At 40.8% G+C, this 57,671-nt stretch carries 53 protein-coding genes and 1 riboswitch; of the genes, 37 read left to right on the plus strand and 16 right to left on the minus strand.

Features of this window, described 5'->3' with window-relative positions:
* From BUB11_RS23050 to BUB11_RS23060, 3 genes are all read left to right on the plus strand, one after another.
* A partial coding sequence (locus BUB11_RS23050) for a zinc ribbon domain-containing protein (protein WP_143187701.1) occupies positions 1-244 on the plus strand: 244 nt, incomplete at its 5' end.
* 243 nt (positions 245-487) lie between these two features.
* Positions 488-2,842: a hydratase gene (locus BUB11_RS23055; protein WP_073032603.1), complete on the plus strand. Its 2,355-nt coding sequence runs from the start codon at positions 488-490 to the stop codon at positions 2,840-2,842.
* 373 nt (positions 2,843-3,215) lie between these two features.
* Positions 3,216-4,235 (plus strand): 2-hydroxyacid dehydrogenase family protein, encoded by a 1,020-nt coding sequence (locus tag BUB11_RS23060; protein ID WP_073032605.1) that lies wholly within the window; start codon positions 3,216-3,218, stop codon positions 4,233-4,235.
* Positions 4,236-4,651: 416 nt separating this feature from the next.
* On the opposite strand, the gene BUB11_RS23065 is transcribed toward BUB11_RS23060, so the two are convergent.
* Positions 4,652-5,146, minus strand: a complete 495-nt coding sequence (locus tag BUB11_RS23065) for a CarD family transcriptional regulator (protein WP_073032606.1) — start codon at positions 5,144-5,146, stop codon at positions 4,652-4,654.
* Positions 5,147-5,459: 313 nt separating this feature from the next.
* Here BUB11_RS23065 and BUB11_RS23070 point away from each other — a divergent pair, with 313 nt between their 5' ends.
* The 3 genes from BUB11_RS23070 to BUB11_RS23080 all read left to right on the plus strand — a co-directional run bounded on the left by BUB11_RS23070 (position 5,460) and on the right by BUB11_RS23080 (position 8,958).
* Entirely contained in the window at positions 5,460-6,506 is a 1,047-nt protein-coding gene (locus BUB11_RS23070) for a phosphodiester glycosidase family protein (protein WP_084110487.1), read from the plus strand.
* A 208-nt stretch (positions 6,507-6,714) separates the two neighbouring features.
* A complete protein-coding gene (locus BUB11_RS23075) occupies positions 6,715-7,992 on the plus strand; it encodes a [Fe-Fe] hydrogenase large subunit C-terminal domain-containing protein (protein WP_073032608.1) in 1,278 nt (425 codons plus the stop codon).
* A 348-nt stretch (positions 7,993-8,340) separates the two neighbouring features.
* On the plus strand, positions 8,341-8,958 hold the full coding sequence (locus BUB11_RS23080) for a DUF6789 family protein (protein ID WP_073032610.1): 618 nt from the start codon (positions 8,341-8,343) through the stop codon (positions 8,956-8,958).
* A gap of 142 nt (positions 8,959-9,100) precedes the next feature.
* Here the strand turns inward: BUB11_RS23080 and BUB11_RS23085 are convergent, their stop codons facing one another.
* Complete coding sequence (locus tag BUB11_RS23085; RefSeq protein ID WP_073032677.1) at positions 9,101-10,060, minus strand: cation diffusion facilitator family transporter; 960 nt, start codon at positions 10,058-10,060, stop codon at positions 9,101-9,103.
* A gap of 134 nt (positions 10,061-10,194) precedes the next feature.
* Between BUB11_RS23085 and BUB11_RS23090 the strand changes: the two genes are divergently transcribed.
* Positions 10,195-10,812: an SGNH/GDSL hydrolase family protein gene (locus BUB11_RS23090; protein ID WP_073032612.1), complete on the plus strand. Its 618-nt coding sequence runs from the start codon at positions 10,195-10,197 to the stop codon at positions 10,810-10,812.
* A 2-nt stretch (positions 10,813-10,814) separates the two neighbouring features.
* On the opposite strand, the gene BUB11_RS23095 is transcribed toward BUB11_RS23090, so the two are convergent.
* From BUB11_RS23095 to BUB11_RS23125, 7 genes are all read right to left on the minus strand, one after another.
* Positions 10,815-11,465 carry a TVP38/TMEM64 family protein gene (locus BUB11_RS23095; RefSeq protein ID WP_200797979.1) on the minus strand — a complete coding sequence of 217 codons (651 nt, stop codon included), beginning with the start codon at positions 11,463-11,465 and terminating at the stop codon, positions 10,815-10,817.
* A 288-nt stretch (positions 11,466-11,753) separates the two neighbouring features.
* A complete protein-coding gene (locus tag BUB11_RS23100) occupies positions 11,754-12,305 on the minus strand; it encodes an HD domain-containing protein (RefSeq protein WP_073032614.1) in 552 nt (183 codons plus the stop codon).
* 13 nt (positions 12,306-12,318) lie between these two features.
* Positions 12,319-13,059: a putative ABC transporter permease gene (locus BUB11_RS23105; RefSeq protein ID WP_084110489.1), complete on the minus strand. Its 741-nt coding sequence runs from the start codon at positions 13,057-13,059 to the stop codon at positions 12,319-12,321.
* A gap of 224 nt (positions 13,060-13,283) precedes the next feature.
* Entirely contained in the window at positions 13,284-13,502 is a 219-nt protein-coding gene (locus tag BUB11_RS23110) for a hypothetical protein (RefSeq protein ID WP_073032617.1), read from the minus strand.
* Between the two features lie 5 nt (positions 13,503-13,507).
* Positions 13,508-14,608, minus strand: coding sequence for a GerAB/ArcD/ProY family transporter (locus BUB11_RS23115; RefSeq protein WP_073032619.1), 1,101 nt, complete (start codon positions 14,606-14,608; stop codon positions 13,508-13,510).
* Between the two features lie 9 nt (positions 14,609-14,617).
* The gene (locus BUB11_RS23120) at positions 14,618-15,811 is read right to left on the minus strand and encodes a Ger(x)C family spore germination protein (RefSeq protein WP_073032621.1); all 1,194 of its coding nucleotides are present in this window, start codon (positions 15,809-15,811) and stop codon (positions 14,618-14,620) included.
* A gap of 22 nt (positions 15,812-15,833) precedes the next feature.
* The gene (locus BUB11_RS23125) at positions 15,834-17,453 is read right to left on the minus strand and encodes a spore germination protein (RefSeq protein ID WP_073032681.1); all 1,620 of its coding nucleotides are present in this window, start codon (positions 17,451-17,453) and stop codon (positions 15,834-15,836) included.
* Positions 17,454-18,334: 881 nt separating this feature from the next.
* On the opposite strand from BUB11_RS23125, the gene buk reads away from it, so the two are divergent.
* The 4 genes from buk to BUB11_RS23145 all read left to right on the plus strand — a co-directional run bounded on the left by buk (position 18,335) and on the right by BUB11_RS23145 (position 22,332).
* On the plus strand, positions 18,335-19,408 hold the full coding sequence (gene buk, locus BUB11_RS23130) for a butyrate kinase (protein WP_073032623.1): 1,074 nt from the start codon (positions 18,335-18,337) through the stop codon (positions 19,406-19,408).
* An 11-nt stretch (positions 19,409-19,419) separates the two neighbouring features.
* Positions 19,420-20,343 carry a bifunctional enoyl-CoA hydratase/phosphate acetyltransferase gene (locus BUB11_RS23135; protein WP_073032624.1) on the plus strand — a complete coding sequence of 308 codons (924 nt, stop codon included), beginning with the start codon at positions 19,420-19,422 and terminating at the stop codon, positions 20,341-20,343.
* A 374-nt stretch (positions 20,344-20,717) separates the two neighbouring features.
* A complete protein-coding gene (locus tag BUB11_RS23140) occupies positions 20,718-22,166 on the plus strand; it encodes a non-oxidative hydroxyarylic acid decarboxylases subunit C (RefSeq protein ID WP_242947713.1) in 1,449 nt (482 codons plus the stop codon).
* A complete protein-coding gene (locus BUB11_RS23145; protein WP_073032628.1) occupies positions 22,144-22,332 on the plus strand; it encodes a non-oxidative hydroxyarylic acid decarboxylases subunit D in 189 nt (62 codons plus the stop codon). Before BUB11_RS23140 ends, BUB11_RS23145 begins: the two co-directional genes overlap by 23 nt.
* 120 nt (positions 22,333-22,452) lie before the next feature.
* Here the strand turns inward: BUB11_RS23145 and cobS are convergent, their stop codons facing one another.
* From cobS to cobT, 3 genes are all read right to left on the minus strand, one after another.
* On the minus strand, positions 22,453-23,190 hold the full coding sequence (gene cobS, locus BUB11_RS23150) for an adenosylcobinamide-GDP ribazoletransferase (protein ID WP_073032630.1): 738 nt from the start codon (positions 23,188-23,190) through the stop codon (positions 22,453-22,455).
* 5 nt (positions 23,191-23,195) lie between these two features.
* On the minus strand, positions 23,196-23,837 hold the full coding sequence (gene cobU, locus BUB11_RS23155; protein ID WP_073032632.1) for a bifunctional adenosylcobinamide kinase/adenosylcobinamide-phosphate guanylyltransferase: 642 nt from the start codon (positions 23,835-23,837) through the stop codon (positions 23,196-23,198).
* Between the two features lie 81 nt (positions 23,838-23,918).
* Entirely contained in the window at positions 23,919-24,998 is a 1,080-nt protein-coding gene (gene cobT / locus BUB11_RS23160; protein WP_084110495.1) for a nicotinate-nucleotide--dimethylbenzimidazole phosphoribosyltransferase, read from the minus strand.
* A 110-nt stretch (positions 24,999-25,108) separates the two neighbouring features.
* Positions 25,109-25,283, minus strand: a riboswitch (cobalamin riboswitch).
* 171 nt (positions 25,284-25,454) lie between these two features.
* Between cobT and BUB11_RS23165 the strand changes: the two genes are divergently transcribed.
* The 4 genes from BUB11_RS23165 (at position 25,455) to BUB11_RS23180 (ending at position 29,947) form a co-directional block, all read left to right on the plus strand.
* Positions 25,455-26,564 carry a ParM/StbA family protein gene (locus BUB11_RS23165; protein WP_073032634.1) on the plus strand — a complete coding sequence of 370 codons (1,110 nt, stop codon included), beginning with the start codon at positions 25,455-25,457 and terminating at the stop codon, positions 26,562-26,564.
* Positions 26,561-27,019, plus strand: a complete 459-nt coding sequence (locus BUB11_RS23170; RefSeq protein WP_073032636.1) for a hypothetical protein — start codon at positions 26,561-26,563, stop codon at positions 27,017-27,019. Before BUB11_RS23165 ends, BUB11_RS23170 begins: the two co-directional genes overlap by 4 nt.
* Before the next feature lie 172 nt (positions 27,020-27,191).
* On the plus strand, positions 27,192-28,496 hold the full coding sequence (locus BUB11_RS23175; RefSeq protein ID WP_073032637.1) for a hemolysin family protein: 1,305 nt from the start codon (positions 27,192-27,194) through the stop codon (positions 28,494-28,496).
* A gap of 149 nt (positions 28,497-28,645) precedes the next feature.
* Positions 28,646-29,947, plus strand: a complete 1,302-nt coding sequence (locus BUB11_RS23180; protein ID WP_073032639.1) for a hemolysin family protein — start codon at positions 28,646-28,648, stop codon at positions 29,945-29,947.
* 105 nt (positions 29,948-30,052) lie between these two features.
* Here the strand turns inward: BUB11_RS23180 and asnB are convergent, their stop codons facing one another.
* The gene (asnB, locus tag BUB11_RS23185; protein WP_073032640.1) at positions 30,053-31,939 is read right to left on the minus strand and encodes an asparagine synthase (glutamine-hydrolyzing); all 1,887 of its coding nucleotides are present in this window, start codon (positions 31,937-31,939) and stop codon (positions 30,053-30,055) included.
* Positions 31,940-32,306: 367 nt separating this feature from the next.
* Between asnB and BUB11_RS23190 the strand changes: the two genes are divergently transcribed.
* The 14 genes from BUB11_RS23190 to BUB11_RS23255 all read left to right on the plus strand — a co-directional run bounded on the left by BUB11_RS23190 (position 32,307) and on the right by BUB11_RS23255 (position 47,724).
* The gene (locus BUB11_RS23190; protein WP_073032643.1) at positions 32,307-32,510 is read left to right on the plus strand and encodes a DUF3006 domain-containing protein; all 204 of its coding nucleotides are present in this window, start codon (positions 32,307-32,309) and stop codon (positions 32,508-32,510) included.
* 18 nt (positions 32,511-32,528) lie between these two features.
* Positions 32,529-33,722: an MBL fold metallo-hydrolase gene (locus tag BUB11_RS23195; protein ID WP_073032644.1), complete on the plus strand. Its 1,194-nt coding sequence runs from the start codon at positions 32,529-32,531 to the stop codon at positions 33,720-33,722.
* Positions 33,723-33,849: 127 nt separating this feature from the next.
* Positions 33,850-34,299: a CBS domain-containing protein gene (locus tag BUB11_RS23200; RefSeq protein WP_073032646.1), complete on the plus strand. Its 450-nt coding sequence runs from the start codon at positions 33,850-33,852 to the stop codon at positions 34,297-34,299.
* 253 nt (positions 34,300-34,552) lie between these two features.
* Complete coding sequence (locus BUB11_RS23205) at positions 34,553-35,776, plus strand: PucR family transcriptional regulator (protein ID WP_073032648.1); 1,224 nt, start codon at positions 34,553-34,555, stop codon at positions 35,774-35,776.
* A gap of 43 nt (positions 35,777-35,819) precedes the next feature.
* Positions 35,820-37,874 carry a molybdopterin-dependent oxidoreductase gene (locus tag BUB11_RS23210; RefSeq protein WP_073032650.1) on the plus strand — a complete coding sequence of 685 codons (2,055 nt, stop codon included), beginning with the start codon at positions 35,820-35,822 and terminating at the stop codon, positions 37,872-37,874.
* Complete coding sequence (locus BUB11_RS23215; protein ID WP_073032652.1) at positions 37,871-38,407, plus strand: 4Fe-4S dicluster domain-containing protein; 537 nt, start codon at positions 37,871-37,873, stop codon at positions 38,405-38,407. The genes BUB11_RS23210 and BUB11_RS23215 overlap by 4 nt, the downstream gene beginning before the upstream one ends.
* 192 nt (positions 38,408-38,599) lie before the next feature.
* Complete coding sequence (locus BUB11_RS23220; RefSeq protein ID WP_084110496.1) at positions 38,600-39,310, plus strand: TorD/DmsD family molecular chaperone; 711 nt, start codon at positions 38,600-38,602, stop codon at positions 39,308-39,310.
* Between the two features lie 37 nt (positions 39,311-39,347).
* On the plus strand, positions 39,348-41,891 hold the full coding sequence (locus tag BUB11_RS23225) for a molybdopterin-dependent oxidoreductase (protein ID WP_073032654.1): 2,544 nt from the start codon (positions 39,348-39,350) through the stop codon (positions 41,889-41,891).
* Positions 41,892-41,906: 15 nt separating this feature from the next.
* Positions 41,907-42,458 (plus strand): DMSO/selenate family reductase complex B subunit, encoded by a 552-nt coding sequence (locus tag BUB11_RS23230; protein ID WP_073032656.1) that lies wholly within the window; start codon positions 41,907-41,909, stop codon positions 42,456-42,458.
* 33 nt (positions 42,459-42,491) lie between these two features.
* On the plus strand, positions 42,492-43,367 hold the full coding sequence (locus BUB11_RS23235; protein ID WP_073032657.1) for a dimethyl sulfoxide reductase anchor subunit family protein: 876 nt from the start codon (positions 42,492-42,494) through the stop codon (positions 43,365-43,367).
* Between the two features lie 343 nt (positions 43,368-43,710).
* Positions 43,711-43,977, plus strand: coding sequence for an AbrB/MazE/SpoVT family DNA-binding domain-containing protein (locus tag BUB11_RS23240; RefSeq protein ID WP_242947708.1), 267 nt, complete (start codon positions 43,711-43,713; stop codon positions 43,975-43,977).
* Between the two features lie 62 nt (positions 43,978-44,039).
* Entirely contained in the window at positions 44,040-45,743 is a 1,704-nt protein-coding gene (locus tag BUB11_RS23245) for an ABC1 kinase family protein (RefSeq protein WP_073032659.1), read from the plus strand.
* 97 nt (positions 45,744-45,840) lie between these two features.
* The gene (locus tag BUB11_RS23250) at positions 45,841-46,179 is read left to right on the plus strand and encodes a hypothetical protein (RefSeq protein WP_073032660.1); all 339 of its coding nucleotides are present in this window, start codon (positions 45,841-45,843) and stop codon (positions 46,177-46,179) included.
* Between the two features lie 129 nt (positions 46,180-46,308).
* Positions 46,309-47,724: an FMN-binding glutamate synthase family protein gene (locus BUB11_RS23255; protein WP_073032661.1), complete on the plus strand. Its 1,416-nt coding sequence runs from the start codon at positions 46,309-46,311 to the stop codon at positions 47,722-47,724.
* Between the two features lie 128 nt (positions 47,725-47,852).
* Here the strand turns inward: BUB11_RS23255 and BUB11_RS23260 are convergent, their stop codons facing one another.
* Both BUB11_RS23260 and BUB11_RS23265 read right to left on the minus strand, forming a co-directional pair.
* Positions 47,853-49,175, minus strand: coding sequence for a radical SAM protein (locus tag BUB11_RS23260; protein WP_073032662.1), 1,323 nt, complete (start codon positions 49,173-49,175; stop codon positions 47,853-47,855).
* Between the two features lie 166 nt (positions 49,176-49,341).
* The gene (locus tag BUB11_RS23265) at positions 49,342-49,950 is read right to left on the minus strand and encodes a DUF421 domain-containing protein (RefSeq protein ID WP_073032663.1); all 609 of its coding nucleotides are present in this window, start codon (positions 49,948-49,950) and stop codon (positions 49,342-49,344) included.
* Positions 49,951-50,178: 228 nt separating this feature from the next.
* Here BUB11_RS23265 and BUB11_RS23270 point away from each other — a divergent pair, with 228 nt between their 5' ends.
* The 8 genes from BUB11_RS23270 to BUB11_RS23305 all read left to right on the plus strand — a co-directional run bounded on the left by BUB11_RS23270 (position 50,179) and on the right by BUB11_RS23305 (position 56,936).
* Positions 50,179-51,063, plus strand: coding sequence for an ABC transporter ATP-binding protein (locus BUB11_RS23270; RefSeq protein ID WP_073032664.1), 885 nt, complete (start codon positions 50,179-50,181; stop codon positions 51,061-51,063).
* A 5-nt stretch (positions 51,064-51,068) separates the two neighbouring features.
* Positions 51,069-51,866, plus strand: coding sequence for an ABC transporter permease subunit (locus BUB11_RS23275; protein WP_073032665.1), 798 nt, complete (start codon positions 51,069-51,071; stop codon positions 51,864-51,866).
* A gap of 76 nt (positions 51,867-51,942) precedes the next feature.
* Complete coding sequence (locus BUB11_RS23280) at positions 51,943-52,740, plus strand: ABC transporter permease subunit (RefSeq protein WP_073032666.1); 798 nt, start codon at positions 51,943-51,945, stop codon at positions 52,738-52,740.
* 326 nt (positions 52,741-53,066) lie between these two features.
* Positions 53,067-53,243, plus strand: a complete 177-nt coding sequence (locus BUB11_RS23285; protein WP_084110498.1) for a TAXI family TRAP transporter solute-binding subunit — start codon at positions 53,067-53,069, stop codon at positions 53,241-53,243.
* A gap of 71 nt (positions 53,244-53,314) precedes the next feature.
* Entirely contained in the window at positions 53,315-54,481 is a 1,167-nt protein-coding gene (locus BUB11_RS23290; RefSeq protein WP_073032667.1) for a DUF362 domain-containing protein, read from the plus strand.
* Positions 54,482-54,629: 148 nt separating this feature from the next.
* Positions 54,630-55,286 carry a pentapeptide repeat-containing protein gene (locus BUB11_RS23295; RefSeq protein ID WP_073032668.1) on the plus strand — a complete coding sequence of 219 codons (657 nt, stop codon included), beginning with the start codon at positions 54,630-54,632 and terminating at the stop codon, positions 55,284-55,286.
* Positions 55,287-55,346: 60 nt separating this feature from the next.
* Positions 55,347-55,595, plus strand: coding sequence for a TIGR03905 family TSCPD domain-containing protein (locus BUB11_RS23300; RefSeq protein WP_073032669.1), 249 nt, complete (start codon positions 55,347-55,349; stop codon positions 55,593-55,595).
* Positions 55,596-55,709: 114 nt separating this feature from the next.
* Positions 55,710-56,936 (plus strand): hypothetical protein, encoded by a 1,227-nt coding sequence (locus BUB11_RS23305; RefSeq protein ID WP_073032670.1) that lies wholly within the window; start codon positions 55,710-55,712, stop codon positions 56,934-56,936.
* Between the two features lie 99 nt (positions 56,937-57,035).
* Here BUB11_RS23305 and BUB11_RS23310 read toward each other — a convergent pair whose 3' ends face one another.
* On the minus strand, positions 57,036-57,482 hold the full coding sequence (locus BUB11_RS23310; protein ID WP_073032671.1) for a metal-dependent transcriptional regulator: 447 nt from the start codon (positions 57,480-57,482) through the stop codon (positions 57,036-57,038).
* Positions 57,483-57,671: the final 189 nt, after the last annotated feature.

The raw sequence follows: 57,671 nt of genomic DNA on the forward strand, positions 1-57,671 counted from the left end.
CGTTTCTTGGTCTGAATTCCGGTCAATGCTGGATTATAAAGCGAGATGGTATGGACGGAAATTATCGATCATCGGCAAAACATTCCCATCCAGTCAGCTTTGTTTTGCATGTGGTTATCGCAATAAGGATGTAAAAAACTTAAACCTGCGAGAATGGATATGCCCAATTTGCGGCATGTATCATGATCGAGATGAAAACGCGGCCAAAAATATCCTTAGAGAAGGATTAAGGCTGGCAGGATAAATTTCTTTGCCGCGGGACACGCGGTTTAAGCTTGGGGAGTACACGGCATAAGCCGGTATGATGAACCTGGAATCCCCTGGATTCATCCAAGGGGAGTGTCAAGGGGAATGATATTTAATAGGGCTTGGGTTGACACTGTACAAGATAAACAGGAAAGTATACTGTATAAATCTTTTTGTAAGAAGAGGTTTATCCCAAGTAGTGATATAATAAAGGACGAAAAAATTATTCTTGGGAGGCAATATGATTCGTATAATTGATAATGGAACGTATCTTGTCAATGGAAAAGACCTCTTAGAGATACGGGAACAAGAAGTTCTATATGATGCTGGCGGTCGGCAGGTGAATATTGAGGATTTTCCGTATGCTAATCAAAACTTTGATCGCCAAAGTGCTCGGAAAAATACCATGTCCTTTAACATTCTCACTAACAAAAATACGTCTGGTGATGTTGATAAGTTAAAGATTCGCTTTGATGTCTTGGCTTCTCACGATATTACCTATGTGGGGATTATTCAAACCGCGCGTGCCAGCGGACACCTTGCAGAGTTTCCGATACCCTATGTACTGACAAATTGCCATAACAGTCTTTGTGCTGTCGGCGGGACGATCAATGAGGACGATCACGTTTTTGGCCTTTCGGCTGCCCAAAAATACGGCGGAATCTATGTTCCCGCCCATCAAGCCGTTATCCATCAGTATGTGAGAGAGATGATGACCAGTTGCGGAAGTATGATTCTCGGTTCAGATAGCCACACAAGGTATGGGGCTCTTGGTACGATGGGGATAGGCGAGGGCGGGCCGGAATTAGTAAAACAGCTTTTAGAGAAAACGTATGACATTACCTTTCCGGAAATCATTGCAGTATACCTTAAAGGTAAACCGCGACGTGGAGTGGGGCCCCAGGATGTTGCTCTTTCGATCATTGGTGCGGTATTCAAGAATGGTTTTGCGAAGAACAAGGTACTGGAGTTTGTAGGACCTGGAATCGCTAATTTATCTGTGGATTATAGGAACGGCATTGATGTCATGACGACAGAAACCACTTGCTTAAGTTCTATTTGGCAAACAGATCAAAAAGTAAAAGAATACTTTGAAATTCATGGACGACCTGAAAGTTATTCTAAGCTGGAACCGGGAACAATCGCTTATTACGATGGAGCGGTCATCGTAGACTTAGACAAAATTGAGCCCATGATTGCTTTACCCTTTCATCCCAGTAATGTTTATACCATTGCCGAACTGAATAGGAATACCGACGATATTCTGAGGATGATTGAAGTAGAAGGCAGAAAACAGATTGAAAATCCAGCGATTAAGTTTAATCTTACGGAGCATATTGTTGACGGGAGATTGAAGGTTGATCAGGCCATCGTGGCAGGGTGTGCAGGGGGAACTTATGAGAACTTGGTTGATGTTTCATCCATCGTAGACAACCATTTTATTGGCGATGGAAGCTTGTCATTAGGGGTTTATCCGTCTAGTCAACCGATTTATCTTGAATTGGTTAGGAATGGTGCAGCGGCCAAAATGATGACCGCGGGTGCTGTTATCAAAACTGCCTTTTGTGGACCGTGTTTTGGAGCTGGGGATGTACCAGCTAATGGAAGTTTTAGTATAAGACATACTACCCGAAACTTCCTCAACAGAGAAGGCTCTAAACCTGGAGATGGACAGATCTCCTCGGTGGCTCTGATGGATGCTCGATCAATTGCTGCAACTGCAATTAATGGAGGAAATTTGACCCCTGCAACAGACCTCGATTTTCCAGCTGCGGATTTACCGTACAAATTTGATAATAAGATTTACGCTAATAGGATCTATAACGGTTTCAGTAAACCCCAGACGCAAAAGGATTTGAAATATGGGCCCAATATTGCCGATTGGCCTAGGATGATTGCTCTGCCGGAGAACCTTGTTTTAAAAGTAGCTTCTGTTATTATGGATCCGGTCACCACTACCGATGAATTAATTCCATCCGGGGAAACATCGTCCTACCGCTCCAATCCCCTTAAACTTGCTGAGTTCACATTATCGAGGAAAGATCCCGAATATGTGAGTAAAGCCAAAGAAGTCCAAGCCTTAGAAATCGAACGACAGAGCCTCGTTTCTGGTAAGGGTGATTCAATTTCAACGCAACTAAGAGAAATCTGCCAGGAATTAATAAATAATTCTAATCAACACTTTACAGATATTGAAGATGTATTGAAGAGAATTGGGATCGGAACTACCATCTATGCAGTAAAACCGGGGGACGGATCAGCTAGGGAGCAGGCTGCATCAAGTCAGAAGGTTTTAGGCGGGTGGGCTAATATAGCTAAGGAATATGCAACGAAACGTTATAGAAGTAATTTAGTTAACTGGGGCATGTTACCTTTTACCATCGAAATTAATCCTGAAATGATCTTTCATGTAGATGATCTCCTTTTTATTCCTAATATTAAACAAAGAATACTGAATGGGGATGAAAATATTCCTGCCCAGGTGATAAGTTCCAAGGGGATTCAAGAAATTGAATTATCCTTAAGAAATTTATCCAAAGATGAAAGGGAGATAATTCTAAAAGGATGCTTGATTAACTACTATACAGGGGAATAATTATCCCTAAAAATTAGGAGTCTGAAGAACCGTCAATTTCAATCAGAAATTGGCGGTTCTATTTTATTTTATTTAAACCAAGTTATTATCAAATCTCTAAAAAAGTAAATATTCGGTCTTCATACATTCATTAAATAATTATAATTTTTTAAAATAGGCCTGTAATCTAAAAGTTCAAGAAAGAGTATGAATTTGGAATAATTTTAAGAAATGGACTTTTGTTTCGTATATTGAAACCTTGTTTCAAAGGTTGTATAATATGAAATATCAAGAAACCAAGCAGGCATAATTTGTTGTAGTTCTCATTGGTAGAGTTGCTTGTTAAGTTTAGCACAAACGCTAAAAGAATAGATAATTACTAGGAGGAAATTTTATGAACAGAAATAATAAAAACTTTAAGCAAAAAGTATTAGTATCAGGAATGATTCCACGTGTGGCATACGATATATTAGTTCGGAAATATGAAGTCGAGATGCATGAGCAATCAAATCTGCTTACAAAAGAAGAAATAAAAGAAAAATTAGTCGACAAGGACGCTTTGCTTTGCTTGTTATCAGACCAAATTGACGAGGAGCTGATTAAGTCTAACCCTAATCTTAAAGTAATTGCCAATTATGGTGCTGGTTTTAATAACATTGATATCGCTGCCGCAGGAAGCCTGAATATACCTGTAACTAACACTCCGGATATATCTACAGATGCTACCGCTGATTTAGCCCTGGGCTTGATCATAGCGATTGGACGCAGAATAGTTGAAGGGGATAAAGAAACACGTGCAGGCAGATTCAAAGGTTGGGCTCCTTTATACCACCTTGGCGTTGATGTTACGGGTAAAACTCTGGGGATTATAGGAATGGGTAATATCGGTCAAGCCATTGTTCGACGTGCTAAAGGCTTTGAGATGAAAGTTGTATATTATACTAGAACTCGTCTTTCCCTTGAGCAAGAACAAGCTCTAGGTCTCCAATATCTGCCCTTTGAAGAAGTTATTAAAAATGCAGACTATTTGACCTTAAGTTTAAGCTACTCTGCCGCAACCCACCATATAATTGGTCAAAAAGAACTGAGTCTCATGAAGAGTAATTCTTATCTTATCAATGTCGCTCGTGGCCCTCTAGTTGATGAAAAAGCTTTGCTTGAAGTGTTGGAAAGTAAAAAAATTGCCGGTGCAGCACTTGATGTTTATGAATTAGAACCTGCAATTACCCCAGGACTCGAAAAATTAGATAATGTCATCCTAACCCCTCATATTGGAAATGCCACTGTAGAAACCCGTGATGCAATGGCTGAAATCGCTGCTAATAATATCGTTGCTGTTCTTGAAGGTCGTGGGCCATTAACCTGTGTCAATGAACACTATCTACGTAGAGAATTTGGGAACACTGCTAAGTAAGATCATGCCTGTCAAATGACATTTATTTTAGTTGATTATCCAATTATTTAGAACAGTGGCAGGATATGGTTGGAATATGCTTCTCCGGCTGATAATAATGAGGTAGAGTTGTGTAAGGGACCCATAGACCGCTTAAGAAGCGGTCTATGGTCTTTTTTAGCGTATAGGGCTGATGGCGGTAATATCAGTAACAGAGTATACTTAAGTTAATGAGTGATTGGAGGTAGTTACTTTGGGAGATAAAAGTCCTAAGAACAAGGAGAAAAAGAAGAAGAAGGCCGAAAAGAAAATCGTTCCCATATCTTCTTCAATTGCGCCGGCTAACAAGCCCCAATAATAATTATATTTATGCAGATAAAAATCCAGCTTTTTGCTGGATTTTTTTTTTGCAGTTGCACTTCTATAGAACTATAACCTTACGTTAATGGGATCAAAAGAACTTCATCTAGTAAATGGTCAGCTTGTTCTTGAGCAATTCCTTTGACTTGCATTACCTCACTGATAAACATCCGACGGGCATTGTTTAACATATTTGTGTCTTCTGATCCAAGCTTGTTCTTTTGACTTTTCCGCATTAAATCACGTATAATTTCAGTTCCTTTATAAATATCGCCAGTTTTTATTTTACTTTTGTTAAGATCCCTGCAATAGCGTTTGTCTTCATAGATAATTGGATCTGTATTTCCAAGGTGGAAATCTGTAAGAACACTTTCTAAGATGTCAGGCTCCACTATCTGACGAATACCAAGAGCTGAGGCTTTTTCTGTAGGAATCATAACTTGCATATTGATTTGAGGCATATTCAATGTATAGTAAAGCTTCTTTTTTCCTAATACCTCTTTCTCTTCAATGGTTTCAATAATACCTACACCTTGCATTGGATAAAGAACTTTGTCTCCAATTTGAAACATAAATACACCTCCTGAGTTACTTATTTAAGTATAACACAGGATTAAGTAATTAACAAAAGTATATATTACCATATAAAATTAGTTATTGTCAATAAATAATTCGTAGAATTTGCTATGATCTATTTGGACATTTCGGTTGAATATAACAAGTATGGAGATATTATGTCATAACTTCAAAGCTCTTTGTTGGGCAAGCATTGTGGTTTCCCTATCCAGTTACTTTTCTATAATTTGGTTTAACCTTTATCAGAGAATATGGTGTAAAATATACTTATTTGGTGAATCAAGATTATCCCTAGGAGATGGAGGTAAAATGAGTAATACTGGAATTCCTAAATCTTCAGACCCGATATGGCAGGAGAGACTTGATAGGAAACCTGCAGGGATCTACTATTACAGCAGGAAGAAAAAACGGTTAAGGCAGTTATTAACGGGGATACTCAGTCTCTTTATAATCTTTGGCTTGTGCTTTTTAGGATTTTTGTATGCACCTATCCAACCTTTTAGGATGCTTCGTGAATTATGGGTGACCAGCGCTATGACGACATTGAATCATCAATACCTGGCCACGTACTTGTTCAGCGAGGCAGAGATTCAAAAGATAATGGATAACAACAAGGTTGCTGATCTTGGCAACTCAGATCCTTCAAATATTGAAACTCCTGGAACTGACAACAATACCGGAATAGAGCTCATTGATATCAGCCAAAAGGGGTTTAAAGGTTATCTGCTTAAAATTACGGATCCTGGACGTGTCAAGGTGGCGGCAACGAGTCATCTCGGCAAGATGGGAGCAAAAGCTGAAGACATTGCCAAAGAGAATGGAGCAATTGCAGTCATTAATGGGGGTGCATTTGAAGATCCAGAGGGTAAAGGCAACGGCGGTCAGCCTTTGGGCATTCTCATCTCGGACGGTCATATTCTCCATAAAGACCCAGTCTCATCATTCAATATCATTGGGTTAAATCGTGACGATGTTTTGGTCCTTGGCCATTATACTCTGAATCAAATCAAACAGATGGATATAAGGGATGCCGTAACGTTCAGCCCCTTCCTTGTCGTCGATGGTAAACCGTCTATTACCCATGGAGACGGGGGATGGGGTATTGCCCCCAGGACAGCGATAGGGCAGACGAAGGAGGGCAATATTTTAATGCTGGTGATTGATGGTCGTCAGATTGGGTCCCTCGGTGCTACACTTAAAGATGTCCAGGATATTATGCTTGAAAACGGTGCCTATAATGTTGCTAATCTTGACGGCGGATCTTCAACGGTGCTTTACTACAATGGCAAGATAGTTAATCACCCCTCGAGCCAGTATGGTGAACGCCATGCGCCGTCCTTTTTTATTGTGAAATAATGTAGATTCAATACCCTAATACCCTTGAACTATTGAGAGCCCGTATAAAAGACCTGCCTTCTAAATTGGCAGGTCTTTTTATAATAGCCAGGAGGTATAACTTTTCGTTACATACTTTCCGGAAGGTCCGAGTTAATAGCAGTATAGCCCCACGGGATCAGGGACATAATACATTACTTGAATCAGATTTTTGAAAGCATGGAGGATAATGGTGAGCGCCTATGATGAAGTTTTTACCCGATTAGTTAAAGCATCTTACAATGATAATCTTGAGCAAGAGATCAAGGAAATTGAAGCAAGCGGTAATGAAACTACGAAGAAATATATCTATTATGCCATGGGGAATGGTGACCAGGACAAAGTGGTTTTTCAAATTAACGATTGTGAAGGGGCTTGCTCAGGCGAAAAACATAACTGTGAAACGGCATGTATTTTTAATGCCATCGTTCGGGATATGGAAGGGAAAGTAGTGATCCAAGATCGGAACTGTGTTCACTGTGGGCATTGTATCGATTCGTGTTCACTCAATAACCTAATCGATAAGAAAGAATTTATTCCTTTAATTGATCTTCTGAGGAAAAGAGAGACCGCGGTTTATGCAATTGTAGCTCCTGCGATTATTGGGCAGTTCGGGGATCGTGTTACCATGGGTCAACTTCGAGCCGCCTTTAAGCATCTTGGTTTTTACGGGATGGTGGAAGTTGCGTTATTTGCTGATATCCTAAGCCTAAAAGAAGCTCTTGAATTTGATCGTACAGTTCATACAGATGAAGATTTTGTCTTAACCAGTTGTTGCTGTCCAATCTGGGTAGGGATGGTAAAACGAGTTTATCATACCTTAATTCCTCACATCTTACCCTCAGTATCTCCTATGGTTGCTTGTGGTCGGGGAATTAAACGACTTCATCCCGAAGCGAAGGTCGTCTTTATTGGGCCTTGTATTGCCAAAAAGGCAGAGGCTAAAGAACAAGATATCAAGGACGCCGTCGATGCCGTTCTGACTTTTGAAGAAGTTAATCAAATCTTCGAGGCGACGGGAATTAACCCAGCAGATATGGAGGATATTCCTAGCGGCCATTCTTCCACTGGCGGACGGATTTATGCCCGTACTGCCGGTGTAACAAAAGCTATTTCGGATACTCTGGATCAACTTAGACCGGACAAGTCTATTCGGATCAAGGCGGTTCAAGCTAATGGGATCCAGGAGTGTAAAGAGCTCCTGCGTTCGATTAACCGCGGAGATATTCAGGCCAATTTTTATGAGGGAATGGGATGTGTTGGGGGATGTGTTGGCGGACCCAAAGCGCTCCTGAAATCTGAATTAGGAACTATCCATGTTAATACCTATGGTCTTTTAGCGAAAGCCCATACCCCCTTGAATAACCCCTATATTCTAGAACTGCTTAACCGTCTTAATATTGAGGATATCAATAGCTTGCTTGAAGGAGAATCTGCTGCAATTTTTCAGCGGGATTTTAACAAATAATGGAGGCATGAAGTCAAAGTTGTGATACACATCATTTTGTTATGAATGATTCATTTTTTAATGGTCATAGTGGATTATATGAATTCCATTAAGAACCTAGAAAACAGCCGTATTCGGCTGTTTTCTAGGTTCTAGAATTATTTCCTCTGCTATATTAAAACTCAATGTATTTGATTATAAGTTATATTTTTCCACTAGAGGTGACAGATAAGTAAGTTGCTTGATATACATGTCAAATTATTATTACCTCCACTTGGCAATTTTGGTATATATTTTCCTGTTTCATTTCAAATAGTTTTTCTTTATTGAGAAAAACTAAGCCATATCTATTGAAAGGAGATATGAAATATGAAGTTATTACATAGCCTTGATCAGGTTTCTAAGTTAATAAATTCTGGGAAGAAAATGAGAGACTCAATACCTATTGGGTTTATCAGCGGGCTAATGGGGACGATTGTCATGGATTTAAGCAATTTGATGTTCAAGAAAACAGGAATAAGCGAAAAAACTTATGCACAGTTTGCCGGATCAGTTTTAATGAGACCTTCCAGGTTGCTTTTAAAGGAAAATCGAATTTTAGGGCAAATATTACACCTTATAACGGGTTCGATTATTGGTATACCCTTATTTGCTGTTTTAAAGAAAACAGGTAAAGATAATTACCTGTTTAAAGGAGCGATATATGGTACCTTTACTTGGGAACTTCTTTACTCTTTTGGGTTAAGATACAATGTATTTAGATCAAAGGCCCACTCGACAAGCACGCATATTACTACTTTAATTGATAATCTAGTCTATGGCTTTGTTTCGTCGGCAACTATTATATTCCTTACGGATCACGCAGTTTTACCCAAAGGCAGTGACAAGCAATTAGAGACTCAGATGGAAGGTGAAATGCCGAAGGTGAATGATAATGGAATAGGGGATTCCTTTTACAACTACGAGGATGAAGTGAGACTCCATTAGTGTTCGCAACAATGTAGCTCTTCTTAGATGAAGAGCTACATAAATAATTATAAATGGGCTTAAACATTATGAGAGGTACCTCTTTTACGGAGGTATCTCTCATAATTTGTTGTTTTTGGCGAATAGTTTCAAGTCAAAATAGCTAACCGATTTTAGGCCAATCTTGTACGCCTGTATCCTCAATGATGCCCAAGGTAACATCAGTAACATCCTTAAAGGCTAACAATTGATCACGAATTTTTGATTTAATACCATCAGCCTCTGCCAAGGTTAATCCTGGGAGCAGTTCGATGTAGCTTTCAACATGATAGAATCGCCCCTCTTGAAGGATGCGCATTTTATTAATATCTGTCACTTCGGGCACTGATAAGATAATTTTTGATACGTTGTCTTCAACTTCCTTGGGAGCAGACACGCCGATAAGTCCGACCATATTGTCATATCCAACTCGAAAGGCAACTCCCCCCATCATGAGTCCAATGATGATGGCAGCGATGCCATCAAAGACCTTAATCGGAGTGAAGCGGGTCATTAGGATTGCTACTAAGGCCAGAATTGCTCCCGATGTGGCGACGAGATCTTCGTAAAAGACGAGGCGAGTTGCAGGAGAGGCGCGGTTTACATTTTTGAGTGCCATCGAGAGGCTAAGGCCCTTTCCTTTCGTCTGAGTTTCTTTCACAATCTCGTGCATAGCCTTAAGCAAGACGTATCCGTCAATAACGATAGAGGCCCCCAAACTTAAAACAATAAGCCATATACTCCCAATGGATGCGGGATGTTGGATCAAATGAATTCCTTCCAGTACCGTTTCATAGGCCATGAGAGTGATGACGATCACAGCGCCCATGCAGAAAACATTGATTATGCGTCCGAAGCCAGACGGAAAACGGAGTGTTGGTTTTCGTTCTGCAAGAATGCTGCCGATAAAAACAAAAAATTGGTTAACTGCATCTGCACCTGTGTGCATTGCTTCTGCGAACATAGCACCGCTGCCGCTTAAGAAAGCGGCTATTCCTTTAAAAATGACCAGGAATAGGTTGCCGAGTACTGCGTATAAAGAGGAGGCATTTCCTTTTTTAATAAGTTCCCAGATTTTCTTCATTAAATCCACACCATTCAATGCTTTTCAATTATCTTCCCATAAATTTTGCCGGTTTATTCTCCTGGTCGTGACAGAGAAGAAAAAGTATACATACCTTATAATAATTCGATTGAGTATTGAAAGTGGTGAGGATAATGAAGCTATATTTGGCATTGGGTGATTCAATTACTGCAGGGTACGGAGTGGAAAGTCCCTTTTCCTTTCCAAATGTATATGCCAGTTTCCTAAGAAGGCATAACCCTGATTTAAGTATGCTTAATTTTGGGATAAACGGTTTAACAACCAGTGGTTTGCTTAATCTGTTAAAAACTAATCAAAGGCTCCGACATTCACTAGCCCAGGCTTTCTTAATTACACTTACGATAGGCTCCAATGATTTGCTTCGTCTGATTGGAAATCCCAATCAACCAATAAAAACATCTCAGTTACCCATTATCCAAGGTAATATGAGCAAAACTCTTATGCAAATCGGACAAGAGATACGTCTTCTTAATCCGGTAGCAACGGTAAAAGTAGCCACTCTTTATAACCCCTTGCCAGGAGGACCCTACGCCTATTACTACGCACAAGTTCAAGGAATTATAGACAATGCCAATGCTATGATTGTCATGGGGGCTAAACATTATGGATTTATCGTTGTGAATTTAGATCGTGAGATCAAAGGGAAAGAATCGTTGTTTATCGGACAGGATCATGCGCACCCCAGTGCGGCAGGTTATCAAATGATTGCTAAAGCGTTTGCTCGGTACTAGGTTTATTGTGAAAGATCTTTGCAACGCTTTATTGAATAATAACCATAGACGCCTACCGATCCAAAGAGCAGAGCACCTATTAATAAGGCAAGTAAGAAGCGACTGGGGTTTTCAGTCAGCTGCCAAAAATCATGTCCTATCCAAGATTCCCAAACAATCATTGGGATTTTACCGATAAGTGAGGCGGTTAAAAACGCCGGAAAGGTCATCAAGGATAACCCTGCGGCATAGTTGACCGCTGCTGAGGGAAGAATCGGAATCATTCGTGAGATAAGGATAATCGAAAAGCTGTTTCCCTCGATCAGGGCGGCCCATTTCCCCAACTTGCCTATCTTTGGCTGAGCCCATTCTTGTCCGAGAGTACGGGCAAGGAAAAAGCCTGCTGAGGCACCTAACAAACTCCCGCCAAGGGAAAGCAGAAAACCACTAAACCAACCGAAAACCAGGGTATTTACCCCGGCGACTAAGGCAAAGGGTACAACTGGAAAGAGCGCCAGAAGTGCAATAATTAACAAGTCTACGAATAGGCTGAGCCATCCCCACTGGGTGACAAATAATTGTAAATCAGCGGGGTTTTGGAGTTTGGGATAAAGAATAATTACAAAAGTTAGGGAGACCACTATGGTAAAGAAAGAAAAATGTTTTTTGGTCAAGGGGTCACCTTCCTTAAGAAACGGCATGCTATAACAATGCATGCCGTTCTTTTATCAATTCCGAGACGCCCACTTCAAGTGGGTATTTTTCCTTATTCTACTTTGGTGACGATAGTCTCCACCCTAGACTATCGTACTGGAGACCTGGGTCACGGAAGTCTCGATGTTCAGCTTTGGCCGAACGAGTTCACTTCTGTGGCACTAAATCCTTCGTCCTTCGTTAGTAATCCTCAGGCGGTTAGATTCTATGGATTATTCACCTTCTATGATGTTCACAAGACATTAGGGTCACTGGGGATTAATGTTATGGGGGGTAGCAACCGAAGTATTTAGCTTCACGAGTTTACCGTGTTTTACAAGGTGTAGAGACGTATACCGTTCAGAGGGGGGGAGATGTCGCTTGAATTTAAAACGGAATTCTTGGATTGAGGCCATCTTATCAGCAAACATGACGAGAAAGGCTTCCTTGCTGCGTGGCAAGCGGAGAGTGAGCGGCCACATATGACTTAAAATAATGTCTCTTTCCTTTTCGCTGAGTTCAAAACAACGTTCTGCATTCTGACAAGCAATGCGGGGATGACGAAAGCCATGCCAACGTGATCCGTCCGGCCTGAGCTTATGCCAATCATACAGGAAAAAGTCGTGAAGGAGGGCGCCGCGAGTAATTGCATAGGTATCTAAATTAACTTTTTTTTCAAGACGTATGGACCAGTTATAAGCTATCTGGGCGACTCTGAGCGAGTGTTCAAGAGTAGTAAAGGGCCGATGATGGGTAAATAAGGCCAACTGCTGATACTCTTCGTGGTTTAAAATGTCCTCGACATGCTCGGATAAATTCAATGATTTCACCTTCCTAGTCAAGTGAGTGAGAGTCGTTTTCCCCATCGGGATTATAGAATTTCTTACGCTGTTGTTTCAAGAAGTGTTCCAGGGCTTCTTGCTTGGCATACAATAAAGCCATTTTTTCATGGACAGTATGACGCATTTTAGGATAGGTATGCAGGAGGCGGTAAAATGGAGAACAAGCTATATAGAACGTTGGAAGTTCCAATCGCTCGTATCGTTCTTGGAATACAGATACAAAGTGTTCCAAGCGCCGAAGCAACAGGGTAGAGTGAATAAGATCCCAGATGACATAGGCTGTCAGGATGACAGCAAAAATAGCACGGACGGGAGAGGGTATTAACTGCATTTGGACTTGAACCGCAGGGTTGACGATTTGATAAAACAAAAGACCTAAGACGCCCCAGAGCAAGCTGAAGGGAAGCGCTATCCGTCCGTGAAGATTAAAGGGAACGGAGTGATAGTCCCAAAGTTGCAGATGAAAGAAACGTTCGAAATACCAACCGGCGAAATACTCCAGCAAGGTACTCAAAAAGACAAACCAAGCAAATTGCCACAGCCAATTGACGTTGCCTAAGAGACCGGAAGTCCATATTACCATTATCGAAAAAAATCCATAAATCGGTAGAAAAGGACCGGCAAGAAATCCCGGGTTCACCAGTCTGCGTTGGGTAATGGAGCGGTATATGGTTTCCATAACCCAGCCTGCAAAAGCGTAAATCGAGAAAGTGAGGACAAAGTTTGTCAGCATGGTCACCCTTTCCGTACTTAATTAAAAAATTTTGTATGTATGATATATAGTTTAACCGAAAAGGGCTTCATTGTACATTTATACCCTTGTGCACAAGCATATAATTCCTTAATGATTTTTAATTCTATCCTTATTTTTAGTATTCTATGAACGATATTAGGATGTTTGGATCAGTTGCCGATTTATGAATATCCGAGAAGATTTTTGTGCTTGCAGTCGGATAATTAATGATAATTTAAATGCAAGATGTCCTCCATGAGATAATCTAATCCTTTGGCAGGACTAGGGATCTTCACGCCGATAGTTTCCAAGAAGGCCATTACAAAGGCGATTGATAAGAGAATCAAAAATACTATCAATTCTCGCCAATGTTTCTGCCTAATCAGACTTGGGACCTCAAAGAGGATAACTCCTATGAAAACACATACTAACAAAAATACCATCTGGATTAGTTCCTTCCGTTTCTTTGGGGTAATTTTCGCACCTTAGCTACAATTAAGGATACCAGAGGAATGACAATATAAATATGCATACTTAAGATTGGAGTGATATACATCGTTGAATAGCTAAATTGCATTCTGGAATCATAGGATATGAGAGATAAAGTTATACCGATAATGCCAATAGGGATAACTACCGGCAGGTATGATCGCAACTTTGTGATTTGAGCTACGCTCAAAACAGCAGCATAATAAAAAACACTGGTAATAATAAACAGCAAAAGTATTTGGGCCATTGAGACTAAAACTTCTAACCGAGAAATAATTTTCCCAATATTGATTAAGCTTACTGCTATTAAAGAAGGGTCTGTTACTATTTCACTAAGGGGTCCCAGTGCAGCTATGTTGCGTATCATACCAGTTAGCAGTATCAATCCGCCACTAATAATTCCCAATAGGACGGACCTTTTTGCTTGTTTTGGCTTGTTCATGTAAGGAATCACCATTAAAAAGACTAGTACTTCGCATACCGAAATATGCATTATTATATTAGTGCTTTGAATAAAATCCTCTAGCGGTACTTCAAAAACGGGTAAGAAATTAGTAAACTCCATGTTTTTTAGCAAAAGCGCAAAGGTTAAGAGGATAATAATCCCCGGAATAAAGACGAAAATTACACTTATTCTGGCGATAACCTCGATCCCTTTGCGTACCGCCCAGGCGCAGATGAAAGTAAACATGGTCATAATTACAATGATCGGAGTTTCAGGCATAATAAAGGTCAGCACAAAATCACCGATAAACCAGAGGTATCCGGATAATGAAATTATAAAGAAATAGACATATTGCAGGGAAACCAACTTGCCAAAGTAGGGTCCGTAAATAAGATCATTGATTTCAATGATGTTTTTGCCCGGAAATCTGCTTGCAAGTGCAATGTAAATCAGTACTATAAATACTCCAATGATAAAGGCTGCTATCAAAGCTAGCCAGGTATCATGTTTGGAAATTGGAAAGGCTAACGATAATGGGAAAAGCGCTCCCTGTATAAAGCAGCTTATCAAAAATGTCAATTGGGAACTCGATATTTCTCCTCTTTCAAGTCTCATCTAAAGTTATTACTCCTTTTCTGGTGGTGCGGCAGGTGGTCCTAAGTTACCGGATCTGCGTAATTTAGCCTCAACAAGGATCTCTACTTCAAGATCGGGAAAAATCTTATCCCAGTCGTCTTTTATCTCCTGCCACTCCTTGGGGTGTTTCTTATGTAGAATATCTCCAAAGCCGAAGACATCTGCATTTAGCTTTTTGGCCTTGCTTAGTGCAGATTCTATTTCATCTTTTATTGCCTCATTTTCTTTCTCTTCTATCGCTGCAACCGCGTCAGGGGATACTAAACTTGCTGTACAGGATTGGTCGCCAATATTTCCCTCTTCTTTGACATCGATTTTGATGTAGGGCTTATGATCGATTATTTCTGAGGTTATTTTACTTTTGGCATTAATGATTTCTAAACTCACTGTACCTTCTTGGTCAGGACATTTAATATCAATAATTCCACTCTTTATCTCATTAATGACCCATAATAGGCCTCGAGTTTCCTCTTTATTCATTTGACCGATTAATTTATCGCGTTTAAAAACTGCTGTGCCTGAAACAGCCAATTCCTTATTATCTGCTTTTCCTTGAACACTAATGATTGGAGCAATCGGTGCAGTCGTCGGACTCATTAAGCGAGTGACAAACTGGTTTAGTCGAATGACACTTGTCTGTGAGTTTGCAGCTTGTGAATCCATTAAGTCTGAAATACCCACCGAAGGAATTTTTTCCAGGTGTGATTTTACACTTAAGATATCACTTGACTTATCTTCTGCGACCAACATTAATACGTCTAAACGGGTTTCCTGGTCTCTAAGAAGGAAATCAAGGTATTCTTGAATTCCCTGTTCAGCAAGAGATTGACCAAAGATAATGATTTGATTATGTGGCCAATACAATTTGCGGCTGGTTCTATGCGTAAAGCCTCTAACTGTTGAAAACATGCTCTCCCCTGAGTTCTTGACATTCCAATAAGCACCAGCCCCACTGCTGCCGCTTCCAGTGCCACCTTCCTCAGGGGTACTCGATTTGAGCTCAGAGGTTTTTATTATTTGCGCAGTAATTTCTAATTTATCCGTGCCCTCGGCTTTGTCTATGCCTACGCCCATGACAATTCCTAAGGCAGGCAATTCACGACGATTCCAACAACCTGTTGTGCCTAGAGTGAGAATTATAATTATTAGCAGTGTGACGATAATTTTGATAAGCCCTTTCATAAATAACCTCTATCTAAAAGAATTATTTTGACTGAGTATCTTCTTCTAAGGGAGGACTGGGTTTCAAACGGAATTCCTGACGTTTAGGATCAGGCCAACCGATCGTTCTAGGACGGGCTATCATTGCCCATAGTGGTGCTCTTATAAAGGAATCTTTTAAATCACTGACACTAAGGGGAGCGAGAGGGGATAAATAAGGAGTACCAAAGGATCTTAAGGAAGTTAAATGAATTAAGAGTCCAATAAAACCGATCATAATTCCGAAGCCTCCTGAAAAACCAGCCAAGATAACAAAGAGTATTCGCAATATTCCTCCGGAGTCCGTTTGGGCTGGAACCACAAAACTCGCTACGGCAGTCAGGGCAACTACAATTACCATTGGTGCTCCAATTAGTCCTGCGGTCACAGCGGATTGTCCAATAACCAAAGCCCCTACAATGCTAACTGCTTGGCCAACAGGCCTTGGTAATCTTACACCAGCCTCTCTCAAGATCTCAAAAACAACTCCCATACCCATGGCTTCTACCAATGCTGGGAAAGGTACTCCTTCCTGGGCTGATGCCATACTAAACAACAGTGGAGTAGGAATCAATTCCTGATGAAAGGTTGTTAAGGCTACATAAATTGCAGGGGCCAAGATACTAATTGCGTAAGCTAAATATCTGATCATTCGTATAAAGCTTACAAAATAGGGTCTGGAATAATAATCTTCAGAGCTCTGAAAGCTTTCAATCAGAAGCATTGGAACGGTGAGGGCAAATGGAGTGCCATCTATTAGAATGGCTGCGCGCCCCTCCAGGATTTTGGCAGCTGCCGAATCGGGTTTTTCTGTATTTGCCACGGTAGAAAATATGGAAAAAGGGGCATCCTCAATAAATTGTTCTATGTAACCGGACTCCAAAATTGAGTCGGTTTTGATATCATTTAACCTTCGTTTAATTTCCTCAATGAGCAAGGGATTAGCAAGGCCTTTTATATAGGCAATACAAACACTTGTTTTAGTACGCTGCCCGATTTTCATGGATTCTATGGTTAAATCCGAATTCTTAATTTTACGCCTTAATAAGGTGGTATTTGTCAGTAAGCTTTCTATAAAGCCTTCGCGCGGTCCCCGGACAACAGATTCAGTTTTAGGTTCATCGACACTGCGGGACTTCCAGTCCGCGGTCATGATCATTAAAGCCTCATGACAATTATCGACCAACAGAATAGTCGAACCTGACAGACAGCTATCGACTATTTCATCGATATTAGCAGATTTATTGACTTCTCCCACCGTAAGCATGGTTGTTCTAATCATCTCGACATCGTCAAGTTTGGGTGCTGAATTAATTGTAAAAGGTGATTCAAACATTAAAGGCTTTAGGATACTCTCATTAATAATCGTCGGATCTGTCATTCCACTTAGATATATTAAGGCAGCATTGACTTGCCGCTGCCTTTCAAAAGTGAATTCTCGTATTACAACGTCATAATTGTTTCCTATAATGCCTTTGATAAGGTCCAGGTTTGTTTTAAGGCTTTGAGAAAGGTTAGTTGGGGTATTTGGGCCATCTTGTGAAGGTTCTTGTTTTTTACGTTCAAGGGCATTTTGGCTCAGTAACTTTAAAAATTTTGATTTTTTAATTAGATAACGAAGCACTACCCCCATCCCTTTCCTCTAGTCTTCTTGTTAATATCACCAATGTAGGCTGAAGTTATTTACTATTTAAATTAAGAAGGATAATTGCTTGAAAAATGGTGAACTCCTTCAGCAAAAGCTGAACATCGAGACGGGTCTGTATCAAAACTTGTTTTCCAGTTTGTTACAGACCCCTTTTGTTCGAGAATTGCCGATATTTTCAAGGATTATTCACCACTTTACAGGTGTATAATCCTCTTTTTTTGGAATAGCGCACCACCACCCTGAAAATTTCTCAAGTTTTGTTACGCCCCCAAGTAGAATAAGAAACACCCCCTTGAAGAAGTGGGTGTCTCGGAGTTAATAAAGAAAAAGCACAAGGAAAGATAAACATGGCTCAACCATATTAGAAAAGAAAAGGAAGGGCTAAAATTTCTAATAGTTCTGTATTAAATACAATATTTAGAAAATTTAAAGGATTTAGAATTGATGCGTCGAATATCTTTCGATAGTTGCCGCCTTATCTTTTTTAATTAAGTATTGTCTAAGAGAGAATGCCTCAGATGATAATGCATGTATACTGCCAGAAATAGACCCTTTTTTCACACGTGAATTTCACAGAGTTCACTTAAGAAAATCTCCATTGATTCCCTAGCAGTCATGAATGCATTACGAGAATTTTAGAAAGGATGGTGAAGTTATTTCAGAAGCAGCAAATAGTCTGCTAAGAATTGTAAAAAATCTTAAGGTTTATTAGGTAGAATCGGCAGCTGTTGAATTTGTGGGCTGCCAAGAGTGTTTAAGAGGTTTGGCTGAAAGGTATCCAGATATCGCAACAGAATCAAGAATGCCCTCGGTTACTTGATTCTAATACTTAAAAAGTATTAAGGGGTTGGTTTAATATGAAACAATATAAAATACTGACTATCAATTTCGGATCGACCTCAAGTAAACTGGCCTATTATGTCAACGAAGAATGCAAATTGAAAACATCGCTGGACCATTCGGTACAAGAACTGTCGGTGTTTGGTGATGTATTGGAACAAGATGGTTACCGCCGCGCTGCGATTGAAGAATTTCTCAAGGACAATGGTTTGAATTTTAATGAGATGGATGTAGTTGCTGCTCGTGGCGGGCACACCAAGCCTCTGGAAGGCGGAGTATATAAAATCGACGAAAACATGTTGGAACAACAGGCCTCGGGTTTGTATGGGAGACATGCTTGCGATGTTGGCAGCAAAATTGCTTACAAGATGGCGGAAGGAACTAATGTTCTTCCGGTGGTAGTTGATCCGCCTGTAACAGATGAATTTATTGAAGAAGCCCGTTTGTCCGGACATCCTGAGCTACCGCGTGAGAGTCGGTTTCATGCCTTGAACCACCGGGCAACAGGTAAGCGCTTTGCCCATGATACCGGTAAAAAATATGAGGATTTAAATCTCATTGTTGCTCATATGGGTGGTGGCATTACAGTTGCAGCACATCGCAAGGGTAAAATGATTGATGCTACAAATGGCATTGATGGTGATGGTCCATTTTCTACTAACCGAACAGGTGGTCTGCCAGTAGGCTCTTTGGTCAATTTGTGTTTTTCGGGACGATACAGCCATAAAGAAATAAAAAAAATGCTCAATGGAGAAGGGGGGTTAACAGCATACCTTAAGGAGAATGATGTGCGGACGGTAGAAGAGAAAGCGGCTGAAGACAGTTATTTCGCTCTGTGCTTGGAAGGAATGATCTATCAGACCTGCAAGGAAATTGCGGCCATGGGGGCTGTACTGGAAGGTAATGTCGATGCCGTTATTATTACGGGGGGGATTGCCAATTCGAAAAAAATTACCGAGAGGATGAAAGAGAGAATTGGGTTTGTAGCACCGGTTATCTTTTACCCTGGTGAGAATGAAATGGATGCCTTAGCTCTTGGGGCACTGGAAGTTCTTAAAGGTAACGAGCCACTTAAAGCTGTATCGGTATAGGAGGAGAAAAGATGGGGTTTACTGATTTTAGTGAGATTTTAACATGGCTTAAAGCTAACAGTATTACAAAAAAAGCAGCAGTAGCGGCGGCTCATGACTTAGATGCGCTGTCCTCAGTTGTTGCCGCCAAGCGTGAAGGGATTCTTGAGTCCATCCTAGTTGGGGATGGAGAAAAAATACGGACTTTTTTAGCCGAACTTGGGGAAGACGCGACTGCTTGGGAAATCATTGAAGAAAAGGATGATGCCAAGGCTGCCCAGATAGTCGCTCAACTTGTTGCCGATAAAAAAGCAGATATGCCAATGAAAGGTTTATTGCAGACAGCCACCTTTATGAAGGCGGTTCTTAATAAAAATATGGGGATGATTAATGATAAGGCAATCATTAGTCAATCAACTATCTTCCATTACAGACAAGAAAATCGACTGATGTTGATCACTGACTGTGCCATTAATGTAGCTCCTGATTACAGTATGAAAGTACAGATTGTTCAAAATGCCGTAAAGTTATGTCATCAGTTGGGAATTGAAAAACCGAAAGTTGCAATTGTGGCGCCGCTTGAACAAGTTAATCCGAATATACAGTCCACTGTTGATGCGGCTATGTTGACAATTTCCAATCTGCGCGGGCAGATTAAAGGCTGTTTTGTGGACGGACCGCTAGGTTTCGACAATGCTGTTTCTCTTGAAGCAGTACAGCATAAAGGGATAAAAAGCGAAGTTGCCGGTCGTGCGGATGTATTAGTTATGCCCGATTTGGCAGCAGGCAATATTTTAGATAAATCACTGAGATACTTTTCTGGATATACGGCTGCGGGGGTAGTGTCTGGTGCCAACGTGCCCCTGATATTTACATCCAGAACCGACTCAGCGGAAAATAAGCTTAATTCTATTGTAGTTTCAGTACTTCAAGCATTGAAAAAGGATGTTGTATAGGCATTGATTTGATTTCAGATATATTTTTGAAGGAGTAACATGGAACACCCACTTAATAAAAGTGGGTGTTCCAACGTGGATAAAAGCATTTTGCAGCAGACAGTCTGATGTGTAATAAATAAATCTGCTCAAGGCCAAGGTGGTTTTGTCTGGGATATGAGCAAATAGCAAAGCGTCAGACAAAGGAGCGCTTGGGAGCACTATCATTTTAGATACGTGCCTTTTTGTTTTAAGTCTGTTTTTACTCATAGTAACCTTTTTATTTCTTTAATGCAGGGAAGTGAATGATCCAATAATGCTTTTGCAGCGGTACTGTGATTAATATCGATTTCGCAGACAAGACGTTACTGTACAGCATAATGAATAAAGGAGAGATGAAATTGACGTTTAAAGATTTGAGAGAATTTTTAGCAATATTAGAAGAAGAGGGTCAATTGATTCGTATTGAAGATGAGGTCATGCCTGAACCAGATTTAAGTGCTATAGGCAGGGCTGCCCCAGATATGGAAAATGGTCCCGGGGTCTTTATCAACAAAGTAAAAGGGTATAAATATAGTGTGGTCTTAAATGTTCATGGTTCATGGCAAAATCATGCGCTTATGTTAGGACTTCCTAAAGAGACCTCAGTTAAAGAACAATTCTTTGCTTTAGATAAAGCTTGGTCTGCTTATCCTATAAAACCAGTGTGGGTGGAAAACGCACCTGTTAAGGAAGTTAAAATTACAGGGGGGATTAACCTTTTTGAGGTTTTGCCGCTCTTTAGAGTGAACAAATATGATGGCGGATTTTATATATCAAAGGCGCTTATCGTCAGCCAAGACCCTGATGATCCTGACAATTTTGAGAAACAAAATGCTGGTACTTATAGACTTCAAGTGAAAGGCAAAGATTTGCTCGGCATTCTGCCATTACCTTTTCATGATATAGCCATTCATCTTAAAAAAGCTGAAGAACGCAATCAACCTTTACCCATTGCTATATGTCTGGGAAATGATCCTGTTCTAAACTTCATGTCCAGTACACCTATTGAATACTTTCAGTCCGAATATGACTTTGCCGGAGCAATAAAGGGTGAACCAATAGAGCTTACCAAGAGTGAGGTCGGCAATTTAGATATTCCTGCAAGAAGCGAAATAGTTTTAGAGGGCTATATTATCCCAAAGGAAAGGAAAATTGAAGGCCCATTCGGTGAATTTCCGGGAAGCTACTCTGGGGCAAGGCTTATGCCTGAGGTCAGAATACATACAATTACTCACCGAATAAACCCGATCTTTGAAAATTTATATCTGGGCATTCCGTGGACAGAAATTGATTACTTGATGGCGCTTAACACGTGTATTCCCCTTTATAGACAGCTTAAGAGGGATTTCCCTGAAGTTGTTGCTGTAAATGCAATTTATACCCACGGTATGGGGGTTATTGTATCTACTAAATCGAGACTGGGCGGATATGGTAAAGCTGTAGCCATGCGATTATTATCGACCCCACATGGGATGCCCTACTCAAAAATTGTTATTATAGTTGATGAGTTTGTAGATCCCTTTAATTTACAACAAGTTATGTGGGCCTTAACAACGCGAGTGCGTGTGGATAAAGATGTTGTGACTATTCCCTATTGCCCAGGCATGCCCTTAGATCCATCCTCGGAACCAGCTGGGATGCATACAAAGCTAATTATTGATGCTACTACCCCGGTTGCCCCGGATCATTGCAGAGAGACTGAGTTAATAGAGATACCGGAAAAAACTGATTTCTGGATGAATTACTTAAAAAATCTGCGCCAAAGAAAAGGAGGAACAAATGATGCTATGTCCCAGATGTGATTCTAAAACTGTCGAACTAATGACAAAGGCGCCAGTAGACGATGCTTGGGAAGTGTATTTATGCAATACCTGCTGCTTCTCTTGGCGATCAACCGAGGGCGATGAAATTAAAGATCCTGAAAAATATGATAAACGATTTAAGATTAATCCTGCGGAAGTTTCTTAACTTGTATAATACAAACAGCTTTTCTGAGTTGTGAAAAGAATAAATAAGAAGCGAGAGGTTAGTGAACATAGTCCTTTAACCTCTCGCTTCTTATTTTAAAAAATATCGAATGTTGATTCGCTATCGCAGGAAGGGAAAAGCGGCCAATAAACAGACAACTTCAGAAAGCTCAATTATTGCTCCGTACAGGTCACCAGTTAATCCCCCTAATAGGGAGGAAATCCTAGCAGCCCAAAGGGTTACGGCAAGGACACAGACTCCAAAAGCGATAAGGCCGGCAAATGAAGCTAGATAAAAGGAGGCTCCTAGAACTAAACCCCCACTGAAAAGAAACGGAAGCCAGCGGGTTGTCTCATGAATGCCTTTTCCCAGCCCTTGGGAGCGGGCATAAGGAAAACCGACCATCCCAATCTGAAATACCCAACGTGAGAGCATGGGCATAACCAGGAGGATGGGAAACTGAGAGGGTGTCAGGCTGGCGAGCAAGGAGAATTTCAGGAGCAGTAAGCCAAAGAGAGCCATACAGGCATGAGCCCCAATCCTGCTGTCCTTCATGATCTCCAGAATGCGTTCCGGACTACGGGCGGACAATAAACCATCCATACTATCCATGAACCCATCGAGATGGAGCCCTCCTGTAAGCATTAACTCCGCAACCAACAAGAGCGCACCCAGAACCAAGGGGGGGAAGTAAAGAGTTAACCCTTTCGCCAGAAGCCAGAGAATTAGTCCAATGACAAGTCCGACCAAGGGATAATAACGATAACTACGTGAAAATTCTTCAGAGGTAATTTCAACTTTAGGTGCAGGTAAAGGGAGTCGAGTCAAAAAGGTAAGTGCAATTAGAAATCCACGCAAATTAATCACTCCTTGAGCAGGGAAGCAAGCAACTTTTGGCCGGAGTGTTTAATCTCCATGGGGATACCTGCCACGACTACATATACTTCATCAGCACTTGAAGCTAGAATTTGGTTGCTTCGTCCGGCTAAATCTCGGTAAGCTCGGGCTAAAGGATTTTCAGGTACAATTCCTTGGCCGACTTCGTTGGAGACAAAGATGACTCGCGGTTTGATTTCTCGAGCTAGATGGGCAACGTTCTTCACCACATCCAAGATCTGAGGTTCAAGCAAGTTATTGAAGGCATCATGGCCGTTCTCCAGATCTGTCGAGAATTCTTCCCCGCCGGGACAGGAAGGGGTTGCGGGGTGTGATTGTCCTGCCAAGAGCAGATTAGTAAGCCAAAGGGTGACACAATCAAGGAGAATGACCCCATCTTCATCTTTAAGTTGCAGCAAAGTTTCACGGATATTGACAGGTTCTTCGATTAGTCGCCAATGGGGTGGACGTTGCAGTTGGTGCTTTTTGACGCGGAGGGCCATTTCTTCGTCCCAAATCTGAGCGGTGGCAATGTAAATGACCGGACGCTTGGCCTGAGCGGCAAGAAGTTCTGCAAAGGAGCTTTTGCCGCTTCGAGCACCGCCTGTAACTAGTGTAAATTGAGACATAGCATTCATCGACTCCCATGTTTTGTGATTAAGACAAGAATAAGACATGAATAAGGCTTAGTATTCCTGTATTCCATAGATTTAGATTGATTTTTCACTGACTCCGGCATCAGCGAAGGTGGCCATTTCCTCAAGAATATGAAGAGCGGCTTCAACTAAGTAAAAGGTTAAGGCAGCACCTGTTCCTTCTCCCAGTCTCATATTTAAGTTAAGTACAGGATCCAGACCCAGGCCTGCTAAAGCATTGCGATGGCCTATTTCGACGGAGCCATGAGAGGGAATCATATAGGCAACGCTTTTGGGGGCAAGTTTGGCGGCAATAAGTGCGCCGGCAGTCGAGATGAACCCGTCTACCACTATCGGAACATGGTTGGCAGCTGCTTGAAGAATTGAACCGGCAATGGCTGCGATTTCTAAGCCCCCTACTTTGGCTAGTACATCGAGGGCGTCCGTTGTGTTCGGCTGATTGACCTCAATAGCTTTTTCAATAGCTCGGCGTTTTCGGATGACTCCTGCGTCATCAATTCCGGTTCCACGTCCAACGACATCTTCAATGGAGGAATTTGTGAAGAGGGCGACAATGGCTGAACTTGGGGTGGTATTACCAATTCCCAGCTCACCCGTGGCAAAGAGGTTATATCCTTCGAGTATCTTTTCCTCGGCGACTTGGGCTCCAACGAGAAGAGCCTGGAGAGCTTCATGTCGGGACATTGCCGGACCTTTAGACATGTTCTGAGTTCCGTTGGCCACTCGCTGATGAATAATGTTTCCATCTATGGGGAAGGCAATACCGACATCCGTTAAAAAAACATCTGCATTCGCTTGGCGAGCAAGGACATTGATAGCGGCACCGCCATTCATAATATTGTAGGCCATTTGAGGAGTTACTTCCTGCGGAAAGGCACTTACCCCTTCTTCAACAACGCCATGATCTCCTGCCATTAGGAGGACGGCTTTCTTCTGAATTTTAGGGTTGGAGGTTCGTTGGATGCCGCCAAGTTGTTTGGCTAAATGTTCTAATTGGCCCAGGCTTCCCTGAGGCTTTGTAAGTGAATCTAAGCGCACTTGAATTTGGGCCATAGCCTCTTGATCGAGATCTAAGATGTTTGCAGTAAGTTCTTCTAACCGAGCATAGAGTTGATCTTCCGTTAAGTTTTTCATGTAATTTCCTCCTCTAATAATATCGTATTTTGTAAAATAGAAAAGTCCCGACCACAAAAAAATCTGTGGTCGGGACTTTACCGTCATCACCGCCGCTTTCCACACTATGGAAAGACGTAACATCTTAGGCAGGTCTCCTGGCTATCGAATCATTGCATAACTCGTCACCTTCCCAGCTAAACCAGTGGTTGACGAAGCTCATCGAGTACAGTGGTGGGTCCGCGTCGGTTTTGTACCGAACTTCCCTATTCTCCCCAAAGGGGCACCTAAAATGGAAATATTTTTTTCTTTTAGAATAGCACAACTTTTTTTTAATCTCAAGGAAAATTTATGAGAATTTGCGAGAATTATGGATAGACATTTTTACAAGCGTGTTTCCTTCGTATATAATGGTAGGTATTAGTAAGTTGATATTATTAGCAATTGCATAGAGGAATATGAATAGGAGGAACAAGTGTGTTTGAGAGCGATATACTGGTAGCTGGAGCGGATCCTGGATTCGGTGCGATAAAACTGGACACAGGAGAAACGAAGGTGTTATTTCCTGCTGTGATTTGTAAAGGAAATGAACGGATTTTTTCTACCTTAGGAAATACCCTAATTAGTAAAGGATCAGACTTACAAACACAAATAGCATCACTGGACGTTATCGTTAAGAATAATTCCACAGATGTGGCAAAGCATTATTTTATGGGGAGTTTAGCTGAGAGTCTAAATCCAAACGAAGCGCACTATTGTTGGGATGAAGACAAATCCTCGGATGAAGAAGCTACCGCATTACTGGTAGTTGCTTTAGCTCTTGCTCAAAAGGGCCCCAAAGCGAATGTATATTTGGGCACCGGAGTTCCGGTTAAATATTATGCCAGCTTAAAGGACAAGTATGAGGCCGAGTTAAAAGGATCTTTTTCTGTTGAGTTTCGTTCCGGCCCTATGAAGGGAACGACCCGTCAGCTAAATATACTGCGATCTCGTGTGCTTCCCCAAAGTTATGGTGTATTTATCAAGGAAACCCTTAACGAATATGGAATTCCCACAAGCGCTAAGTTATTTAGCGGGTATGTGGTGGTGATAGATCCGGGCTTTAGGACAACAGATATTGCTACCTTTTACGATGGCGTCATGCTCGACCCTCCCAACTCATTCAGTATCGAAAAAGGGTTAAAATGGGCTTACATCGGAGTAGCTGAAAAGTTGAAAGAATTGACAAGTGATCATGCTAATCCGATTGAAACGGATGATAAAGAACTGGATAAAATTTTCAGGGTAAATGGTGGGCTGTATCCTTGGAATAATGGGACAATTAACCTAAATCCGATTATGAAGAGTATGCTCACTCAGTTAGGGACTGACATCACACGCGAAGTGAAAAAGGCCCTAAAACCAATGCTCGGTAAATTGCATACGGTTATTGTTGCAGGAAAAGTCGGAGAAATGGTTTATGAATATATTCAAATGGAGAATAAAATGCTGATTGAAGACCCTCAGTTTGGTAATGCCACGGGATTTCGGATCATGGCTGCCACTTTGGTCAATAATATTACCAAGAAATCGGACCACTCAGCATGATGTCTTCTCAGCCCTTATTTATTCCCCTGTATTTTGATGAATCTGAAGCGGATCTTTGGATAGCTTTACAACAAATTGAGCCGGAAAAGAGAACTTCCTTTATTAAAGAGACTTTGAAACAGGTATTAATAGAGACTGACAGGGAAGTGATTGTTAGGTATCCGATTCATAAAGCGGCAGAAGATGTACTGGAGATCAGTGATGACGGTCATCAAGATGAGGAAACTCATGCAGAAGAGCTGGAAAAAGAAGTGGAGAATGGGGTGGAACGGCCAGGCCCGTTTACCTTAGAAGATTTATTTATTCAAACAGATCACCCTCATTCGGACGAGAAACCGGATAATATGATTACGCGCGAAGAGGTTACTTCAATATCCGGCTACGAGTATATGATGAAACATATTATTGGTACGGAAGAGGATGAAACTGTTTTAAAGATTTTAAGAGGAAAATAAAAAACCTTTGATATAACTGCTAAAAGTGATGTATAATTATCTCTTAGCATAAGTACAAATAACAATATATAGATAAGATAATAGATAATGAATCAGGTTTTCAGATATTAAAAGGAGGAGAAAAATCATAGACGGTCTGCTCTGGAGTGGCATAAAGGTTTTAATTGCTTTTTTGTTGGTCGGATTAAACGGTGTTTTTGTTGCTGCTGAATTTGCAATGGTCAAGGTTCGAAAGACTCGTTTGGCGGAACTTGCAGAGAACGGCTCCCGCAGAGCAAAAAGCGCCCTCGATGTCACCTCGCAACTTGATGCGTATCTTTCAGCCTGTCAACTGGGAATTACGTTGGCATCTTTAGGTCTGGGTTGGCTGGGTGAACCAGCGATTGCAACTCTAATCGAGCCTTTGTTCGTGAACCTAGCCGGTTGGAATACGATCTACACTCATTCCGTTTCTATAGCAATAGCCTTTATTCTCATCTCTTTCTTACACATTGTTCTGGGAGAACTGGTCCCTAAGTCATTGGCCATTCAAAATGCAGAAGGTATTGCGCTTGCTAGTGCAGCCTTTTTGAAATTTTTCTATTGGCTATTATACCCAATTATTTGGGCGCTTAATAGCATAGCTAATGTGGTTTTGCGTATTTGGGGCATTGAACCCGCCAATGAAGCTGATTTATCACATAGTGAAGAAGAGCTGCGAATGTTAGTCGATGCCAGTCAAAAGCATGGATATTTAGATAAATTAGAAGGTAAATTACTGGACAATGTGTTTGAATTCTCTGATCGGATCGCTAGTGAGGTCATGATTCCTCGTCAAGATATGGTCTGCATTTTTATCCAGGATACATTTGATGAGATTCTCGAAGTTGTTAAGGAGTATGGGCATACGCGATATCTGCTGTGTGATGATGATAAAGATCATGTGCTTGGCTTAGTCCATATGCGAGACATTATTCGACTGCAGGAACAGTCGGGAACGAAGGATATTACTCAGATTAAACGGGATATTCTGGCAGTTCCTGAAGGCATGCCGATTTCTCATCTTGTACAGAGAATGCGAAGTCAACGAACTCATATGGCTGTTGTGGTGGATGAATTCGGTGGATCAGCCGGGCTGGTTACGCTTGAAGATATGCTGGAAGAATTAGTCGGAGAAATCTATGATGAATTTGAATTGGAACAACCGCCTATTCAGAAACTTGCTGAAAATGAATATGTGCTTAATGGACGTGTCCTTATGGAAGAAGTTTCTGAAATGTTAGACATTCAGTTAGAAGAAGAAACAGTCTCTACAATTGGGGGATATGTGTTTTCTAGGTTAGGGCGCAAGCCTGTCAAAGGGGATGTCGTTTATTTTGATGGCTTCCATTTTGAAGTTATGGAGGTTATGGGCTTTAGAATCACCAAGGTTATGGTTAAGAGAAAGATACAGGAAACCAAAACCAGCGAAGTGACAGGCGTCCATAAAGCGGTTTAATTAGCAAACTTTAGTAGACCGCCCTCTTGTGTTAGGTGAAGAGTGAATAATAGTTACCTTATATAAGTAAAATAAGTGAAGGAATACGTCAGGTTTGGAATTTAAAAGGAGGATAAAAAATCATAGACGGTCTGCTTTGGAGTGTCATAATGATAGTCATGGCATTCTTATTAGTTGGATTAAATGGAGTTTTTGTAGCTGCTGAGTTTTCGTTGGTTAAAGTACGTAAGACGCGTTTGGCAGAGCTTGCGGAGAATGGTTCTCCGAGAGCCCAAACTGCCCTGCACGTGGCCTCTCAACTTGATGCATACCTTTCAGCCTGTCAGCTTGGGATTACACTCTCTTCTTTGGGTTTAGGCTGGATAGGTGAACCAGCGATTGCTGCCCTTATAGAACCGTTGTTTGCTGGTATCGCCGGTTGGAACACAATTTACACTCATACTATCTCTATAACGATAGCCTTTTCGATCATTTCCTTGTTACACATTGTTTTAGGTGAGCTTGTCCCAAAATCAATAGCGATTCAAAAAGCGGAAAGTACGGCACTTGCTACAGCTGGCTTTTTAAAAGGTTTTTACTGGATTTGTTACCCAGTAATTCGGTTACTTAACGGCTTGGCTAATCTGGTGTTGCGTATATGGAAAATCGAACCTGCCAATGAGGCTGACTTATCCCATAGCGAAGAAGAACTTCGAATGCTAGTTGATGCCAGTCAAAAGCACGGGTATTTGGATAAATTAGAAGGGAAGCTCTTGGATAATGTCTTTGAGTTTTCTGATCGTAACGCTAGTGAAGTTATGGTGCCACGGCAAGATATGGTGTGTATCTTCATACAGGACACCTTTGAGGAGATTCTCAAAATCGTCAAAAGTTATGGACATACGCGTTATTTGTTGTGTGATGATGATAAAGACCATGTGCTCGGATTAGTCCATATGAGGGACATCCTCAGGCTTCAAGAACAATCGGGCGAAAAAGATATTTGTCAGATTAAACGGGATGTCCTGGCAGTTCCTGAGGGCATGCCGATTTCTCATCTTGTACAGAGAATGCGAAGCCAGCGGACCCACATGGCAGTTGTCGTTGACGAATTTGGGGGATCAGCAGGATTGGTCACCATCGAAGATATGTTGGAAGAGTTAGTCGGAGAAATCTATGATGAATTCGAGCTGGAACAGCCTCCAATTCAGAAACTGACTGAAAATGAATATCTTTTGAATGGACGCGTCTTGATGGAAGAAGTCTCAGAAATGATGGATATTCAATTAGAGGAAGAAACGGTCACAACAATTGGGGGATATATATTTTCGAGGTTAGGACGAAAGCCTGTTAAAGGGGATGTCATTTACTTTGAGGACATTCTGTTTGAAGTAATGGAGGTTATGGGATTTAGAATTACCAAAGTTAAGATTCTAAGGAAGCCCCTTGAAAATTTAACGCCAGCGAAGTAACAAAGAACATGACTCTTCTGACCAAACCTTGAATTTATTAGAGGCCTGCAAATAATCCTTTGCAGGCCTCTAATCCCTATAGATATAGAAAAATGGTAAATATTCTTAACAAAAACGGATTTTGTTTTCCTGCAACCAGAAATTGGTTTGAATCAGATAAGCAAAGAGCTGTGGAATGTCCATTAATTGCCCAAACCAAGGACGACCCGAAGGAATAGTATCTGAGAGCTTCATTAAATCCTTAAGTGCAGGGAGATTTAAAAACGGAAGAATCGGGGAGGTGCTGTCTTCGATGATTTCTTGCAACCAGGTACGAACAGCTAATAGGTAACTGGGGTGATGAGTTTTTGGGTAAGGGCTTTTGCGACGCCAAAGCACATCTTCGGGTAAGACCCCGGTAAGAGCATGTCGGAGGAGTCCTTTTTCTCTGCCTTCCAGGGCTTTCATCTCCCATGGGATGTTCCAGGCATATTCAACAAGACGATGATCGCAGAAGGGAACACGCACCTCTAACCCAGCAGCCATGGTCATGCGATCTTTGCGATCGAGGAGTGTAGGCATGAAACGGGTTATCGTTAAATAAGTGATCTCACGGATACGGGCTTCGCGTTGAAGATTCTTCTTGACAGTTCGGCTGTCTTGATGGACAGCGGAAGAACCCGGCAGTTGGGGGATCTCGGCAAGAGCCTCTTCATAACGTGTTTTCAAATAGTCATGGGGTTGCAGACGTTCAATAAGGTCCGGAGATAGAACTTGTAAACGATTTTCCACATGAAGGGCCCAGGGAAAGGTTTGAGCTTCCAGCGACTCTTGACGATGAAACCACGGATATCCTCCAAACACTTCATCGGCACATTCCCCGGATAATCCCACGGTGATCTTCTTTTTAATCTCGCGGGAAAAGAGTAATAATGAGGCATCTACATCAGCCATTCCAGGAAAATCGCGGGCTAGTGCAGCGTCTTTGAGTGCCTGGACAAGTTCAGGGATATTAAAGGAACAGTTTGTGTGTTGGGTACCGAAGGTCTGAGACATTCGTTCAATCCAAGGTCCATCAGCTCCGGGTTGGAAAGCATTAGGAAGAAAATACTTATCATTCTCAGCATAGTCTACAGAGAAGGTCGGCAGAGGCCCTTTATTGTTTTGCGCTTGGGATTCCGCGGCAATTGCCGTGATTGCACTTGAATCTAACCCTCCGGAGAGCAGGGTGCCAATGGGCACATCTGAAACCAACTGACGTTTTACTGTATCTAGAAAAAGGTCACGAATCTTTGCGGTGGTTGTCTTTAAGTCGTCTTCATGAACGTTATTAGGTAAGGCCCAATATCTGCGAATGTGCAGTCCGTTTTTAGAGTATAACAGAACATGGCCTGGTTTTAATTCGGAAATGCCCTCGAAAACACCTACTCCGGGACTGCGGGCCGGGCCGACGAGGAAGATTTCGGATAAACCTTCTTTTCCGATGATAGGGGAAATGTCAGGGTGCTTCAATAAAGCTTTTATTTCGGAAGCGAAAACGAGGGAACCGGTCTGCTCACGATAAAAGAGCGGTTTAACCCCTAAGCGGTCACGTGCAATAAACAACTGTTCTTCTTTACTGTCCCAAATTCCAAAAGCGAAAATTCCATTTAAGCGCTCTACGCAGGAGGGTCCCCACTCTAAGTAGGATAGAAGTACTGCTTCAGTATCAGAATGTCCCTCGAAAGAATAACCACGGCTTATAAGTTCTTGGCGGATCTCTTGTGTGTTATAGAGTTCTCCATTATAGATGAGGGTAAAGGTATATTCACCACGCTTACGAATCATGGGTTGACGACCGCCTTGGGGATCAACCACTATTAGCCGTCTATGTCCGAAAGCAACACGTGGGGAAAGCCAATATCCTTCTGCATCAGGCCCTCGGGGAATTAAGGTATTTGTCATACCGATTAGAACTTCTTTTTGAAGAGTCAGATCATGCTCCCAATTAACCATGCCAACGATACCACACATTTTGCAAGTCCTCCTTTGTTTGAAACAGATAATCATTATCAAATACTTTATACAATCTATGTCTTCAGGATGTAAAAGGTTCCGTTTTTTTGAGTCTTTTAGTTCTAAGGAAATTAGATTGAAGCCAGGGGAAGGGTCTGGATTTCAAGTTGGACCCACTAGTTATTAATGAAGACCATGCTTGATATAATATGACATAAGCAAGTTGCTGGTTAGGTTAATCAGATGCGGTCAAGTCATAAGGATCCGGTTCTGCGCAGAATAGGTTTTACTTCACTCTATAGTATTAGCCGAATATACTGGTGCTATCTAAAATGATTATCAATCCTTTTACAACCACTAAAAGTATCACAAGGGGGAAAGCGGTATGTATGTCATAGATCGGTTTGAAGGGGACTGGGCTATTATTGAAACCGATAATCGCGCCACGTTTAATTTACCCCGCAGTGTCTTGACAGCGGATCTTAAAGAAGGGGATATAATTAACATCTTAGTAAGTCTTGATTCAGAAGCAACAAAACAGCGTTCGAAAAATGCTAAAAGTCTGCTGGAAAACTTTTTCGATCAATAGAAGAGGAGTTTGCAACAAGTGTTATTTCGCATAAAACAGTTTATCTTACCCATTATCATTTTCTCGGTGTTTGGTCTTTCCGGATGCGGTAGAGCGGAAATTGCTCCTGCTCAGACTGTTACTGGAACCAATGGAATATTGCAAGTTCATTTTATCGACGTTGGTCAGGCAGATAGTATTCTCCTAATTTCCCCCGACGGAGAGTCAATTCTTATAGATGGTGGAAATAATGATGATGGGCCAGAAGTAGTAAGTTACTTAAAATCTCAGGGGGTCAAAGAACTTTCAGCTATTGTAGCAACCCATCCTCATGAGGACCATATAGGAGGATTAGATTCGGTCATTCAAAGCATACCTCCTAAAACCGTCTATATGCCAAATGTAAGCCCTAACACCAGAACCTTTGAAGACTTTACGGCTGCTGTTAATATCAGTGGCGCAAAGAAAGTCCAAGCAAAAGCGGGAGTGAGCTTGAATGGACCGGATATTATGGGGATATTTCTTGCACCTAACAATAGCAGTTATGAAGAGCTGAACAATTACAGCGCAGTGCTAAAAGTGACCTATGGTAAAGTATCCTTTCTTTTCGAGGGGGATGCTGAAGATATTTCCGAAGAGGAAATGCTTCGGAATAGACAAAACTTAAAAGCAACGGTGCTTAAAGTTGGCCATCATGGGAGTAAAAGTTCAACAACCAGTGAATTTTTGAAAGCCGTATCTCCGCAATATGCCATTATTTCGGTGGGTGCTGATAATGAGTACGGTCATCCAACAGCAACTGTTTTAGATAGATTTGCCGAGGCCGGGATTGAAGTATTTAGAACGGATCAATCAGGAACGATTGTAGCTTCGACAGATGGAGAAGTAATAAAATTTGATAAGAATGTATCAACACCCTCTGCCTCTACTTCACAGGGGCTGGTGGAGTTATCGAATGTTGATTTAAGAGGAGAAGCAGTGACCATTACTAATAGGAGTAATACAGCGGTTAATCTAACCGGGTGGAAATTAGTGAGTGAAGTTGGCAATCAAATCTATAATTTCCCTGCGGATACAACCTTAACTCCAGGTGGGTCGCTTAAAGTTGTAAGTGGAGAGAAAGCACGGGCGGGATCGGATAGTTTACTTTGGACGGAATCAAATATCTGGAACAATGACGGCGATCCTGCAGCACTTTACGATGCTCAAGGGCAACTGGCAGCTAAAAGATAGTGGCTAGGTTATTGGAAGGCAATTCCATGGGACTATGAACAAATATGTAAAAATTATGATACAATACGATAAATGGATGGCAAGCGAAATTACAATGTTAGGAAATGTAGAAAAGGAGTGATTTTTTATGAAGGTCATGGATGTTATGCAAACAAATGTCATTACCATTCAAATGGATCTGGAAATCAAGGAAATCGCCAAAATATTATATGACAATAAGATTTCCGGTGCGCCTGTAGTTGATACTGCTGGGAATTTAGTAGGGATTGTCAGTGAAGGAGACTTATTACATAAAGAAACAAATCCACAGATCCCTGGAGTGTTTGGAATTTTAGGAGCACTTATTTATTACCGGGGTGTTAAGCAATATGAATCCGATTTAAAAAAGTTGATTGCAGTGCAAGCCTCAGAAATTATGACTCCCAATGTTGTGAAAATCTCTAAAGAAGCCAGTATAGAAGAGGCAGCATCCTTAATGGTTAGTAAAAAAATCAAACGATTGCCCGTTATTGAGAATGGGAAGATCATTGGAATAGTAACTCGAATGGATATTATAAAAACCTTAATTGCAGATTAAAAGAACCGAAACAGGGGGAAAAAAGGGGACAGGTACGTTGTTTATTTCCATTGTCAAAACAACGTACCTGTCCCCATCTGTTCCTATTTGATATAATGCGATACCCTTGCGACAAAGAAATTGCAAAGATATCGAATCCCTATTTTCGACATTGTCACCAACATAAACCGATAATATCTGATATAATAGTAAAAATGTACAACTTTCGCTTGAATATAGCCCTTAAAGAAGCTCTGTTGAGAGGAGGAATGTTGTGGACATTCATGAAGTGCAAAGATTGCAATCTGATTTATTAAAAATAATTGCAGAAGGATCTGGAGTAGAGGGTATAGTTGAAGCCTTAGCCAAAGTGATTGAAGCCCCTGTTATAGTGACAAATGAATTTCATAAAATTCTTGCTTCCACTCATAAGGATTACCCCAGACATTCCTTCATCAGAAGTAGTAATATTGGATCTGAAAAGAGTCCGGAATTGTATCAAATTAATTTGGGAAGCAATATGAATGAGGCTTATCAATTTCCCAGTTTTATTAAAAATAAAATCCTTGGTTATTTAATTATTTTCAATGACGGATTGGATTCTATGTCCATACAAAGCTTGGGAGAAGCCACATCTCTTGTCTTGGCGGTTCAGTTAGCTAAAGATAAGGAGTTTTCGTTATCTGAGAAGAGGTATATTGATGCCTTTTTATTTGACCTTCTCTATGGCAACATAGAATCTGGGGAGGATATCATTGCCAGAGGGGAACTATGGGGATGGGATCTGAGTCGACCACAATGTGTTTTAGTCTTTGAATTAGAGGATTACGACTATTATTCAGGAGACAGAGACCAGCTTGAGGTGCTTTTTGACAGCGTACAATCAGTGATGAATGAACTGGGCGAAAAACCAATTTTAACAAAGAAAAAGGGGGAAGTTATAGCTATCCTCTTTAGGTCTAAGGATGGTCAGCAGGAACAAAATGAATACACAAAGCTATTGGCAGACAAGATAGAAAGTCTCGTAAAGCAAAGAATACCTTCTAGAGAATTGCGCTTAGGAATCGGGAGGATATACAAAAAACCAAAGGACATCTTCCGCAGTTATCAAGAAGCAAAAGTCGCCTTGGAACTGGGAAAGTTGATGGACTCACGCTTGAGGACCCCTTTTTTTACTAAGTTAGGGGTAGCAAGGATTCTGTATAATCATGACCGCCATGAGTTAGCAGAACTATACAAAGAGACTATAGGAGAACTCGAACGCTACGATCTTCTAAATAATTCAGATCTTATGAAAACCCTGGAAACCTTCTTAGCACATCGATGTGATTTAAAGGAGACAGCTAAAGTGAGCTATGTACATCCTAACACCTTGCGTTATCGTTTAAAGAAGATTCAAGAAATATTGGATGCTGATCTGGATGATATTGACACGAAGCTCAATCTTATGGTTGCCTTTAAAATTAAGTTTCTCGTGGCATCAGAAATTGATAAATAATCTCAGTTTCCTATAAGCTGCACAGGGAAAGGGGGAGAAACGATTGACAAGCGACGTTAAGGTGTATAGGAATGTTTGTCCTCGTAACTGTTACAATACTTGTGCTATGCTTTCACATGTAGTCAATGGCAAATTACTTAAAGTAGAAGGAGACCCTTCACATGGATACAGCCAGGGACGTTTATGTGCTAAAGGGTATGCTTATACCAGCTATGTTTATAGTTCTGAGCGGTTGCGGTATCCGCTAAAGCAGTATCCCAGAGGGTCAGGGAATTGGGTGCGCATCACCTGGGAAGAGGCGTTGAATCTTATTTCCGCTAAACTATTAGATTTGAATCATCGTTATGGTTCCAATCGCTCTCTCGCTTATAACAAATGCTCAGGCAATGTTGGTATTTTACATTATGCCACAGAAGGAATGTTTAACAGTTTTGGTTCCCATACTAAGTTAAGAGGAAATCCTTGTATGTCTGCAGGAATGGATGCTGTAACATATAGTTCTGGAGGGGGAAAAAGTCCTGATCCTGAAGCCATGTCAAACTCTAAGCTAATCGTTATTTGGGGAGCCAACCCTGCATGGACGGCTATTCATCAGCTTAAGTTTATTAATCAAGCCAGAGATAAAGGGGCTGTACTTGTTGTCATTGACCCAGTCTATACCGCAACGGCTGCCACTGCAGACTATTATATCCAAATACGGCCTGGCACTGATGGACTGCTAGCCTTAGGGATTGCTAAGGTTTTAGTTGAAGGGGGCAGGTATGATTCATCGTTTGTTGAGGAACATGTTGTAGGCTGGGACAGTTTTGAAAGTTATCTTACAGAGAAAGTAAGTTTAGAAGAGGTTCAAAGTATAACTGGAGTTGCGAAAAATGTTGTAGAGTTACTTGCAGACCTATACTTTCGAAATGATCCTGCGGCCAGTTGGTGCGGCTTTGGCTTACAACGCTATCAAAATGGCGGTCAAAATGTGAGAGCAATCTATGCGTTGAGTGCCTTAACTGGCAATGTTGGCAAAGCAGGCGGAGATTTTTATTATTTTCATCCCGCTACAGATTTTTTTCCATTGAATTTATTAAATTATCAAGGTCCGAATGATGGTCAAGTTACGAGAACTATTGATATAAATTATTTTCCATCACAGGCCTTATCACTAGTGGATCCACCGGTGAAGTTTTTGTGGATTGCAGGCAGAAATCCATTGAGTCAGGACCAAGAGGTTCAAGATTGGACGAAGTTGTTAAAAGAACTGGAAATGGTAGTGACTGTTGATTTATTCATGACAAAAACCGCAGAAGTGTCGGATATTGTTCTCCCGGCGACAAGTCAGTTTGAGGATTTGGATATTAATGTGAGTTACTGGCACCATTGGGCTGCCCTAAACCAAAAAGCTATTGAACCTTATTATGAGACAAAAAGTGATTTGGAAATTGCTCAACAATTGACTCGAAAGTTAAATGAATTACAGCCAGGTTTCTCTAATTTTCCATCTGAGAGATCTGCTGAGGAATGGGTTGAGAGTGAATTTACTCCGGAAATATTAGAACTCTACGGACTGTCGAGTTGGAGAGAACTTGAAAAAGCACCAGCAAAACTGCGAATCGGAAACAAACCCTGGCTTGATTTTAAAACGGATACGGGTAAATTTGAAATTTTCTCCAAGGATGCCAAAGAAGACAGACTTCCGGCATTGCCAAGATTTTGGGCTGGAAGCAGTGATCCTTCCTTTCCTCTCCGTTTGTTAACCCCGCAAAACATTACGGGCATCCATTCTCAAAACTGGTTATTAGAGTGGATAGGGCCTGACGAAAGAAGAAATGATGTAACCATGAATCCATTCGACGCTGTTTTGAGAAAGGTTCAGGATGGAGATGAGGTTAGAATTTATAATGCTCAGGGAAGCGTTACTCGGAAAGCAAGGTTAAATCAGGAAGTATTACCGGGGATAGTTATAATTTATCAAGGCGGCAAAGAACCCGTGAATAGTCTGCTTTCCGGTTTATCTGCGGATATGGGGAAAAAGTACAGCGGAAGTGAAGGTGCTGCACTTTATAATGCTTTTGTCGAAGTGGAAAAGATCGTGAGGAGTCAGATATGACTGAGCAAATGGGTTTTTTGTTTAATGCAGAACGGTGTGTAGGGTGTAAGTCCTGCGAGATGGCTTGTAAAAATGAGAACTCTACGCCAGCTAATGTCAATTGGCGCAGAGTATCATCCCAAGGCACGGGAAACAATCTATCAATCTCCTGTAATCACTGTGAAAGTCCAGAATGCTTTAGGGTTTGCCCGCAAAGAGCTTATGTTAAGCGCAGGGATGGGATTGTGATGATTAATATAAATCGTTGTGATGGGTGTATGACCTGCGTTTCTGCTTGTCCCTATAAAGCACCTCAATTTGACTTAGAGAAACAAAAGGCTAGTAAATGTACGTTTTGCCTGCCGCGCAGAGAAGCAGGCCTGCAACCAGCGTGTGTAAGTGCGTGTCATACTGGAGCTCTAAGCGTCATAAATACTGATCAGCCTCCTAAGAATACAGTGCCAACTATAGAAGGTTTTCCGGATATTCGACTGACGAAACCCTCTATTCGGTTTCGACCTGTCAAAGAAAAATTAAGGTATTGGATCAAATAGTGAATGATGACTTGATGATATAATTAAGTAATAGGTCCTCCCAAGCAGAGTGAACTTAATCTGCATGGGGGGATTTCATTATTCAGCACTCATACCCCCGTCTTTGTATTTACATACAAAAAGATCAGGCGATATCTATACTCTTGTACAAATCCAAATGTGCAATAATAGTAATGAATGGGGGTGATTTATATGTTGGATGGCATGATGGCTCAAAAGACATTCAAACCGGCTGGTGAAAACGTTTTGGCCCTAATAGAGCTGAGAGCCTACGCATATGACGTCTTAAGGAGGACTTTTGCTTCGGAACCGTCACAAGAGTATTTAGTCTTGATGAAGGATACCATTGATCAATTTCCCTTTTCCTCAGAAAGTGAATATATTCTCAAAGGTATAGAGGCTGTTAAAAAATCACTTGACCAACTTGACCCAAGTGTTGGGATTAGTAAGGACGTCTCGGAAGAACTGCTTTGGGACTATACCCGCATGTTTATCGGTCCCGATCAATTAGTTGCACCCCCTTGGGAGTCGGCCTATGCCAATGAGGACAAACTCCTTTTTCAAAAGGAAACTTTGGCGGTTAGAGAGGCCTATCTAAAATATTTATTTCTCCCAGTTCAATTTCAGCAGGAAGCTGACGACCATATTGGCTTGGAGCTGGATTTTATGTATCAGCTATGTCTTATCCTTTATGAAAAAATGAAGTCCGGGGATTTGAGTTATGCAGAGGTTTTAGAGGATCAGAAAAGCTTCCTTCAACAACACCTTCTAACGTGGGTTGATCGCTTTGGCAAGGATGTTGTAAATAATTCTGCCACGGATTTCTACAAAGGAATGACAAATATCCTGACAGGATATTTGTCATTAGATCAAAGAGCTATCGAGGAGCTCTTGGCAATCTAAAAGAGTGTGTTTTAATTTCTATGGAGGTGAATCTTATATGGCAAATCTGGTCGATAAAGCAATTACCCATAAGCTAAGCAGAAGGTCTTTTCTTGGTTTGTCAGCAGGTGCCGTTGCGGCTGTCGCTCTTCCGGGGTGCGGGTTGCAGAAGGTTGATGCTGAAAAGGCTGCCGAGTTATCCCAAAAAGAAGGAGAATGGATCACCGCGGCGTGCTGGCATAACTGCGGGGGTCGATGTCTCAACAAAGCATATGTTGTTGATGGGGTTGTCCTTCGACAGAAAACAGACGATACCCATCCAGACAGTCCGGACTTTCCTCAACAAAGGGGCTGTGCTCGGGGACGTTCACACCGAAAAATGGTTCTGGGAGCAGATCGGCTCAAATATCCGATGAAGCGTAAGAACTGGGAACCCGGGGGCGGTAAAAAAGAACTTCGAGGTAAGGACGAGTGGGTTCGTATTACTTGGGATGAAGCTTTGGATATCATGGCCAGTGAGCTTAAGCGAATCAAGGAAAAGTACGGAAATGCGGCCTTCTTTGCGCCTGCCGGCGGTTCTGGCGGCGGAATGGAACCGCAACGCGTCTTAAATGCCTATGGCGGGTGCACAGAGCGTTGGGGGAACGTTTCCTGGGGATCATGGCCTGACGTTTACAGTACTGTTACAGGACTTCCGAATAATGGATCCTCCTCAGGTAATGACCGATTTAGATTGCGTGATTCAAAACTCATAATCCTCTGGGGTGCAAACCCTGCTCAATCAAGTCAAGGCCTTCCGACCTATAACTATTTACAAGCTAAGAAGGCCGGGGCGAAGTTTATTGTCATTGACCCACTTTATACAGAGTCTGCCAGAACCTTGGGAGACGAATGGATTCCGGTTCGCCCTGCGACCGACACAACCTTGCTCTTAGGAATGGCTCATCATATCATCACTAACAATTTACTCGATCAGAAATTCTTGGATAATTGCACGATTGGATTTGACGCTGATCATATGCCAGAGGGCGCAGACCCTAAAGAGAACTTTAAGGATTATGTTCTTGGAACCTACGACGGGACACCAAAGACTGCGGAATGGGCTTCAAAGATCTGTGGTGTCAGCGCAGAAATCATCCAAAAGTTTGCTCAAGAATATGCCACGACTAAACCGGCAGCTATCATTTCAGGGGGAGCACCAGCCCGTATCAATAATGGAGAACACTTGCCGCATGCCATGATGACCCTCGCCTATATGACGGGGAATGTGGGAATTCCGGGCGCGGGAGTTAGTCCTAATATGCATAACTCGGCAACTAATGCCGGGCCGGCATTAGTTCAACCCGGGGGTAATGGCATCCCTAAAGTTAACAATCCCATCGCTAAAAATCGAATCAATAGCGGGGAAATGTGGGATGCGGTTCTTAATGGGCAATTCACTGAAAGCAAAGGAAAGATGGTCGACGTTAATATCCAGATGATCTGGAACTGGTTTAGTCATAACTTGAACCAGAGAGCCGGTACGACCCGAGGGATTGAAGCTCATAAAAAAGTTGAATTTGCAGTTGCTCAAAATCTATTTTTGACTACTGACGCCAGGTATTCTGATTTAGTATTACCGGTTACGTCCCAATGGGAGAGACTGGGAGGTTTACTCACAGGAAATCGGGAAATTCTCATATATCATACACAAGTTATCAAACCGCTTTTTGAGACTAAAAGTGATATGTGGATTGTGACAGAAATCGCTAAACGCTTAGGGGTAGATACCAAAATTGTTAACCCAATTTCTGAGGAGCAACAATTATACAATGCAATTGCAGGTGCAAAGGTCATCAAAGCGGATGGATCTGATTATGAGAAATTAGTAACTTTGACTGCGGAAGACATTCAGGAACTTGGAGCAAAAGGGACACCTCAGACCGGACGAATTTCCTATCAAGAATTCAAAGAAAAAGGGATTTATCAAGTCCCAAGATCTCGTGGAGATAAATTAGAATTTACGAGTTTTGAAGATTTCTTGGCAGATCCTGTTGGCAAAAAATTGGCCACTCCCAGTGGTAAATTTGAAATCTACTGTGATTCCCTCTCTAAGAAGATCGAAAAAATTGGTTTTAGTACAAAGTCTCCTATCCCGAAATATGATCCACCTTTGGAAGGATATGAAGATGGCTTAAAAGATGGCTATAATTTCCAGATTGTAACGATTCATTATTATAGACGTTCCCACTCAACGCTGGACAATGTTCCCTGGCTTCGGGAAGCTTTCCCACAAGAATTTTGGATGAATGCGAGCGATGCCGCAAATTTGGGGATTAAGAACAATGATATCGTGAAAGTAACGAGCCGTCACGGTTCCGTAATCCGTCCCGCCTATGTCACAGAACGGATCATGCCGGGAGTTGTGGCCCTGGGAGAAGGGGCCTGGGTTGAGATGGATGAACAAGCGGGAGTTGATAAGGCCGGAAGCACCGGGATTCTTAACGGACCTATCGCTACGGGTCAAGGTCATTCAGGCTATAATTCATGTAATGTTAAGGTTGAGAAGTACAATAAGCCACTTGAGCCAGATGTCAAATGGCCTCAACGAATCATTTTCTAAGAGAGGTGAAGAAGAATGGCACAACTAGGATTTTATTATGATATGACGATTTGCACGAGTTGCAAAGTGTGTCAAATAGCCTGTAATGATAAAAACGATTTGGAAGTCGGGACTCTTTTCCGAAAAGTTCATAATTTTGAAGGGGGAAAGTTCCCAAAACCTTGGGCGTATAACCTCTCCATGGCCTGTAATCATTGTGCAGAACCTAAATGTACGAAGAACTGTCCGACAGGAGCACTGTACAAAAGGGAAAAAGACGGTATTGTAATGTTTGATGAAGAGAAGTGTATTGGGTGTAAGTTGTGCACTTGGTCCTGTCCTTATGGAGCCCCCAAATATATTGAGTCCAAAGGGAAATCAGGGAAGTGTAATTTCTGTGTGGATCTGATTGATGCCGGGGAACAACCCGCTTGCGTAGATGCTTGTCAAATGAGAGCCCTTGAATTTGGTGATATCGAAGAACTGCGCAAAAAATATGGCAATACAGCAGATATCAAGGGACTACCGGAATCAGGAATAACCCACCCGTCAATTACGATTAACCCAAATAAAGAAGCCATGAAGTAAATTCAAGCAAAGTGATAAAAGGAGGCCTGATCAATGTTTGCTGAAGAATGGCCGTTAATGATGTTTACCCTGATTAGTCAGCTTGCAATAGGAAGTTTTATTATGCTCGTGCTCATTCGCTCCATGTTGGCTAAAAAAGATGCTTCGTCAGCTCAACGTCTGACAAGTTTCGGTTTTCTGGCAGTAGGGCCAATCATGGCTCTAGCCCTTTTATTCTCGCTCTTTCACCTGGGGACTCCAATGGGTGCCTATCGATCCATCTTGAACCTAAGTTCATCTTGGTTAAGTCGTGAAATATTGACTGCTGGTTTGTTCTTTGTTCTGTGGTTCGCCACCTACAAAGTTTATCAGAAAGAAAATGCAGGCAATGCCTTGGGATGGATAACCGCTCTAGTCGGACTGCTCACCATTTTTAGCATGGCGAGTATCTATAGCAATTCCATTCGTCCGGCTTGGTCCAATGCCCATACCTTTATCGCTTTCTTCGGAGCTACCCTCGTGTTGGGGTATGCGGGAGCTGCGGCGCTGATCGGTCACATTGCTAAAGGGCAAACTTTATCGGCTGAGGCAATGGCTGCTTTAAAGAAAGTTGGCTATGCAGCAGCAGTGGCACTAATCATTCCTCTGATTTACCTGCCAGTATACTTTGGCAATCTTAATAGTGGTGACGCAGCAGCTCAAGCTTCCAGTATGCTCTTATCCGGCAGCTACCTGATCCCACTAGTCCTTAGGTGGGTACTCTCCCTAATCGGAGTTATGATGTTAATAAACGTAATATTTAAGCAAAGTAAAGGAGCAAAAATTCTTCCTGCAAACAGCATTCTCTTAGCTGTGGCCTTAATCCTGGTTGGAGAATTTATTGGCAGATATGTATTTTATGCTTCAGCAGTGTCTATCATGATAGGATAAAAATACTCAGAATTGATAGTGTTGCCTTGATTTAAAACAAGAAAGATCTCGTAGAAAAATTGATTCTTCAAAAGCAAAAAATCCTTTTCCAAATTGGGAAAGGATTTTTTGCTTTGCTTAGCGCCTTGAAGGTGCTCTAATTACCAATGTTCTGTTAATGTTTGGAATTGCGTGGCTGGGCTTGGCGGTTGCCAAATAATTCTAACGGGGTAACGATAAGTTTAGTGTGAGTGAACTCGTTCTGCTAAAGCTGAACATTGATACTATCGTCACTCGGAATTGATAAAATAACTTGTAAGTATGATAAGTATGATGTATCATACTTCATAGAGGTGGTAAGAAAATGATGCATCATGGTAAGTTTTATGGTTCAACGGTTATGGGAGAACGTGGACAAGTGGTTATTCCTGCCGAGGCCAGAGAAGAAATCGGTATCCTGCCGGGTGAGAAACTTATAGTTCTTGGCAATAAGAGAAGAGGGGTCGTCATCTTATTCAAATCTGATGTTATGACAAGATTTGCAGACATGATGTTTCGAAAAACCAAATTTTTTGAGGAATTGTTTAATTGTTCCGATGGGGATTCGGATCAGGATAAAACAAAAAGATAAGAATCAGCGCATAACAGTTAAGGTAAACATAATGTTCGAGGCTTAAGACTAGGAGGAAACTGATGCCAATTATCATTAAATTCTTTAAAGATAAACGCTTTCGAACGATTATCTCTATGTTCCTACAATTTGTATTTCAGCTTTGGTGGGTTAATAAGAAAAAGCGATTCTTTACAGAAGAAAACTATCAGAAGCAGATTAAAGGGATTTATAGGAAACAGGCTAGCGTGTTTACAGAGACGGCTACAGAACTTGGAGGACTTCTTATCAAGTTGGGACAATTCTTCAGCTCCAGAGTGGATGTTCTGCCCGAGGAATACACAAGTGAGCTTTCGAAGTTGCAGGACGCTGTCAGGCCGGTAGGAACGGGCGAAATCATTAAGCGGATTGAAGAGGAATTTTGCAGACCTATTGCTGAGGTCTTTATGAATTTTTCTCAAGAACCCATTGCATCTGCCTCTTTGGGGCAAGTTCACGTCGCTGAGATAAAAGGGCACAATAAAGTAGCGGTTAAAATATTGCGTCCCGGCATTGAGAAAATCATTCAAACAGACTTTAACGCCCTTCGGTTCATGGTGACTTTTGCCAAGCGATACCCAAAAATAAGTTCAGCGGTTGATTTGGAGCAGATCTATCATGAGTTTGTAGAAACCACACAAGATGAACTGGATTACATTAAAGAAGGTCAACATGCAGATACCTTCCGAGCCAATTTTTCAGGGGACTCTAGAATCAGCGTTCCTGAAGTGTTTTGGGAATATACGACAAAGCATGTACTGGTGATGGAATATGTCTCAGGTTATAAAGTGAACGAGTATCAGGCCCTAGAAAGAGTTGGGTTAGATAGAGCACAGCTGGCAGACACTTTGATCTTTGCTTATGTTCAACAATTACTGACCGACGCATTTTTCCATGCTGATCCACATCCAGGTAATTTATTAGTTAAAGAAGATGGAACCCTTGTTTTCATCGACTTTGGGATGGTGGGGCGGATTGAGAAAGGCATGCGGGAAGAATTAATGGCTTTTGTCCTGGCTCTGTTTAAGAAAGATACTGATCAAATGGTGGCAGCCTTTGAAAAACTGGGATTCCTTCGACCCTATGCTGATAAACAGACCTTAGCGAAAGGGCTTAAACTTATTTTAGGGAATGTCTTTGAGGATCCTAAACTGGGGAACGTCAATTCCGAGGAATTTCTGCTTGAATTAAGAGAATTTATGTATTCTCAGCCGTTTCAAATACCGGCCCAGACCTTGTTTTTAGGAAAGTCGCTCTTAACGATCATGGGGATTTGTGCTGGATTGAATCCTAAGCTTGATCTTGTCAAGACGCTTCGACCTTATGCTGAGGAATTGCTGGCTGGGGAAGAATTGGGAAAAGGCACTGGAGGTTTCATTCTAGACCAAGCGAAGAAAACTCTTGCAGAAGTTATTACTCTGCCTGAAAAATTAAATCGACTTATTACTGGGTTCGAGGGCGGTGAGATTCGGGTTCATCCCTCGAGAAGTTTTGAGTTAAATCTCATACAAAACCAGAGGGATCAGACAAGCAAAATTGTGCGGGCGATTTTTAGCAGCGGGTTTTTAATCTCCGGAACAATTTTGTTAGAAGGCTCATATTTTAAGGTCGGATTGATGCTAATCATCCTTTCAGCTTTGACTTTCGCCTCATTTTTAAAACGCAATTCCGGGCAAAAGGGAATGGGTCAAAGAAGCAAGGGTATGAGAGAATCTTCAGGATTTCGAAAACCGCGTTTTCATCCCTAAGGAAACGGGTCGTTGAAGATTTGCTTTGATTCATAAAGAATTTATCAAGTAGAGGTTCACATCAATTAAAATAAGATTATAAAAAGGAGAGGTATTTATGAGTTTAGAGAACTTTAAGTTTACATTTGAAGAAAATGAAGAAGGTTACACAGTGACTCTTAAAGGGGATAAAGAAAAGCTTAGAGCTAAGTTAGAAGCCTTCGAGGCGTTCCTGAATTTCCGAGAGAAAGCTAAGCAAGCGGGCTTTGAGCATAATGCCAGCGAATCTCCAATTCATCAGTTTTTTAAAGCGATGCATAAACACCATGCACACCATGGTGGTGGACACGGGCATTGTGGTCATCACGGGCACCATGCACAACACCCGTTTAAACACGGACATTGCGGAGAGAGTTCAAAGGGAGAAGCTCCAGTAAATCAAGATCTGGAAAAATAACAGAAGAAGCGTAAAGTAAAAAAAATTCCTTTCCCATAATTTTCGGGAAAGGAATTTTTTTACTCAGTATTCAAGTCCATAGAAGGTGGAATAATAAAGTTTACAGACGACAGACATAAGTATGGAGTGATGTTCTTGGCAGCCTTTCTAGATAGTTCAATATGGTTCCCTGTCCTATTTTCTAATCTGGTACTTTTGCCACTTATCTTAGGGGTGATAATATTTTTTTTTGCTAAACCTGCCTTTCGTTATTACCTAAATGAAATAGGGGATTATATTATTCAAAGACTTCTATCTGACAAATACTCCCAAAATATTGCGGAGATCATCACTTCATTAAAAAGAATGTCAGTTTTAAACATGATTGAGTTAAACTTGAGGGCTCAAGATGGAAAAACTCTAAAACGACCGTTAGGATCTCCCAAACATTTCCCTGGTTATGATTTGCTTATGTTTTCTTCCTCGATTATGTCGAAATTCTCTCTTCCAGAAAGTGCCAGCATCGAGATGCGAGTGAGCATTGGACCGAAGTCCATAAAACCGCTTAGTATCAGTATTCCTTTGATGATAAGCGGGATGGCCTATGGTTTAGCCCTCAGTGAACAAGAAAAAATAGCCCTGGCGAAAGCGGCTAAAACTATGGAAACAGCTACTTGTTCAGGGGAAGGACCATTTCTTCCTGAGGAACGGCAAGAGGCAGGTAAATACATTTTGCAAATTTCACGCTGGCCTTGGGGAGGGAGAACCGATGAACAAATAGCTTTGGCGGACATGTTAGAAGTTCAGATGGGGCAAGGCGCGGAAATAGGGACCTATAAGGTGGAAGCAATGGAAGGGAAAGCACAAATGCTGGCAGGCTTGGTCCCAGGTCAATCAGTAGTTTCTCTTCCAGCACCTCCGGGTGTTAATAGTCCTCAGGATTGGTCTATTTTTATGTCGACATTGCGCCAAAAAGCCAAAGGGATACCTATAGCTTTAAAACTAATGCCCACAGGACATTTAGAGGAAGATTTGGCAATCGCTTTAGATTTAGGATTCGATGCCATTGTGCTTGATGGAGCTCAAGGTGGATCCTATGGGTCAACCCCCATTAAACAGGATGATTTCGGCATACCTACTATAAATGCTTTGGTGCGTGCTAATCGATTCTTTAAAGAGCGAGGAGTGCGAGAACAAATTAGTATAATCTCTGCGGGGGGATATTTTACTCCGGGTGAGTGTCTTAAGGCCTTGGCTTTGGGCGCGGATGCCATTTATCTTGGTTCAATTGTCCTAATGGCCTCGTCCAGTGATCAAGCAGATAAGGTAACTCCTTTCGAACCGCCAACTACGATGGTATTCTATGATTCACCTACTAACTCAAAGGATCTTTGTGTTAATCAGGCGGCAATAAGTGTTGTCAATTTGCTAACGTCTATTGTTGCGGAAATGAAAGAGGGCATGCGCGCTCTAGGGAAAACTTCTTTGAAAGAACTTTCCCCCGATGATTTGGTTGCTCTAGATTCTTATACTGCTGAAGTTACTGGAGTTAGACGGATTTATTAAAAATTCTTGAACCAACTCAATAACACAGACCTTTACCTTAGTTCGGGAAAGGTCTGTTAGGTACTTAGGACCTCCATCTTCATCCATATTTCAGGACATTAGAGATCCATGAGCAGCATGTTTGAAATTTATAGGTCTAACTTTAAGTCGAAGTCCTTTGGAGAGGTCACATCAATTCTTAACTCTCGGAGATAACTTCCGTCACCACGCTTTTCCATTACATTATAGGAGATCCCGATTTCTATATCCAACTTAGTTAGATCTTTGATCTTTTCAACATGAAATTCTAGAAATTGATAGTTTTCATTCATTACATAATTTGTGTTATGGAGCTTTTTAAAGACTTTGAGGACTTTAGGAATGTCTGCACCAAATACCTTGGCAGACTTATAAAAATAATCCCTAATAGAAAAATACAGCGTCTTAGACACCCGTTGATCGTGATTTTGCTGATATATTTGTGCTGTATGTTTGTTTTCTAAGGAACAATATTGCGCACCGAGGGTTAGTTTCTGATCGAGGATGAACTCAAGAAGTTGTAGACATTCAAGTTCGCTGCGTGAGATTGGAAGCCCACCGGCATACCAATAGTCATAGAGAACCCGATAGGGAGGATTTTTGACTTTAAACTCGTTTTTCTTAAAAATTTCAGCATTATTAAAGGGGAAACAAAATTCTAAAAGGTTAATACCAAAAATCCCAATTGAGTCCAGCTTTAAAAGTAAATCCTTCATAGTATCAAAGGTTCCAGGAATGACGGGCATTTCGACCATAACATTTGGGATATAGTCTTTGGCTAAGGCTATGGTTTGAAAGATGTCCTGTTGTAAAATTTGAGGGTCATCGACTTTGATACTAAAACGAATCTCGTCAAGGTGAGTTTCTTGAAGTTCTTTCAGAACATCTTCATCAGCTAAATCCCCAGATGTATATAAACGAGTATAAACACGTGGAAATTTAGCTTTAGCATGTTGAAAGAAATCGACGGTTTCAGCCTTATGAAGCAATGGCTCACCGCCGGTTAATCCGAGGTGGACTAGCTTACCTCCATTATGATGCAGGGTGTCCAGTTCTTGGCGGTAGTTTCTCTTTTGCTTGGAAAACTGCTCGTAGTTGTCCTGGTTTTTGTTAAAACAAAAGTAACAATCACGGTGACATATCAGAGAAATAAATAAGGAAACGCTGCCAACCCCTTTTTGACAGGCGACGCAGGCAGGAGATATCTGGTTAACGTAGATGCTTTTGCCCTCATTTCTAAAGAGCGCACCTTTCGTCTGGAGACGCTGGAGGATTGTCGATGTTTCCTCAGAGATATCTTTATCAAAGACAAGCCCCGTCTGATTAACCCATTCATTAAAGCTATCTGCGATTTTTAAATAAATTTGCCCATACTCTTGGAGTGAAGGATTCTTTACGGTTGCCAGTCGTTCCCGAGACAAATTCATAAGCATTCCATAGACCCCTCTCTTATTAGCGTTTAGCTAATTAATTTGCGGACTCAAGAATATAGTTGTTCGCTTCCGATAGCATATATACCTTTTTATTGGGATACAAGAATCAAGACTGATCTTTGGTGCTTAAGACAAAGGATTATTTCATAACTTTGGGCAGGGTGCTTCAAGGCTCATTGTTACCTTCAAATTGATGACTGTCCACTTCGACAAAAATATTGTTACTTTGATTTTTGCTTGTTTGTCCTGGTGTTGCGGTATATCCCAGGCTCTGTTTAATCTGGGATAATTCGGCCATTAATAACATGAAATCTTCCCTTGTTACAGGCTTTTTATTATCTTTAAGCTCATATCCCAGCTGACCACTCACTTCAATCGTTGCATATTGAACATCTTCAATAGAAGATATTCCAGCCTGTCTTAAACGCGTTTCAAGTTTATCAATGGTTAATCTGATTTTTTTTAGATTTTTTATAATTGGTTTACCATTCTCGATAACCATGACTGCTTTACCCGAAAAAATGGTTTCCAAAATGTCTGACTTAAGCGAAAGATATTCAGTAAATATCATAAATAATGTTAGTAAAGAAGCTACTGCAAAAGTAATGAGCAAACCTTTTCCGGATACAGGTTGAATTAGCAGTGATCCTAAGCCTATCATCACAATAGTTTGAGATATTGTCATTTGCGATATAGATTTTCTCCCGCCAATTCTTAAGATGAAGGTCCCAACGAAAAATATAAGAACAGCTTGCCAAATCCAACTTAATTCCATACTTTTAGCTCCTTTAAAACTGTTGACCGTACCCCTATGGTTAGATAGATTCCCCTAAATCAAGGGAATCTATTACTAAAGAAGAAACAGTGCACCTAAATAACTTTGGTGTCCATATAAATTAGTTCGAACTAAAATATAAAAAATTGGATATCAATCTAAAGAAATGAAAAAAATAGTTATATATTTGAAAAGGGATATAGCTAATCTAAATAAAGGAGCAGCAAAATGAATGTCATCGAAATTAATAATTTAACCAAGAATTACGGTAAGGAACGAGGAATTATTGATGTTAGTTTTAATGTTGAAGAAAAAGAGATCTTTGGCTTTATTGGGCCAAATGGTGCAGGAAAGTCAACGACCCTTCGTACATTATTAGCCCTGATTTATCCCACTAGTGGAAGCGCTAAGATATTTGGGAAGGACTGTATAAAGTATGGACCGGAGATTAAAAAGGAAATAGGATACCTGCCATCGGAGGTTTTCTACTATGACAAAATGAAAGTCATCGATCTTTTAAAATACTCCGCCAGTTTCTACAAAAAAGATTGCAGTAAAAGAATAAGTGAGTTGGCCGATGCCATGGACCTAAATCTCAACAAAAAGATTGATGACTTGTCCTTCGGCAATAAAAAGAAAGTCGGAATTGTCCAAGGGCTTCTTCATGAGCCAAAACTAATTATCCTCGATGAACCTACCAGTGGCTTAGATCCATTAATGCAACAAAAATTCTTTGAATTATTACAGGAGGAGAATAAAAAGGGCGCTACAATCCTTTTCTCATCTCATATTTTAGGTGAAGTTCAGCGAATGTGTAATCGTGTTGCAATTATTAAAGAAGGTAGAATCATACAGCTTGAAAAGATCAGCGCCTTACAAGAAAACAACTATAAAAAGATCAGAGTTCAAACAACTGTAAAGCTAGATGAGAATTACTTTAATATTGACGGTGTAAGCAATTTAGTGGTAAGTCAAAATATGATCAGCTTTTTATTCAAAGGAAATATCAATACGATCATGAAAAAGATCTCAGAGATTGAGATCATTAATGTCTGGGTTGAAGAGCCCGATCTTGAAGAAATCTTTCTTCACTTCTATGAAAAAGGGGCCTAAATGGGATGAATATGTTTCTGCATGAATTAAAGGCTTATAGGAAATCTACAATTACTTGGACGCTCACCTTAGTCGGGTTGATTATTCTTTTCCTTTCAATGTTTCCCGCAATTTCTCAGGAAGCGGAAGCGTTCAAAAAGTTAATGGAAGGCTTTCCGGAGGAAATAAGATTGGCCTTAGGGCTGTCTGTGGAAAATATAGGTTCAATATTAGGGTTTTATTCTTATGTTTTCTTGTATATTTCTCTTTTTGGTGCAATTCAGGCAATGATTTTAGGAGTGTCAATCCTATCTAAAGAAGTACGTGAGAAAACTGCCGATTTCCTTTTGACGAAGCCTGTTACACGTACACAAATTGTAACATCCAAGCTTTTGGCTGCCTTCACCTCCTTGCTTATCACAAATGTATTTTACTTAGGAGCCGCAACAATGATGGCCTCTCTGGTAGAAACCAAAGAGTACAGCACAAAAGTACTCTTGCTGCTTTCTCTGACTCTGTTTTTTTTGCAACTGTTTTTCCTAGCCATGGGTATTCTCATTTCTTTAGCAGTTCCCAAGATCAAATCAGTTCTTTCCATCTCTTTGGGTACTGTATTCGCTTTCTTTATCATTGGAGCATTGGTATCAACAACGGGCGATGAAGCTTTACGTTATCTTACTCCTTTTAAATATTTTGATTTCGCCTATATCATGCAAAATTCCAGTTATGAGTCTTCCTTTATGATGGTAGCTATAGCCTTTATCGTAATTGCTATTACAGCCAGTTATTTGATTTATTCTAAAAGAGATATCCACGCAGTTTAGAGAAAATGGATACACCTGCTGAGATAATAGTGGCTTTCTGATGTGTGAGATTTCATCTTTATAGGGGGGAAGCGTTATGAATGTCTTCAAAAGAGAAATGAGGGCTAATAGAAAAGCCCTTATTATATGGAGTATTGGTGTAATCTTAATGATTGCAAGCAGTATGGGCAAATATGCAGGCTTATCCGCCTCGGGTCAATCTATCAATGACTTACTGGCAGAAATGCCACAATCCTTAAAGGCTGTAATGGGGATGGGGACCTTCGATTTAACAATGGCTATTGGTTATTTCGGAGTACTTTTTATTTACTTGGCGATGATGGCCACGATTCATTCTGCTATGTTGGGAGCTAATATAATTTCCAAGGAAGAACGAGATAAAACAGCAGAATTTTTATTTTCGAAACCTATTTCCAGAAATAGAATTATTAGCTCGAAACTATTAGCGTCCTTTGTCAATATATTAATCCTTAATCTTGTAACCTTTGTTTCCTCAATTCTTATGGTGCAAAAATATAGCAAAGGGGAAGCGGTCCTTGGGGACATAACCAGACTAATATTAGGAATGTTTATCTTACAGCTAATATTTCTGTTTATAGGGACCGTCATTGCAGCTGTCTGTAAGCATCCAAAGACTGCGCCAACCCTCGCTGCCGGAATACTTTTAATCACTTTTATGTTGTCTATTGGAATAGATCTGAATAATAGGTTAGAAAAACTAAAATACCTTACACCATTTAAATATTTTGACGCGAAAAACTTGATATCCTCTCAAGGCTTTGAACCTGTTTATATGATTTTGTCTGTTCTACTTATTGCAGTATTGTTGAGTGCCACATATGTATTTTATAAACATAGGGATTTAAATGTCTGATTCCTACCAAAATCAGTTAAGCCTGATTTTGGCGTTTTTTTGATGGATATTCGAGAACTTGTTATAGTTTGGTTATTGTATCAATAAACATATGTCTTTAGGATGAAGGGGAGAGAGCTGTTGAGTGAGTTGGAAAATATTTTTGTCAAGTGGAAGACGTCCATGATATAATGATTTAGGTATTTGCGAAAATTTAGATCGTTAATGAGAGGGCGAATTTGACCGTTTAATATCACAAGCTAATCGCTTAACCTACCTTACAAGGTCGGTTTTTGTGTTTTATGAGATTGTAAAGATACATGCGTCATCTTTATCTGTGATAAAGTGTGCCAGATGATGTAGGTTATGAACTGGTTAAAGTATTGTGGGAAAACATTGACAGTATTAAGAGTACCAATAAAGTAGTTAAAGACATGAGCATAGATAATGCAGCGAAGGACAATGCGGGTATACCTTTGCATCCCGGTGCTGAGAAATACTATAAAGAAAAAGGTGTTCTGTAGAAGTTGATAATGATGAAGCCTCCAAACCTGCATGGTGAGGAGGCTTCATAGAAGAAAGGAACAATCTTTTAGTGAGCGCATTAGTTACTGTAAAACACGGTTTTGAGCCGCATATTATGGCCTATGAGGCCATAGGAAGTGTGTTTGTAGATGATGCAAAGGGTAAAAAGATTCTGATTAAGCCTAACGCAGGGCGTAAAGGAACAGCAAAATCAGCCCTTTGTACCAATCCGGAAATTATTCGGGGACTGATTAGATTTTTTAAAGCTAGAAAAGCTGGGAAAATCTTTGTAGGAGACGGCGCCTTAACAGGTATTAACGTCTGGGAAGCCATGGAGACAGCTGGCATTACAGCGGTATGTCAGGAAGAAGGGGCTATATTGGTCAATTTAGATGACTGTGCCCCCATTGATAAAGAGATTCCTAATGGGACGATGGTAAATAAGCTGAGATTTTGCTCGTTGGTATTTGAAGCGGATATTGTCGTTTCCGTACCTGTTATCAAAACCCATATGTACACAGGTGTCACCTTAAGTATTAAGAATATGAAGGGATGCCTTTTAAAAAGAGAAAAGATGATACTGCATCGCATCGATAAACCCTGCCCCGATGATTCTAAAGGGCGTTGCCTGGATTGGGGTATTGCCGACATGGCCTCTGTCCTGTTGCCGGACTATTCCGTCATGGATGGGACCATTTGTATGGAGGGTTTTGGACCGAGCGCGGGTACACAGATAAATTTGGATCTCGTTGTAGCAAGTAAAGATCCCACTGCAGCTGATTATGTCGGTGTGATGCTGATGGGGATGCCCTACAATTCTATATCCCATATAAATTTAGTTCAAGAGCGTTGCGGGACTGCCGGTATTGATGACATTGAGGTTGAGCCGGCAGACTATATGAAGTATAGCAAAAAATTTGTCCCCTCAGATTTATCCACGTTGCCAAACATTTACCCGAATATTGGTTTACTTGAAAAAGGCACCTGCAGTGCGTGCAGTGCAGGTGCGATGATGTTTCTTAAAGCACATGGGCATAAATTCGATAAAGAATTTAAGTTCACCATTGCAACAGGCAGGGACCTCACCCCTGAAGATTCGGCCCGAGAGGACGTATATCTTATTGGAAATTGTACGGCAGGCAGCGCTCGCGGCAAAAAATATTGCAAGGGTTGTCCGCCGATAGGTTCATCAATGTTGGCCTTTATTAACGGGGAGGAACAAGAGGAAGAAGATTAATAGTCGAGATCCAAATAATGAATGAAAAACTGTCAGAACGGTTAATACAATAAATTTATCGTCTGTCAGTTTTACTCTACTGCTTATTAAAGCAGAATAATACAATTTGTTATTTTTAGATATCCATTTTGACGCGGAGGTTTATAGAGTGAAGAATAAAAAATCCAGTTGTTTTGAAATATTATCACCTAATATCCCAAATGAGTTAGATATCCTATCACTCGATAAAACGATCCAATCAGAGGATTCTTTTACACAAGGGATTATTAGTAATTGTTCAATTGAAAATCAAATTGCTGATCATGTATCCTTTAAACAAATGACTTTTAAAAATGTTAATTTTATAGATGTGTCATTTAGGTACCTTGATTTAACAGATGTTAGATTTGAAAACTGTGATTTGTCAAATATGGATCTAAGCGAGTCTGTCCTACATAAAGTAGAGATGGTTAATTGTAAGATGGTCGGAACGAATATGACCGAATCTGCTCTGCGGAATGTACTGTTTGATAATTGTAATGGAAGTTATGGTTTATTTCGGTTTTTGGATTGTAAACAAGTTAATTTCAGAAAGAGCACGTTGTGCAATGCTGATTTCTACAAAGCTAAGTTTTTAAAAGTGGGGTTTAACGAATCTAATTTACAGCAAACGGGCATGTCCGGAGCGAAGCTAAAAGGAATTGATTTAAGTAGTTGTAAAATAGATGGATTAGGGGTAACCGTCGAGGACCTAGAGGGATGTATAGTTTCCGCTGAGCAAGTACTATCTTTCTCGAATCTTTTAGGGCTGAAAATTAAGAGCTAATTAACGATTACCGCGAAACGTTTTTTATTTCTTACTATTGAAATGGGGTTTTAGTTTTATATGGACAAGATTATCAAATATATTCCAGATGGAGTATGTTCAAAAAGAATAAGCTTTTCAATTAATGATGGCAAACTTAATAATGTAAAGTTTGTTCAGGGATGTCCTGGAAATGCACAGGGAATAGCCAAACTCGTGGAGGGAATGGATGCAACAGATGTCGCGAAAAGATTAAAAGGGATTAAGTGTCAGAATGGAACATCATGTCCGGACCAACTGGCAATTGCAATAGAAAGTTCTTTAAAATAATAGACTGCTCTGGATTATCCCACGATCTTAGAAGGATATTAAGGAAAGATGTGGAAGGGTTAAGGAACAGTTTCATCTTGGCCTTGTTTAAATCAATTTTTGAGGATGGTTTTCTTGGAGTTTGTAGCTGAACTAAAACAGTTTTCGGTTTTACAAAGTGATCAAATAATATCATTTAGAAATTATATTCACAAAAAATATCCTGCAGCCAGTATACAGCAACGATCTATAATACTAGCGGATACAATTGATAAAGTGATTGATAAGTATATACAAGACTTCAATAAAGGAATCAGAGATCAGGTGAAATATGAAGTTCTTCAACGGGCTGTATTAACTGGCAATTACAATATTAATGGTTCAGATATATTTCGTGCATGTCTATTTATAAAAGACACAGGGGAGAATTTTAATGCTTCACTCACTAATTGGCTGAATAAAAATTGTTGCAATCCAATCGAAGGAAAACATATTGACCTTTTACTAACAAAGGTTGCTAATTCTTATAATGAGTACTTAGATTATGAATTAGAACATATAATCGGTAAATCAATCTTCAAGCTGGAAGATGATTGTATTAATTCAACCATTGTGATAGATACCTCCTATTTTAGGGGTTCTATTGTTGAGAGAGTTCGTACAACGTATGAATATTTAAAAGGAAGGGCAATTGGAGAGTATATTCCTTATCAAGTTTTAGTTACCACTTTAATGTTGATTGCGCTCTTGAACTCAAGTCAATTTGTTCAGAGGCAGGATAATATCGGTAACGGAATTAACCCTCAAATGAGATTTGCTGGGCTGCCAAATTTTGAGGCTTTCCCTGCTCAAGTGAATACTCTTCAACATAAAAGTGTTGATGAGCAACTAACATATGCACTGCAATACAGGCAAGTTGATGATAAGAGTTTAATCGAGTTCTTATCCAGAAAGGGGTCCTTGCTTTGCGAGGAACCGTATTTTTCTTCAATAATCCAAGCATCCCATGAATATGATATTAATCCATTACTGTTATTTGCTATTACAGGTCAGGAGCAAGCTTACGTTCCTAAAGGTGTTAAAAATGCTAAAATGATCGCAAATAACCCATTTAATGTCTATGGCAGTTGGCAAGTTTACAATACTGATATACTGGATTCGGCCCGAACTGCAGCAAATTTAGTAGCAACTCTTTGCAAAAATAGACCACCGTCGATAGACCCAATTGTTTGGATAAATACAAAATACGCTGAGGATAAGACGTGGCACGTTGGAGTTGCAAAACTATTGAAAGAGCTAAATAAAGAGGTAATAGTTGAGAGACCCGTTTTAGGTAGGGATACAATCAAAGCCGATTATTAGTTTACTCATAGGAAAACGCTAGAAATAGCGTCTTTTTATTTGTACGCAGGTTGTGTGGACCGGCTTTATACTGAGCAGGCTCTAAATAAGCTTGAGTATCTAAGGCCTTTTTGTATTATTACAGCCTGGATTAGAACAGTGAGTACCTCTGAAATTCCGAGTAGTGTGATTTAGCTTTTCTGTACGGATAAACTCCTGCATGGCATAAATTGAATCGTTACTGATGACATGTTCAATTGCACAAGCGTCTCTGTTTGCAATAACGGCGTCGACTCTTAGAATCTTTGTAAAAAACTCCTGGATAACTCGATGCTTTTTTGATGTGAACTCGGCATGCTCACGTCCGGAAGGAGTAAGAAATATTTCTTTATATTTTTCATTTGTGATCAATCCCTTTTCTGAAAGGGTTGACATGGCACTGTTGGCGCTTGCCTTCGTTACACTTAACCGTTCAGCAATATCGGATATTCTTGCTCCATTTCCGTCGCTGGACAGCTCATATATCGCTTCTAAATAGTTTTCCATGGTAAATGTCAACTTTTCCAATAAACATTCTCCTTTAACTTAACAATAATATGAATTTTGTTATATCAACTTCAAGTTGCGATACCTCATCAGCAGTTAGGGGAATCTAACTATATAGAATTGATACAATATCCTAGAAAATGATTATAAAATCAATATTTATGTAAAATTAGTTTTACAGTTCCTATTATGTTGCATCGGCTTGAGCAA

Origin of the sequence: Desulfosporosinus lacus DSM 15449 (assembly GCF_900129935.1) — a bacterium.
Classification (GTDB): Bacteria; Bacillota; Desulfitobacteriia; order Desulfitobacteriales; family Desulfitobacteriaceae; genus Desulfosporosinus; species Desulfosporosinus lacus.

Excerpts from the sequence above, each read along its gene's own strand:
- BUB11_RS23055 (WP_073032603.1), top strand. The coding sequence starts at position 488 with ATGATTCGTATAATTGATAATGGAACGTATCTTGTCAATGGAAAAGAC.
- BUB11_RS23060 (WP_073032605.1), top strand. The coding sequence starts at position 3,216 with ATGAACAGAAATAATAAAAACTTTAAGCAAAAAGTATTAGTATCAGGA.
- BUB11_RS23065 (WP_073032606.1), bottom strand. The coding sequence starts at position 5,146 with ATGTTTCAAATTGGAGACAAAGTTCTTTATCCAATGCAAGGTGTAGGT.
- BUB11_RS23070 (WP_084110487.1), top strand. The coding sequence starts at position 5,460 with ATGAGTAATACTGGAATTCCTAAATCTTCAGACCCGATATGGCAGGAG.
- BUB11_RS23075 (WP_073032608.1), top strand. The coding sequence starts at position 6,715 with ATGGTGAGCGCCTATGATGAAGTTTTTACCCGATTAGTTAAAGCATCT.
- BUB11_RS23080 (WP_073032610.1), top strand. The coding sequence starts at position 8,341 with ATGAAGTTATTACATAGCCTTGATCAGGTTTCTAAGTTAATAAATTCT.
- BUB11_RS23085 (WP_073032677.1), bottom strand. The coding sequence starts at position 10,060 with ATGAAGAAAATCTGGGAACTTATTAAAAAAGGAAATGCCTCCTCTTTA.
- BUB11_RS23090 (WP_073032612.1), top strand. The coding sequence starts at position 10,195 with ATGAAGCTATATTTGGCATTGGGTGATTCAATTACTGCAGGGTACGGA.
- BUB11_RS23105 (WP_084110489.1), bottom strand. The coding sequence starts at position 13,059 with ATGCTGACAAACTTTGTCCTCACTTTCTCGATTTACGCTTTTGCAGGC.
- BUB11_RS23110 (WP_073032617.1), bottom strand. The coding sequence starts at position 13,502 with ATGGTATTTTTGTTAGTATGTGTTTTCATAGGAGTTATCCTCTTTGAG.
- BUB11_RS23115 (WP_073032619.1), bottom strand. The coding sequence starts at position 14,608 with ATGAGACTTGAAAGAGGAGAAATATCGAGTTCCCAATTGACATTTTTG.
- BUB11_RS23120 (WP_073032621.1), bottom strand. The coding sequence starts at position 15,811 with ATGAAAGGGCTTATCAAAATTATCGTCACACTGCTAATAATTATAATT.
- buk (WP_073032623.1), top strand. The coding sequence starts at position 18,335 with ATGAAACAATATAAAATACTGACTATCAATTTCGGATCGACCTCAAGT.
- BUB11_RS23135 (WP_073032624.1), top strand. The coding sequence starts at position 19,420 with ATGGGGTTTACTGATTTTAGTGAGATTTTAACATGGCTTAAAGCTAAC.
- BUB11_RS23140 (WP_242947713.1), top strand. The coding sequence starts at position 20,718 with ATGAAATTGACGTTTAAAGATTTGAGAGAATTTTTAGCAATATTAGAA.
- BUB11_RS23145 (WP_073032628.1), top strand. The coding sequence starts at position 22,144 with ATGATGCTATGTCCCAGATGTGATTCTAAAACTGTCGAACTAATGACA.
- cobU (WP_073032632.1), bottom strand. The coding sequence starts at position 23,837 with ATGTCTCAATTTACACTAGTTACAGGCGGTGCTCGAAGCGGCAAAAGC.
- cobT (WP_084110495.1), bottom strand. The coding sequence starts at position 24,998 with ATGAAAAACTTAACGGAAGATCAACTCTATGCTCGGTTAGAAGAACTT.
- BUB11_RS23170 (WP_073032636.1), top strand. The coding sequence starts at position 26,561 with ATGATGTCTTCTCAGCCCTTATTTATTCCCCTGTATTTTGATGAATCT.
- BUB11_RS23180 (WP_073032639.1), top strand. The coding sequence starts at position 28,646 with ATGATAGTCATGGCATTCTTATTAGTTGGATTAAATGGAGTTTTTGTA.
- asnB (WP_073032640.1), bottom strand. The coding sequence starts at position 31,939 with ATGTGTGGTATCGTTGGCATGGTTAATTGGGAGCATGATCTGACTCTT.
- BUB11_RS23190 (WP_073032643.1), top strand. The coding sequence starts at position 32,307 with ATGTATGTCATAGATCGGTTTGAAGGGGACTGGGCTATTATTGAAACC.
- BUB11_RS23200 (WP_073032646.1), top strand. The coding sequence starts at position 33,850 with ATGAAGGTCATGGATGTTATGCAAACAAATGTCATTACCATTCAAATG.
- BUB11_RS23215 (WP_073032652.1), top strand. The coding sequence starts at position 37,871 with ATGACTGAGCAAATGGGTTTTTTGTTTAATGCAGAACGGTGTGTAGGG.
- BUB11_RS23220 (WP_084110496.1), top strand. The coding sequence starts at position 38,600 with ATGTTGGATGGCATGATGGCTCAAAAGACATTCAAACCGGCTGGTGAA.
- BUB11_RS23225 (WP_073032654.1), top strand. The coding sequence starts at position 39,348 with ATGGCAAATCTGGTCGATAAAGCAATTACCCATAAGCTAAGCAGAAGG.
- BUB11_RS23230 (WP_073032656.1), top strand. The coding sequence starts at position 41,907 with ATGGCACAACTAGGATTTTATTATGATATGACGATTTGCACGAGTTGC.
- BUB11_RS23235 (WP_073032657.1), top strand. The coding sequence starts at position 42,492 with ATGTTTGCTGAAGAATGGCCGTTAATGATGTTTACCCTGATTAGTCAG.
- BUB11_RS23240 (WP_242947708.1), top strand. The coding sequence starts at position 43,711 with ATGATGCATCATGGTAAGTTTTATGGTTCAACGGTTATGGGAGAACGT.
- BUB11_RS23245 (WP_073032659.1), top strand. The coding sequence starts at position 44,040 with ATGCCAATTATCATTAAATTCTTTAAAGATAAACGCTTTCGAACGATT.
- BUB11_RS23250 (WP_073032660.1), top strand. The coding sequence starts at position 45,841 with ATGAGTTTAGAGAACTTTAAGTTTACATTTGAAGAAAATGAAGAAGGT.
- BUB11_RS23255 (WP_073032661.1), top strand. The coding sequence starts at position 46,309 with ATGTTCTTGGCAGCCTTTCTAGATAGTTCAATATGGTTCCCTGTCCTA.
- BUB11_RS23260 (WP_073032662.1), bottom strand. The coding sequence starts at position 49,175 with ATGCTTATGAATTTGTCTCGGGAACGACTGGCAACCGTAAAGAATCCT.
- BUB11_RS23265 (WP_073032663.1), bottom strand. The coding sequence starts at position 49,950 with ATGGAATTAAGTTGGATTTGGCAAGCTGTTCTTATATTTTTCGTTGGG.
- BUB11_RS23270 (WP_073032664.1), top strand. The coding sequence starts at position 50,179 with ATGAATGTCATCGAAATTAATAATTTAACCAAGAATTACGGTAAGGAA.
- BUB11_RS23275 (WP_073032665.1), top strand. The coding sequence starts at position 51,069 with ATGAATATGTTTCTGCATGAATTAAAGGCTTATAGGAAATCTACAATT.
- BUB11_RS23280 (WP_073032666.1), top strand. The coding sequence starts at position 51,943 with ATGAATGTCTTCAAAAGAGAAATGAGGGCTAATAGAAAAGCCCTTATT.
- BUB11_RS23300 (WP_073032669.1), top strand. The coding sequence starts at position 55,347 with ATGGACAAGATTATCAAATATATTCCAGATGGAGTATGTTCAAAAAGA.